Raw genomic sequence first — 42,079 nt, forward strand, 5'->3', positions numbered from 1 at the left:
GGGTAACGGACATCTCTTATATCCACACCAAACAGGGGGTGCTGTATCGTTCCATGATTCGGGACCTCTGCGATAACGGCATTGCAGCCTGCAAGACCGGGAGGCGGCAGACTGTAAATCTGGTCCTGGACACCATTCGTCCGGCGATGAAGAAAGAGAAAAAGAGGGTCGCTGCGGGACTCTGCCTCCACAGCGGCCAGGGATTTCAGTACGCCCCACAAGCATACTTCAATCTGACTCAAGCATACGGCATTACGCTTTCCATGTCAAGGAAAGGCAAGCCATATGATAATGCCATGGCGGAAAATCTCTTCTCCATTCTTAAAACAGAGTGCATTTACCGCCGAAAACCGGCGGCTTTCTCTGAAGCCAACGAGAGGATTGACCGCTATATCCACTTTTACAACCATGAGCGCATTCAGCTAAAGACTGGAGAGGCGCCGCTTGCGCGTCGCCTCTCCACATAAAACTCAATAGTTCCTGCCAGGGCCCCTTTTTGTACGGTCCGCACAACCTGGGGCAGTTCAATCCTCCAAAGCGGCTTTTCCGCTTGATCGAAAAGCTCTTGTGCCCCCTCTGCCGTGGACAGAGGGGGCACATTCATGATTCAGCCGGATTACCGCTGTCCCCGTCCGAGCTCCAGGCCCTTTTCAAAGGCCTGTTTGTTGAGGGGCAGCAGCTTGGGCTTGGAGGCGAGTTTGTGCTCGATGGTCTCCCACACGATAGCGGGATCGATGACCTCGGTATAACCTACGTATACGCCCAGCATGATGACGTTGAGCACCTTGGCGTTGCCCATCTCCAGGGCCAGTTCCGTGACCGGGGCCTTGACCAGCTTCACGTCGCTGCGGCCGATGTCGTCGGAGACGATGGAGCTGTTGATGAACAGATTGCCGCCCTGCTTCAGCGTGGGCAGAAACTTAGCCAGCGAAGGCCCGTTCATGACGATCAGGTCGTCCATCACGTCGCCCAAAGGAGCGCCGATGGCCTCGTCGGAGATGACGACGAAGCAGTTGGCGGTGCCGCCGCGCTGCTCGGCGCCGTAGGAGGGGAAGAAGGTCACATTCTTATCGGTGGAATTGCAGGTGGCGTCCGCCAGAAATTTGCCCAGGGTCATGACGCCCTGGCCGCCGAAGCCGGCTACACACAGATTGGTTTCCATTTCCGCTCCTCCTTACCGGTCCCGAATCACGCCAAGCGGGAACTCGGGCAGCATTTTTTCCTCAATGAAGTCCAGCGCCTTCAGCGCGTCCATACCCCAGTTGGTCGGGCAGCTGGTGACGATCTCTACCATGGAGAAGCCCTTGCCGTCCAGCTGGTTCTGGAAGGCCTTGTGAATGGCCTGCTTGGTCTTGTTCACGTTGGCGGGGGTATTGCAGCTGGTGCGTACCAGATAAGCGGGCGCGGTGAGCTGGTTGAGGATCTCGCACATATGCATGGGGTAGCCGTGCTCCTTGGGATCGCGGCCGCGGGGCGCGGTGGAAGCCTTCATACCGACCAGCGTGGTGGGGGCCATCTGGCCGCCGGTCATGCCGTAGATGCCGTTGTTGATGAAGATCACGGTGATGTTTTCACCCCGGTTTGCGGCGGAGATGGATTCCGCCAGGCCGATGGAGGCAAAATCGCCGTCTCCCTGATAAGTAAAGACCAGACTGTCGGGATTGGTACGCTTCATGCCGGTGGCCACGGCACAGGCACGGCCGTGGGGGGCAGTGGTGTTGTCGTAGGCGATGTAATCCATATGCAGCCCGCAGCAGCCGATGCCCAGCACGCAGGCGGCCTTGTCGACCAGCTTCATTTCGTCCAGGACCTCGCCGATCAGCTTGATGACGGTGGAATGCATGCAGCCGGGGCAGAAGCCGGAGACCTTGTCCTCCTGGATGGTGGTCGTTCTTCCATAGATCTTTTCCATCTTATTTCCCCTCCATGATCTTCTTGGCCGCGTCGAGGACCTTGTCGCGGCTCATAATATTGCCGCCGGAGCACAGGCACGTCTCGATGGGGCAGCGGTCTTTCACGCCTGCGGCCACGTCGGTGACGAACTGGGCGGGGATGGACATCTCCACATCCAGCACTGCCTTGACGCGGCTGTAGTCGATGTGGTCATAGGCCTTGTAGGGGAAGGGATGCAGTGTGATGGGGCGGATCAGGCCGGCCTTGATGCCCTGCGCGCGCAGAAGATCCACGGAAGACTTGCAGATGCGTGCGGAAATGCCGTAGGCGGTCATGACCAGCTCCGCGTCCTCCAGCCGGTATTCCTCTACCTGTACATCCTTCTCCCAGGAGGCATACAGGGCGGCGGCGTCCTCGTTGGCTTCCTGCATCCGTACCGTGGACCACTGGCCCGGCTGGATCCAGGAGCGATGGGCGTAGTCCAGCGCGTGGCCCACGCAGGCCCAGGACTGCTTGGACGCCTTGATGGCGGCGACCTCCTCGTCGCTCTTCATCTCGGGCAGCACCACCGGCTCCATCATGGTGCCGATGACGCCGTCGGCCAGGATCAGCACCGGGTTGCGGTCCCGGTCGGCGTAATCAAAGGCCTTGTAGGTCATATCAACGGCCTCCTGCACGGTGGCGGGGGCGAAGACCATCATCTCGAAGCCGCCGTTGCCGCTGGCCTTAGTGGCCTGGTAATAGTCCATCTGGGCGGGCTGGATGGAGCCCACGCCGGGACCGCCCCGGGAGATGTTGGCGTATACCATGGGGATGCGGGCAGAAGCGCAGTAGGAGATGCCCTCGCTCTTCAGGGCGATGCCGGGGCTGGAGGAGGAGGTCATGGACCGGGTGCCCGCAGAGGCGGCGCCGTAGACCATGTTTACGGAAGCGACCTCAGACTCGCCCTGGACGAAGGTGCCGCCCACCTCGGGCAGACGGCGGGAAAAATATTCGGGAATCTCGTTCTGCGGGGTGATGGGGTATCCAGCAAAGAACCGGCAGCCGGCCCGCACGGCCGCTTCCGCGATGGCCTCGCAGCCCTTCATAAATACTCTTGCCATTTCAGTGCCCTCCCTTATTTGTAGATTTCGATGGCCCCGTCGGGACACATGCGGCCGCAGATGCAGCAGCCGATGCAGTCGTCCGGGCTCACAGGTACGACGTATTCGTACCCTTTGGAGTTGACCTTGTCGCCGATGGCCAACACATGCTTGGGACAGAACTTGATGCAATAGCCGCAGCTTTTGCAGCGCTCCGCCACGATTTGGACCTTTGCCATAATGACATCTCCTTCTACCTTCAATTATAATCTTGCATCTTGCAAACCTTGAACAAAAAATTTTTGGAACTCAGTACGAGCCGTCTTCCGGCATCCTGTTCCAGGGATAGGTGAGATACAGGCGGATGGGGAGGAGCGGGGCGGAAACTGCGCCCTTCACTTGCTCGTACAGGGGTTCCCAAACACAGAAAAAGTCCAGGGGCTTGTAGGGGGCGACCAGTTCGGTCAAGGTACGGATCCCGTCCAACACATCCTCCCGGGTGGTGTGGATGCCCAGATTGGGATTGCCGATCAGCTTCAGGTGATCCAACTGGACGTGGGAGACGCCCAGAGTCTCGCCCAGGACCCGGTCGATGTGGTCGATGGTCATGGACCAGGGACGGAAGGGATTCATCACGTAGTAGACGGCGGTGCGGCTGTCGTTGAGCAGGGGAGCGTAGCCGCCGATGGCGCGGGCCCCGATGTAGTCGCCGCCCACGTCCAGGACCGTGTAGCAGCGCTCCTCCCGCAGAAGACGGGTGACGCCGCCGGTCACTGTGGGGGCGTCCATAAACTGCTGCTCACAGTGAAAACGGATGCCCATGGCCGCAAGCGCCTCTCCCTGATCCCGGCTGCGGAACAGGGGCTTGGTCATGTCCAGATCGAAGAGGTGGACCTCTTTACCGCCCTGCTGGCGCAGGGACAGGGCAAAATTGATGGCGATCTCGCTCTTGCCGCTTCCGGCTTCCCCCAGAAAAACGAAGTTTTTCGTCTGTTCTCCCAGCCTGAGGGGGCGCAGGCCGCTGCTTTTTTCCATCGGCATCCCTCCCGGATTCCGCGCTCCTTCCCGTCCCTCCGGGAAGTCTTGCAGGATATAAGATATTGTAAACGTTCTTTCCCATGATTGCAAGAGTAAAATCGAAAAATTCTGCTTTGGCCGGGAGCTCCCCCTGACCCGCAGCCGGGTCAGGCGTCAGCGGTCCGGGAAGCATATCAAAAGAACTATTTTACAAACGGCGAGGGGGATGCTATGCTTAACTCATGAGGGCAGGCCTGCGGTTCATGGCCGGATTGCCGCCTTCCCGCAAGAGCGTACGCAGATGGGGCCGGGGCGGTCGGGGATCGCCGTTCGGTTCGGTGCGCGGACCCATAACAAAACGGTTATCGTGAAAAGAGAAAAATAAAGGAGCGAGTGACATGTCGTTTGAGTTTCGTCCCATGCGCAGCCTGATTTTTGTAGACTGCGTCCGTGAGGAGTATCGCCATCGCCTGCAGCACTGGCTGTACAATACCCACATCCCGGACAGCATCTCCAAGTTTACCCCTTACTGTGTGAAGTACGCCTTTTACAATGCGCTTCCGGTGCCGCCGGGCGGCGAACGTTTCGGCACCCGCCGGATGCAGATGACCGAGCATTACTGGCTCATCAACGAAATGCTGCCTGAGATGCGCAATAATGCCTTTGGTGAGGTTATGCCGCCGGAAGTACTGCGCTGGCAGGGCATGCTGCCCGATTCGGACGAAGCGATCGCGCAAATGGCCAATATGACCGGAGAGGAGCACCGCTCCTCCGGCGGCGATAACGGCTGCCCGCCCTTTGTATTTGCCCATGTGCCCATCAACTGGGAGGAGGATTTCAAGGGCGCCGGCCGCACCGTAAAGGACGGCCCCAACTACCGCTGGCAGTTTGTCCTGCGCTGGCCCTGCGAGAAGACCGGTGAGAAGTGGTTCCACGATGTGATGGCGCCCTATTTCCAGAATCGCCCTGAGGTCACCCGCTTCCTGTCCAGCAGGATCTACCACGACGTGGTGGGGTGCCAGTTCCACCGCCTGGTGGAGCTGTGGTTTGAGGGCCCTGACGAGTGGTGCACCGCCATTGAGGCGGCCAAACAGGAATTGGCTCAGCCTGAGTGGGCCAAGGAGGCCCCTGAGGCCGCGCCCCAGGCCCAGTTTCCCTTCCTTAAGTCCAACTTCGGCATTGTGGGCATCTTCCTGACGGATTACGCCGCCAGCGACAATATGACCCAGTTCCGCGGCAACTTTACCATGCGCTGAGCCGGGCGGCCCCGCGTCGGCTTGTCGAAAAGATCCCGCAGCGTGCGCGAGCCCAGCAAGTGCGCGCAGCGGGCTGCATCTGATCTCAAACATTTTGAGAACCGTGAGGAGGGCGGATATGCGCTGCATATCCGCCCTCCTCCTGTTCTTATAAGGCAATCCAATACCGCTGGGTGAGACGTCCGCCTTCCGCAATCGCGTCATCCAGTACGCCGCCGTTTGTCCGAATGGTACGCCGGGAGGCCTCATTTGCGGCGTCGCAGGTGACCAGGACCTGTTTCAGACCCAGGCGGCGGGCCTCCTCCAGCACCAGACGCAGCATCTCCGTGGCGTAGCCCTTCCTGCGCTGGGAAGGGCGTACGCTGTAGCCGATGTGCCCGCCGAAGTGAAGTAAATAGTCGTTGAGGCAGTGGCGGAGCTGGATCATACCGACCAATGAGCCGGCGGCATCCTCCGCCAAAAAAGAGGTGGCAGGGACCATTCCGGAACGCACGCTTTCCGCACGGCGATTGTCCTCCACGGCGGAGAACCACTCCGCAAAGGATTCCGCACGGTCCAGCGCGGCGGTACCGTCCAGACTGTCCCCGGCCCGGAGGAACTCCGCTCGATACGCCCAGATCCGCTCCCGGTCGGACGGCGCGGGGGAGCGTAATGTGATCATAAAATTACCCCCCAAGGCCATGCAGCCGCGCAGCGGCCTCCGCCACGTGACGGGCCAGCACCGAGGTGGTCACCGCGCCAACGCCGCCGGGGACAGGCGTGACGGCGTCCGCCACCGGTTCTGCAGCAGCAAAGTCCACGTCGCCCACCAGCATCCCATCCGCATCCAGGTTGATGCCAACGTCGATGACCGCCTGACCGGGGGCGATATGGGATACGCCCAGCATCCCGGCTTTCCCGGCCGCCGCGATGAGCACGTCGGCCCGGCGGCACTCAGCCGCCAGATCGGCCGTACGGGTGTGGCAGAGCGTGACCGTGGCGTTTCGCTGCAGCAGCAGCATGGCCGCTGGTTTCCCAATGACCAGACTGCGTCCCACCACCACCGCCCGCTTGCCGGTCAGCTCATAGCCGTAGTAATCCAGGATCTCCAGGCAGGCCTGTGCAGTACAGGGGGGAAAGCCGCTGCCGCTGCCAGCAAACACTCCGGCCAGGGAACCGGCGGTGATCCCGTCTACATCCTTGGAAGGGGCGAGCGCGGCACAGACGGCGGCTTCGTCCAGATGCCGGGGCAGAGGGCGAAACAGCAGACAACCATGGATCGCGGCGTCCTGGTTGATCGCTTCGACGATGTGCAGCAGCTCCGTCAGCTCCACTGTATCAGGCAGGATAAACTGCTTTACAGTAATGCCGACCATTTCACAGCGTTTGAGCGCCCCGCGCTCATAGGACAGGTCTTCAGGGCGTTGGCCGACCCGAACGATGGCCAGTGCGGGGGAGACCCCGCGCTGCTTCAAGCGCTCGACCTGGGCGGCCACCCGCTCGCTCAGGGCAGCCGCTACCGGCGCGCCCTTCCAAAGCCGGGCCATCAGGAAAACCTCCTCATCACGGATTGATAGACCTGATCGGCGACGTTCCCATATTGGCTGACCAAATCGTCCGCTTCCTGATTCATAGCCCGTGCAAAGGCCTGGTCGGCTATGCTTTTGGTGTTCACCTTCACATTGAGCCATGCGCCGTAGAGGGCGCTCCGGCAGAAGATGACCCCTGTGCCAACGTCGGAGAGCATCAGAAGACTTCCTTTTTCCAGCATCTCTTTGTGAAGGCCGATCACTTCACAGCTAAGACGCAGGATCTCCATGGGCGCGGCGGCGGCATCCCGCAGACAGCGCTCCAGGACGGCGTCCCGCTGCGGATCGTCCTTGGGGATTGAATAAGCCTTTGAAAGCGGCTCAAAGGCGGCGGCGTCCTGGTCCACCAGCGCCAGCAGCCGTCTGCGCAGGTCCTCGGCCTTCTCCATAAGGACCCTGACGTCCGCCTCCACTGCGGCATACTTTTTCTTCCCAACGGTATAGTTTCCTACCATGGTGCACAGGGCGGCGCCCAGCGCCCCCACCAGCGCGGAGGCGCCTCCGCCGCCCGGCACAGGGGCCTTGGAGGCCAGTGCATCCAGAAAGCCGCCGCAGGTCTGTTCCGCCGTGTTCACTGCGCTGCTCCCCCTCTCTCCATCAAAACAGGCCGGAGATTCGGCCGTTCTCATCCACATCGACCGTCTCGGCCGCAGGGACTTTGGGCAGGCCGGGCATGGTCATGATATCGCCGGTCAGTGCAACGATGAATCCGGCCCCGGCGGAGACCTTCAGACTGCGCACCGTCACCCGGAATCCCTCCGGAGCACCCAACAGGGACGGATCGTCGGAGAAGGAATACTGGGTCTTTGCCATGCAGATGGGCAGCGCGCCAAAGCCCAGGGCGGTCAGTTCCGCAGCCTGCTTTTTGGCCGCTGGGGTCAGATCCACGCCGTCGCCGTGGTAAACTCTGGTGACGATCTGCTCCAGTTTCCGCTCAATGGGTTGATCCAACGCATAGGAGCAGGTGAAACTGCCCGGCGTTTCACACAGCCGGACCACCTCGCGGGCAAGGGACATGCCGCCCTCGCCGCCCTTGGCCCATACCTCGGACAGAGCCACGTTGACGCCCAGGGAGCGGCACTTGTCCTCTACCAGCCGCAGCTCGGCCTCCGTATCGGTGGGGAAGCGGTTGATGGCCACCACGCAGGGCAGGCCGTAGACGGCGGTGATGTTCTCCACATGCCGCAGCAGGTTGGGAAGGCCGCGCTCCAGCGCGGCGAGGTCTTCCGTGCCCAAAGCGGCCTTGGGACAGCCGCCGTGATGCTTGAGGGCCCGGACCGTGGCCACCATGACCACGGCGGACGGGGTCAGGCCCGCCAGGCGGCACTTGATGTCCAAAAACTTTTCCGCCCCCAGGTCGGCGCCGAAGCCAGCCTCGGTGATGACGTAATCTCCCATTTTGAGGGCCACGCGGGTAGCCATGACGGAGTTGCAGCCGTGGGCGATATTGGCGAATGGACCGCCGTGGATAAATGCGGGGGTACCCTCCAGCGTCTGAACCAGGTTGGGCTTCAGCGCGTCTTTGAGCAGAGCAGCCATGGCGCCCTCAGCCTTTAGGTCATGGGCGGTGACAGGGGCGCCGGCGCGGGTATAGCCGACCACCATACGGCCAAGACGCGCTTTCAGATCGGTCAGGCCGTCGGCCAGACAGAGGACCGCCATGATCTCAGAGGCCACAGTAATGTCAAAACCGTCCTCCCGGGGCATGCCGTTGGCCTTGCCGCCCAAGCCGCAGACGATGCTGCGCAGCTGACGGTCGTTCATGTCTACGCAGCGTTTCCAGGTGATGCGCCGCACGTCGACAGCAAGCTCATTGCCCTGTTGGATATGGTTGTCCAGCATGGCGGCCAGCAGGTTGTTGGCCGCGCCGATGGCGTGAAAGTCTCCTGTAAAATGGAGGTTGATATCCTCCATGGGGACCACCTGGGCATATCCGCCCCCGGCCGCGCCGCCTTTGACGCCGAAAACCGGGCCCAAACTGGGCTCCCGCAAAGCGACCACGGTGTTCTTTCCCAGGCGGCGCATGCCGTCGGCCAGTCCCACGGTGGTGGTGGTCTTGCCCTCGCCTGCGGGCGTCGGGTTGATGGCGGTGACCAGTACCAGCTTGCCGTCGGGCGCTCCGGCACGGTCAGAAAGCAGCTTCAGGTCGATTTTGGCTTTGTATTTGCCGTAATACTCCAGATAATCCTCGTCCACGCCCGCCAGTTCCGCGACGTCCCGGATGTGCTTCATCCGGCAGGACTGTGCGATTTCGATGTCGGTCTTCATAGCATTCCCTCTTTTCCATGTGCCCAAAATACAAAAAAGGGCACACTCAATCATCAGTGTGCCCAGACGGTCGGCAAGAGGACGCGGTCTACGTCCGGCCACACTCCATGTGGTTGCTCCACTTCCGTCAGTCGTATGGTCGTTTGTAGTGTATCACGGCCCGCCCGCCCGCGTCAAGAGGACGAGCGGACGGCTTGGTAAATTTGTGTAGGACTACAATACATGTTGGACAGATGAATAAAAAAGGATGAAAGATAAGGCCTCATCGGTTAAAGTTGAGTTACCACACAACAACTTGACGAGAGGAGGCCCTATCCCTCATGAGCAAGAGTATAACACAGGACATGCATCCGGCAAACTGGACGCCCCGATGCGCGTAGTGTAGTTATGGAACTTGAAAACCGTTGGAAACAAAAGCTCCAACGGTTTCAAGCTGCTGCCGCAATTCAGCCGCACGACATAATTTCAATCCACAGATTTCTCTGACGGATTTCATGATACCAAACGAAACTTGCGTAATGTGACGAACCATATACCATAAAATCATATTCTATGTAGTGTGACTGAACTGTTTTATGCAAGGGCATCCTTCTAAAGGATGACATCTCAACATACATTTTCTTGGGGTGTTCGTCATGTGTTCAATTAGAGGGCCGCCTAAAAGCGTTCCAAAAACAAGATGTTGACAAATAGAAAAATCCTTCATGTTTTCACATGAAGGATTTGGTCGGAGTGCGGGGATTCGAACCCCGGGCCTCTTGGACCCGAACCAAGCGCGATACCAAACTTCGCCACACCCCGATGGACACTGTTAGATATTATAGTGATTTCAAAAGAAATTGTCAAGCAGAGAATTATCGACTCCCTTCTATCGGCTCCCTTCCATTGCAGCTGTTGCTGGAATCAAAATCCGTCGATTTTACCGAAAGCCCCATTGCGGACCATTCAATCGTATCGTAAAATAAGATTGATCAAATCGGATTTGCCGGAGGACCGATCATGGAAGAAAGAGTATTGCTTGATCATCTTGATAAAATTCATACTACTCAAATGGGGGTTGACAGGATTAGAAGAAACTTGAAGTTAGATACCGCTGATGTAGTTGAATATTGTAAAAATAGGATTTTGGATAGAAACTGTAATATATACCGGAGAGGAAAGAACTGGTATTGCGAGATCGACGATAAAAAGATAACGATCAATGCTTATAGTTATACGATTATTACAGCACATACGATCCAGTAAACCCGGATCTATCGGGCAGCTGCTATGTTTAAGGCGGCTGCCTTTTTCGTATATTCCGACAAATGATTTATGGATGAAGCTCGCAGCAACACAAACGGGAACAGGGAGATTCCCGGTACGGGTAGGAAGCGGCTGGGAAAATAGACAAGCGCGGGCTTTCGGGTGATTACAGTGTTCCCCCTGAACTGTTTTTGTGATATAATGTCGAAAACAGAGGGGTGGAAGCATGAAAAACGGCGTATTAAGGGGCGTTGGTCTGCTGATATTGGCGGCTTGGCTGATTGCCTCGCCTGCCCGTGCGGCTGGATGGACCGATCTGACAGAGGAACACTGGGCATATGAGACCATGGCACGGGCGGAAGCGCTGGGGGTACTGGGCGGCCTTCCGGATGGGACCATGGCTCCGGAGGGGACGCTGAGCTGGGGCGAATATCTGACCATGCTGGCCCGGACCTTTTATCCGGAGCAGTATGGCTCCGGTGAACGGCTGCCGGGAACGCACTGGGCGTTTCCGGCCTATGAGGCGGCCCTGTCGGCAGGCGTACTTTGCGGAGGGGACTTTGTTACGGTAAATGGAGCCACGTTGGGCGAGCCGGTAACACGCCGGGATGCGGTAACGCTGGCGCTTCGGGTGCTGGAAGGAGAGCCGCTTCCGGCGGCGGAGCCGGCCGTGGCGGATTTTCAGCAGCTGCCCGCATCCTATCAGGCTTTTGTAGCGCGTTCTTATGTGCTGGGACTGATGACCGGTTATCCGGATGGCACGTTCCGGGGGAGCGCAGTCCTGAGCCGGGCCCAGGGCGCAACGCTGCTGCTGAGGACGCTGGATCTGAGCAGCGGGGCGGTGTTGGAGCAGGAAACAGCGGAGAAAGATCTGGCCCCCGCCCAAACGCAGACGGATTCTGCCCAGGCGCATCCGGTCGAACTGCGGACGCTGGGGGAGAACGGCGCCAAACGAGAACGGCTTTTTGGCAGTGCGGAAAAGCGCCGTTTTACCGACCAAGCGGAGGCCCGGACCAATATGACGGAGGTTACCGTGCCCGTATGGCGGCTGAATGAGAGCACAGGGGAGAAAACGGCGGGAGAGGTCACCTTTATGATCCACAAGGCTCTGGCTGCCGATATGACGGAAATCTTTACCGAGATTTTCAATGATCCGGAACAGTTCCCCGTGAAAGATATCGGCGGTTTTCGCTGGACGGACGGCGCCAAAGGAGAACACAACTGCGGTACCGCGATCGACATCAACTGGAATGAAAACTATCAGGTCTATCCAAACGGCACGGTGGGTGCAGGCGCCTACTGGCGGCCGGGCAAAGACCCCTGGTCCATCCCTGCCGAGGGAAGCGTGGTGCGCAGTTTCAAGGCCCACGGTTACAGCTGGGGCGGCGACGCCTGGCCCACGAACAAGGACTATATGCACTTTTCCTATATGGGCGTATGAGGCAAAGCGGACGGCCCTGCCCCAGGAATGCAGGACCGTCCGCTTTTGCGAAAATAGTGGAGATACCTGAGCGGAGGGATGTCCGGCCGCCCCGCGTGCGTGCGGAACAAGGGGGCGCCGGGCGCCAAACGTTCGCGCAGCCGGGCCGATTCCCCCGGTCCCGATAAGAGCTAATACCAGGTGGGCGCAGGCAGATAAACGCGTCCGCCGATGACCTCCGCCGGATACGAACGGGACATGCGCTGTGCGTAATCACGCAGACGTTCCATGGAATCTACCGCCTGATAGCTTGCGTTGAGCTGTTCCTGTACATAGGAAGGCAGGGAATTGAAGTAGGCCTCTGCCTCCGGCTCATGGCGGAACAGGGCGTAAAGATCCCGATAGGGCTGACGCATACGAATCACCTCCGGATCAGTATGCGCCGCTCCAGCGCCCTTTACGCAGGAAATGATTGCGCGTTCGCCCGAACCTACGCGGAAGGCGAAACGGAGCCGCGCCGCTGTGCAAGGGCGCGTTAAAAGCCCCAGGCGGTTTTCAGGCGCAGCAGCGCGCCGGTCATATCCTCCGCCGCGATATGGCTGTAGCCCAGGATCAGCGCAGCCTCCCGCCCAGCGGGAGCAGAGGCCAGATCATAGGCGGAAAGCGGTGAGAGCCCGACGCCGGCTTCGGCGGCCCGGCGCACGAGTTCCGCCTCGTTGCGTCCCTCCAGCCATAGGAGGAGGTGCAGCCCGGCATCCCCGCCGGAAAACCGGCCGATGTCCAGCAGCCCGGTTTCCTTGGCGGCGGCGCGCAGCGCTTCCCGCCGGGCCTTGTAGCGATTGCGGGCGCGGGCAAGGTGCCGCTCAAAATGACCCCGCTGCATAAACAGAGCCAGGGTATCCTGCTCAAAGGAGGGGACCGTGGAGGAGTAGAACCAGAGTTCCCGCCGCCATCGTTCCAGCAGGTGGGGCGGCAGCACCATGTAGCTGATCCGCAGGGAAGGGGCCAGGGTTTTGGCAAAGGTATTCAGGTAGATGACCCTTTCGTTCCGGTCCAGACTCTGGAGCGCGGGAATGGGGCGGCCGGAAAAACGAAACTCACTGTCATAATCGTCCTCCAGGATGTATCGGTCGGAAGCGCCGGCCGCCCAGGATAGAAGGGCGCTGCGCCGGCTCACCGGCATAATGATGCCCAGCGGAAAGTGGTGAGAGGGCGTCACGTGGACGACCCGCACGCCGGAGGAGGCCAGCGTATCCACCCGCAGGCCCTGTTCGTCCAACGGCAGGGGCGTCACCCGCGCCCCATTGCTGGTGAGAATCCGATGGGTCTTGCCATAACCGGGGTTCTCCACGCCATAGAGGCCCTCACGGCCCAGCAGCTGGATCAGAAGGCCGGTCAGATATTCCGACCCGGCCCCCACAACGATCTGCTCCGGATCGGCCCGGATGCCCCGGAAACGGTACAGGTGTTCCGCGATCGCCCGGCGCAGCCCGACGGCGCCCTGCGGATGAGATGCGGAAAGAAGCTCCGCCTCCTGTCCGTTCAGCACCTCGCGCATGAGGCGGGCCCAGGTGGAAAAGGGGAAGAGCGCGGTATCGACCCCGCTGGTGGAAAAGTCGTAGCGAAACCGCTTGCGCGACCCCGCCTCCGCCGGCATGGAGACAGGCGGCGCAGCCGCTGGAGCGGGGCGGTCCGGAAGCGCTTGGACGAAAAAACCGCGTTTGGGCTCGGAGCGAAGATAGCCCTCGGCCAGCAACTGCCCATAGGCGCCCTCCACCGTGACGACGCTGATCTTCAAATGGGCGGCCAGGGCCCGTTTGGAGGGCAGCCGTTCTCCGGCGCTCATGCGCCCCGCTTCGATCTCCCCGCGGATGTGCCGGTAAAGCTGCTCATAGAGCGGACGCCGTCCGCCGGGGTCCAGAATGGGCGTGATCATAGGCAAGACTCCTGAAATGATAGAATTAACCGGGTCAGATTGATTATAAACGCAGCGTCCCGCAAAAGCAAGCGGCGCGGCCTGGCCGCGCCGCTTGCTGGCTTAGAACCCCATCCGGTCCTCCAGCTGGTCTTTCATGCGGTCCATCCGCCGGGCGGCCTTTCGGGCCATGCGGCGCATGTCGTGACCATAGCCGGACCTGGAGGCCACGGCGATGCCGATCGCCGCGCCGGCCACCACGCCAAGGCCCATGCCTTCCAGAAACGCATGTTTCGTCATAATTCCCGATTCCTCCTTTGCTGATGCCCTCTGATATTGTGCCCGGAAATCCAGAAAAATGCGTTGCTAAAATATGCGATTCCATATATAATAAAAACGAGAAATAAGATGTTGCTGCGGTAAGGGGACGGGGGTGGACCTGGACCCTTTTTCCATGTGCGAAAGGAGTGGTCAAGTGAAGCTGCTTATACGCCAAGGACGGCTGGTGGATCCCGTGGGCGGGATCGGCGGCGTGATGGACATTCTGATCGAGGACGGCAAGGTGGCCGTGATCGGGAGCAATATCAACGAGCCGGGGGCGAAGCTCATCGACGCCAGCGGTATGGTGGTGTGCGCGGGCCTGGTAGATATGCACGTCCACCTGCGGGAGCCCGGCTTCGAGTATAAAGAGACGGTGGAGACGGGCGCTCTGGCCGCGGCGCGGGGGGGCTTCTCTTCGATCGCCTGCATGCCCAATACCCGCCCGGCGGTGGACAGCCCGGAGCAGATCGACTTTTTGAAAGGGAAGGCGGCTGCGGCCTGCGGCGTACACGTCTGGCCGATCGGCGCGGTGACCCGCGGGCAGAAGGGACAGGCGCTGACGGATTTTGAGGCGCTGAAGGCCGCGGGTGCGGTGGCGCTGTCGGACGACGGCGTGCCGGTACAGAACGCCAACCTCATGCGGGACGCGCTGATCCTGGCCCACCGGCAGGAGCTGACCGTCCTGTCCCACTGCGAGGACGCGGACATGGTAAAGAATTATGCGGTAAACGAGGGACGGGTATCCCGCCAGCTGCGGCTGGAGGGACGGCCTGCCATCGCGGAGGAGATCATGGTGGCGCGGGACGCCATGCTGGCCGAAGAGACCGGCGGCGCGGTGCATATCTGCCATATCTCCACCGCAAAGTCGGTGGGACTGGTGCGCCGCTATAAACGCAAAGGGGTGCAGATCACCTGTGAGACCTGCCCCCAGTATTTCAGCCTGACCGAGGATGAGATATTGGCGCAGGGTTCTCTGGCACGGGTGAATCCGCCCCTGCGGACCCGCGCGGACGTGGATGCCGTGATCGAAGGGCTGAAGGATGGCACCATCGACGCCATCGCCACCGACCACGCCCCCCACTCCGCCGAGGAGAAGGCACGCCCCCTGACCGAAGCCCCCAGCGGCATGGTGGGGCTGGAGACCGCCCTGGCGGTGACGCTGACCTATCTCTATCATACCGGAGAGCTGGGCCTGTCCGATATCCTGCGGAAGATGACCATCAACCCGGCCTGTATCCTGCGTCTGCCCACCAAGGGCCGCCTGTCCATCGGGGCGGATGGCGACGTGGTGATCTTCGATCCGGAGGAGGAGTGGACGGTAGACCCGGAGCGGTTTGCCTCCAAGGGCCGCAACACCCCGTTTGCCGGAAGGACGCTGAAGGGCAGAGTGAAGTATACCGTCGTGGGCGGCGAGGTCATATACCAGGCGCAATAGAAAACATAGAAAACAGGCGGGAGCGGGGTGCTCCGCCCGGAGCCGCCTTTGACGAAAGCGGAGCGCGAGACAGACTGCCCGGCGCGGTAAACCGTGCCGGGCCAAAGGATGCCGCCGTCGGCGGCGCCGTATCAATCAGGAGGAGAAGGAAATGTCGTTTGACGTACTGCAAGACAAGATCCGGGCGATGAAAAACCCCACTGTGGTCGGGTTGGATCCGAAACCGGAGTATGTGCCCCCCCAGATGAGAAAGGAATGCTACGACCAATACGGGGAGACCCTGGAGGGCGCGGCCGAGGCCATCTACCGGTTCAACTGCGGCCTGATGGATGCGCTGTGCGACATCGTGCCGGCGGTGAAACCCCAGGCCGCTTATTATGAGCGGCTGGGCTGGCGGGGGATGGAGGCGCTGGAGCGCACCATCCGCTATGCCCGGGAAAAGGGCTTTTTCGTCATTGCGGATATCAAGCGGGGCGATATCGGTTCCACCGCCCAGGCCTACAGCGACGGCTGGCTGGGAAAGACGAAGGTGGGCTCTGCCGAGCGGACCGCGTTTGACGCCGACTGCGTCACCATCAACGGTTACATGGGGTCTGACGCCATTCAGCCTTTTATCGAGACCTGCAAGGCGGAGGACAAGTGCCTTTTTGTACTGGTAAAGACCTCCAATCCCAGCTCCGGCGAGCTCCAGGACATGGTGGCGGGGGACCGGGTAGTCTATAAGGTCATGGGCGATCTGACCGAGCGCCTTGGCCGGGGCACTGCGGGCAGACATGGCTTCCACCTCACCGGAGCAGTGGTGGGAGCAACCTATCCCTCCGACCTGCGCGAACTGCGCCGCCGCCTGGAGCACACGTTTTTCCTGGTGCCCGGCTACGGCGCCCAGGGCGGCACCGCGGAGGATGTGCAGTATGCGTTCAACAAGTACGGCCACGGCGCCATCGTCAATTCCTCCCGCGGCATCATGTGCGCCTGGCAGAAAACAGGCCGGGTCGGCTCCGATTATCAGCAGGCCGCCCGGGACGCCGCCGTCGCCATGCGGGACGATATCAAACAGTTCGTAACCATCGTGTAGCGCTGCGGCGGGAATTGGCCGGCGGCCCGGGCGCGGTGCAGAATCGGGATCTCCTGCGGGCCGCAGCCGCCCCGGGATGCGCCGTCCCGCACGGAAAACGAGCAACGAGAGGGAGAAAAGCCTATGCCCATTGAGCAGATTTGTACCATTGTCAGCGCAGAAAAACTGAATGAATTTGCCTGGTCCTTTACCCTGGAGGCGGGGGACCTGGTGAAGCGGGAAGGCCTGCGGGCCGGACAATTCCTCCATGTCAAATGCGGGGCGGAGCATTTGCTCCGCCGCCCCATCTCGGTGTGCCTGGCCCAGGCGGACGAGCCGGTGGATCTGGTGCGCATCGTCTTTGAGGTGCGGGGCGAGGGCACCGCATGGCTCTCCCGCCGAAAAGCGGGAGACCGGCTGAGTGTGCTGGCTCCGCTGGGCAACGGCTTTGAATGCGGCGAAAAGGACCGCCTGCTGCTGGTGGGCGGCGGCATCGGCGTGCCGCCGCTGCTGGGACAGGCCGCCTATACCTGGGGGCGTTCCGTTGCCGTGCTGGGCTTTCGCTGCGCGGAGCGGGCGATGCTGGTGGAGGACTTCCGGGAAAAATGCACTCAGGTCGTTTTGTGCAGCGACGACGGAAGTCTGGGGCATCACGGCTTTGTGGACGAGCAGGTGCGGCGGATCCTCGCAAAGGATCAGACGGTTGCGTCTGTCCTGGCCTGTGGACCCAAGCCCATGCTGCGCGCGGTGGCGGCGGCGGCGGCGGAATACGGGGTGCGCTGCCAGGTCTCCCTGGAAGAGCGCATGGCCTGCGGGATCGGGGCCTGCCTGGGCTGCGCGGTCCGGATGGCGGATGGGACCATGAAGCATGTATGCAAGGACGGTCCGGTGTTCGAAGCGGAGGAGGTGGATTGGAATGTCTAACCCGGTGGAGCTGTCCGTCGATCTGGCGGGCGTGCATCTCAAAAACCCCGTGGTGGTGGCCTCCGGCACCTTCGGCTTCGGCAAGGAGTACGGCGCCTTTTACGATCTGTCCGAGCTGGGCGGCATCTGCTGCAAGGGACTCACTCCGGCCCGCCGGGAGGGGAATCCGCCCCCCCGCATTGCGGAGACCCCCATGGGTATTCTCAATTCCGTCGGGCTCCAGAATCCCGGCGTAGACGCCTTTATCGCGCAGGAACTGCCGGAGCTGAAGCGCCACGACCTGGCCATTATCGCAAATATCTCCGGCAATACCCCGGAAGACTACGGTGTTATGTGCGAAAAACTCTCGGCGGCAGGGGTGGATATGATCGAGGTGAACATCTCCTGCCCCAACGTAAAGGCGGGCGGCCTGGCCTATGGCACCCGGCCTGAACTGGCCGCGGAGGTCACTGCGATCGCCAAAAAGCACGCATCCGTTCCGGTGATGGTCAAGCTTTCGCCCAACGTCACGGATATTACCGAGATTGCCCGGGCGGTGGAGGGCGCGGGGGCGGACGCGCTGAGCCTCATCAACACCCTGCGGGGCATGCGCATTGATGTGCATACCCGCCGCCCCATTTTAAAAATGAATACCGGCGGCCTGTCGGGACCTGCCGTGCTGCCTGTGGCGGTGCGGATGGTTTGGGAGGTGGCGGGCGCCGTCAAGATCCCGATTTTGGGGATGGGCGGCGTTTCCAGGGGAGCGGATGCGGCCCAGCTGATGCTGGCGGGCGCTGCTGCCGTGGCGGTGGGCACCGCCTGCTTCGACGATCCCTTCGCCCCGCTCAGGGTGCGGGACGAGCTGGCCGCCCTTGCTGCGGGACAGGGGCTTGACAGGGTGTCCGAGCTCACCGGCGGCGTCCGCCCCTGGTAAGGAGAGCCGGATGGAAGGACAGGGCGTCACCTTTACCGTCTCCTGCGCGCTGGAGGAGTGCGCGGAGCGGATCTGCCGCGCCGTTGTGGACGGCAGCGTTACCGGCGAATGCATCGACCGCTACCGGGCCGGCGGCCCCGACGGACGCAGCTGCCTGGCGCTGGTCTTTGAAAAGCACTATTACCGGGCGGGAAACCGCCTGACGTTGACCGCCCTGCTGGACGACCTGAGCGGAGTGACCCGGGTCCATCTGGTAGGCGGCGGCGGGGGAGAGGGGCTGTTTCGGTTCGACTGGGGCGCGGCGGAGGATTTTGCCGCCGTGGCCGCCGAAGCCCTGCGCCCCTACCGGCTGTGACCGGGCAGTGTCCCGGAGCGGCGGAAAGGAAGCGATGGCATGGCGGTCGTTAAGACCCTCTATCCTGCCGGAACGGCGGAGGAATGCGCGCGCCGCATAACCGAAACGATGCTCGGCAAGGGCTTCAGCCAGGGGCGGGAGGCGGACCGCTATACGGTGGAGACCGCAAGCGGCACAATCCTGGTGCTGGTATTTGAAAAGTACTTCCTGTGGCAGCGGGGAAATTTGACCCTGACGGCGGTACTGGACACTGCGGAAGGCGGCGCGGTCCGGGCGCATCTGATCATTGCAGGCGCCAATGAGGGGACCGGCGCGGAGAAAAAGCTGTTGGAATGGCTGGAAAAGGCCCTTCCGGCCGGCTGACGGATACCAAACAAGAGAGTGTGTAATCATTTATGACCCGATTTTATATCATCCGCCATGCAGAGGCGGAAGGAAACCTGTACCGGCGTGTCCACGGCTGGTATGACAGCCTGATCACCGACAACGGTTACCGGCAGATCGCCGCTCTGGCCGGACGCTTCCAGGACGTCCCCATCGACGCGGTGTATTCCAGCGATCTCTTTCGTACCCGTACCACTGCCGGAGCCATTTGGAAGCCCCGGGCTCTGGCGCTACATACCCGCAGCGACCTGCGCGAGATCGGCGTGGGCGCCTGGGAGGACCGGACTTGGGGGGATCTGGAGCGGCACGACGCACAGGAACTGCTCCGCTTCAACCATAGCGCCCCGGAGTTCCGGGTGGAGGGGGCGGAGACCTTCGATCAGGTGCAAACGCGCATGAAACGTGCGCTGCTGGACCTGGCGCGGCTGCATCCGGAACAGACGGTGGCGGTCTTTTCCCATGGCACGGCTATCCGGTGTCTTCAGGGGGCCCTTCGCGGGCTGGGACCGGGGGAAATGGATGCGCTGGGCCACAGCGACAACACCGCCGTCACCTGCTTGGAGGTGGAGGACGGACAAGCCCGTATTCTCTTTGAAAACGACAATTCCCACCTGCCGGAGGAAATCTCCACGCTGGCCCGGCAAAAGTGGTGGAAGGAGCAGGGCGGCCGGGCGGCTGACGCCAATTTGTGGTTTCGCCCGCTGGACATGCAGAACGAGGCGGCGTGGTACCGTGCCGCCCGGCAGGACGCGTGGCTGGATATCCACGGTTCCCGGATTCCCTTTGACGGGGAGGGCTTTGTGAACGACGCCCTGCGCTGCTGGCGGCAGGACCCGGCGCAGGCGGTCGTGTGCGCGATGCGGGGCGATGAGACCGTCGGGGTGCTCCAGCTGGACCTGGAACGGCATGCCGGACAGGATGTAGGTTATATCCCGTTTGTCTACATGACGCCTCAGCACCGCAAACAGGGGCTGGGCGTACAGCTGATTGGTCAGGCGGTGTCCGTATACCGGCCTCTGGGCCGGCGGTATCTGCGTCTGCGCTGTGCGCCGGATAACGCCGTCGCCCAGCGGTTCTATCGGAAATACGGTTTTATCAAAGTGGGCGAGGACAAGGGCGCCCGTATCACTTTAGATCTATTGGAGAAATATATTGGATACGAACCGAATCAAGCGTGACCGCTTTCTGCCGGTCAGCCGGGAGGATCTGGCGGAGCGCGGCTGGGATGAATACGATTTTCTGGTGATCACCGGGGATGCCTATGTGGATCACCCTACCTTTGGCCCGGCCATCATCTCCCGTCTGCTGGAGTCTGAGGGCTACCGGGTAGCCATCCTGGCACAGCCGGACTGGCGAAAGGAATCTGCCTTTACACAGCTGGGGCGACCACGCTTTGGGGTGTTCCTTTCCAGCGGGAATATCGACTCGATGGTCGCCCACTACACCGTGGCGAAAAAACGCCGTCACGACGACGCCTATTCCCCGGGAAACCGGACGGGCCTGCGGCCCGACCGGGCGGCCATCGTCTATGCCAATAAGGCGCGGGAGGCCTTTGGAGACCTTCCGTTGATCGTAGGCGGGCTGGAGGCCAGCCTGCGCCGTTTTGCGCACTATGATTATTGGGAGGACAAGGTGCGCCGCGCCATTCTCTTCGACAGTCAGGCGGACCTGCTGGTCTACGGTATGGGAGAGACCGCCACAAAGGAGATCGCCGCCCGGCTGGCCTCAGGCACTCCGGTGGAAGAGATCACAGATGTAAAGGGAACTGCCTTTATTGCAAAAAGCCCGGGGGCGTGTGTCTATCCCAAGGTGGAGTGCCCTTCTTTTGAACAGGTGAGCGGCGACAAGCGCGCCTATGCGCAGGCCAACCAGATTCAGTATGAGGAGCACGATCCGATCCGGGGCCGCGCCATCCTCCAGCGCCACGGAGCGCGCCTGCTGGTGGTCAACCCGCCCGCCATGCCGCTGACCACGGCGGAGCTGGACTTTGTGGCGGAGCTGCCCTACGTGCGGGAGCCCCACCCCATGTATGACGCGATGGGCGGCGTGCCCGCCATCGAGGAGGTACGCTTTTCGGTGGCCCACAACCGCGGGTGCTTCGGGGCGTGCAACTTCTGCTCCCTGGCCTTCCATCAGGGGCGGATCATTTCCGCCCGCAGCCATGCCAGCGTGCTGCGGGAAGTGGAGGCGCTGACGAAGCACCCCGGCTTCAAGGGCTATATCCACGACGTGGGCGGCCCAACCGCCAATTTCCGACATCCGGCCTGCGCCAAGCAGCGCAAGGCGGGGGTGTGTAAGAACCGTGCCTGTCTGGCCCCCACGCCCTGTCCCAATCTGGACGCCGACCACACCGACTATCTGACGCTGCTGCGCCAGGTGCGGGCCGTTCCGGGGGTGAAGAAGGTCTTCATCCGTTCGGGGATCCGGTTTGATTATCTGCTCCAGGACAAGAGCGGAGAATTTTTTGCTGAACTGGTCCAGCATCATGTCTCCGGCCAGCTGAAAGTGGCGCCCGAGCACTGTGTGGACGGGGTGCTGGACTATATGGGCAAGCCCCACATCGCTGTTTATGAGCGCTTCAAGCAAAAATACGACCGTCTGAACCAGCGATACGGCAAGCAGCAGTATCTGGTGCCCTACCTGATGTCTTCCCACCCCGGATGCACGATGGACGACGCGGTGCGTCTGGCGGAATGGCTCAACCGCACCGGACGCCAGCCGGAGCAGGTGCAGGATTTTTACCCCACGCCGGGAACGCTGTCCACCTGTATGTATTATACCGGTATCGATCCCCGCACCATGAAGCCGGTCTATGTGCCGAAGGACCCCCACGAAAAGGCCATGCAGCGAGCGCTGATGCAGTGGAAGCGCCCGGAAAAGCGCGCTTTGGTGCGGGAGGCGCTGCACGCCGCCCACCGGGAGGACCTGATCGGCTATGGCAAGGGGTGTCTGCTGCGCCCCTCCGCTCCGGCCAAGGCGGGCGGGAAACCCGCCGGACATGAGCAAGGCCGCCGCATCCAAGACCAGGGAAGGCCGGATCCAAAGTCGCCGGCAGAAGAGAAGCCCCGCCGGCGCCCCGCCAAAAAGGCGGGTTGGGCGGCGGCAAAGCCCAAGAAAAATGCCAGGCCCAAAGCAAAGCGATAAAAAGCCGCCCCGCCGCAGCTTTGAACTGCGGCGGGGTCTTTTTATGCTTCGCTCCCAACGATGCGGGGCAGCCGCGGGCCCAGACGGGAGAGAAGCTCATTGGTGATGGTGCCCGCCGCCTCAGCTGCTGCTTCGGCGGTGAGCACGGCGTCGCCATCCCGGCCGATGAGCGTGGCGGTATCTCCAGGGCGGACATCGGGGATCTCCGTCACATCCGCCAGAAGCTGATCCATACAGATCAGACCCGCAATCGGGGCCGGCTGGCCGTGGAGCAGTACCCGGCCTCTGCCGCAGGAAAGGGCGCGGGGCCAGCCGTCGGCATAACCGATTGTGATCAGGGCCAGCCGGGTCGGGCGGGATGCGGTGAACGCCCCGTCGTATCCGGCGTGCTCGCCCGGCTCCAAAGTGTGGATCTGGGCTACCCGGGCCCGGAGCGCAAGGACCGGGCGCAGGTCGGGGCAGATGCGGGGATGATCCTGGGGAGCGCTGAGCAGGCCATACAGCGCGATGCCGGTGCGTACCCAGCCGCAGCCCTCCAGGGGGCCGTAGTTGAGCAGACCATAGCTGCTTTGTATATGGAGCGCTCCGATGGGCAGACCGGCGCCGCTCAGGGTTTCCACCGCGTGCCAGAAGCGGCGTATCTGCGCCTGGGTGCAGGCTTGATCGGAGGGAGAACAGGTCTCACTGGCGGCCAGATGGGTAAACAGCCCCTTTACCTGCAAATGGGAGCAGGCGTAGAGTTCGCGCAGAGAAGCCGCGTCATCCCACCCGGTACCGAGGCGGTGCATCCCGGTGTCTATCTTGATATGGACCCGCAGGCGCTTCCCGCAGCGGTCCAGGAGCCGGGCGTGTTCCGGACTCACCACCGTCTGGGTCAGGCGATAGCGTCGCAGCAGCGGGACCGCCCCGGCTCCGGACCAGCCCAGCACCAGAATGTCTCCCCGGACGCCGCCCCGGCGTAGACGGGCTCCTTCTGCGGCGGTGGCCACGGCGAAGGACCGGATGCCGGCCTTTTGACAGATGCGGGCGCATTCCAGGTCGCCGTGTCCGTAGGCGTTGGCCTTCAGCACCGCCGTGAGTGCGCATCCCTCCGGCAGCAGGCCGGACAGGACGTTGACATTGTGCCGCAGGGCGGCGGCGTCCAACTCGATCCAGGCCCGGCCCCGTTCCGGCTCCGGGCGCTTTCGGGGGACCAACGCAAAGGGAGCCGCCAGCAGACCGGAAAGAAAGACCACCGCCAGATAGTGGAGCAGGCGGTTTTCAATGAGCAGCGCGCTCAGGCCAAGCGCCTTGGCCCCGCCGCGGACGAGCAGAATGCAGAGCGGATGGAGCAGATACACCGCGGCAGACCAACGGCGCAGTTGGGGACGGGCCGGCAGATCCAGACCGCGCAGCCAGCAGAGCAGAAAGAAAATACAAAGCGGCAGCGAGAGGTAGAGTGCGTCAAAGCGCGCAAGGTGAAATTGCTTTACAAGAAGCCCTTCGGCCAGCAGAAGCCCCAGAGAGAGCAGCAGCCCGGCGGCATACCGGCCATCAGCGCGCCGGTTTCCCCTCCCGGCAAGACAACCGCCCAACAGTAGAAATAGGGGCGCGAAGAACAGGCCGTTGCGGGTATAGTCAAAGCACTGGAACAGAGCTTCATAAAATGCCTTCAACGGTGGTATCGCATTTGTAAAGGCATAATAGCTGTCACCGAGCAGGCCCAGGACGTAAAGGACAGCACAGACTGCCGCGGCGGTGGCCAAACGAAGCCGCCGGACCAGCAGGCAGACGATGCATCCGCCCAGCAGCACGGCGGGAAAGTACCACAAGTGATAAAAAAGACCGTTGAAACAGGCGTCGCGCAGCAGCTCCAAAGGAAGCCCGGGTTGAGAAAAATAACCGCTGTAGAGGTTGATGGGAGCGTACAGCAAAGCGGAGAGGCCGTAGAGGAGAAGGCCCTTTTTTAAAAAGGGGAGCAGGGCGCTCACGCCCCGAGCCCGCAGCTCCGGCACGAGGAAATATCCGCTGACGGCGAAGAAAAAGGGAACGGCCAGCCGGGCCAGAATATCACAGAGCAGGTAGTTGACGTCGCGGCTCCAGGAGAGCAGCGGCCCTGTGTGTATGGCCACCACCAGCAGCGCCGCGACGGGCCGGAAGCGATCCAGTCCGCCCAATCGGCATTGCTTCATCCTGCGTCCCTCCACAAAGTGAACACCATGCCGCCGGTATTGGTGTCCGAACACTGGCAGGGCATGCCGGAGGAAAGCAGCGCTTCCAGAGCGTCCAGATGTCCGTCCGGTGCGTAACATACCTCGAACGAGCGGCCTGCGGCCCGATAACGCAGAGGAGCGCCCTCTGCCGGAAACGTCCGCAGCCATGCCAGATATTCTTCCAGCACCAGATTCCGCTCCGTCATGATCCGGGCATGGGGCCAGCCCACATAGCGGAAATGCCAGGGCTCCCAGCCGATCCCGGTGATCGCTTCCTTTCCCTTTGGGTAACGGAGCACGAAGCCGTAATCCGCCGCCTTTTCCCGCAAAGCACGGCAGGGGCCCGAGTCGGGGAAGCAGGGGCATATGAAATCCAGATCAGGCACATTCTCGCCCAGATCTACGGCCAGACCGGTCTGGTGTTCACTGCACCCCGGCGCGGCCACATAGGTCCGTGTGAACCGGAGCCCCCGTTCCCGTACCGTATCGTCCCAGATCTGCCGCTGCTCCCGCTGGGTGCGGTAACCGCTCACCGGAATCACGCTTCCCTTTGCCCCGGCGGCCTGCAGCAGTTCATCCAACATGACCTTGGCGCGGCGGTGAAGCAGAATGTCCGGATGACTGCGGTCCACCGCCGTCAGTTCTTCGGCCTCCGGCGCCCGGAGAAGCGGGTGCTCCCGGTTGACCAGCAGAAGTGTCCCGGCGGCAGGCCACGGAGGAGCAGATTTCATGCGCCCACCGCCAATTCGATCGCACGGTCCAGAAGCGCCCCGAATTCCAGGCCGATGCCGTGCATCATGTTGGGGTAACGGCTGTGACTGGTGAAGCCGGGGATGGTATTGACTTCATTGAATACCACACGGCCCTCCGGCGTTAAAAACAGGTCCACGCGGGCAAACCCCGAGCAGTTCAGAGCCCAGTAGACCTTACAGGCCGCCGCCTTGACGGACTCCGCCGTTTCCCGGGAAATCCGGGCAGGCATATGGATCTGAGCGGTCATCAGGTTGTATTTTTCCGTGTAGTCAAAAAATCCCTGCGTCAGCTCGATTTCGTCCACTTCGCCTACGGTCAGCCCCAGATTGCCCAACACAGCGCAGCCCACCTCAAAGCCGGGCACCGCTTCCTCTAAAAGGATCTTGCTGTCATGCTCCAGCGCGGCGGTCACCGCCGCGTCCAGCGCGTCGGGGCGCTCCACCCGGCTGACGCCGAAGGAGGAGCCCGCCCGGGCAGGCTTGACGAACAGCGGATAGCCCAGTCGTGCAGCCTGGGACGGCAGCATGGCTCGATCCTCGCCGGCGCGGAACACCACCGAACGCGGCACAGCCACGCCGGACTGGCCGGCCAGGCGATGGGCCAGGTCTTTATCCATACAGACCGCGCTGGCACATGTTCCGCATCCGACTATCGGGATTCCGGCAAGCTCCAGCAGGCCCTGTACGGTTCCGTCCTCGCCGTTTTTTCCATGGAGCACCGGAAAGGCCGCATCCAGGCGGACGGCGGTTATTCCGGCGGGGGCGATCACCAGCAGACCATGCAGGCCGCGGTCCGGAGAGATGACAGCCGGGATGGTGCGGCGTGTGTCTTGGTGCCAGGTATCGTCCAGCAGAGCTTCCAACGGGCCGGTATACAGCAGCCATCGGCCCTCCCGGGTGATCCCCAGCAGCACCGGTTCATATTTTTCCGGGTCCAAGTGGGCGAGCACCGCGTGAGCGGATTGAAGCGAAACGGAGTATTCGCTGGAGCAGCCGCCGAACAGAACGGCCAACTTTCGTCGGGACATAACCATACCTCCCTGTTTTGTTTGTCCAAAGCATAACAAAAAAGGGACCTGGAGATATGAAAACAAGCCGTCCAAAGACTTAAGAAATCAGAACGCGATTCTTAAAAAAGACAAACATCCCGCAGCATAGGCTCCTATGCTGCGGGCGCGACCGCTTTTTCGCCGCTTCAAACAAACTGCGGCATGGAAAACCCATGCCGCAGTCTGTCCTTTGGTCAGTGCAAGGCGTCTTTTACTCCGGTGCCGATGTCACGGGCGGCATTGCCGACTCCATTGACGATATCACCGGCGGCATTGCCGACTCCGCCGACGATATCGCCGGCCGCATTGCCGATATCACGGCCGGTTCCGGTACGCGGAGTGGGGCGGATGGTGGTGCCGGCGACGCCTCCGGTCCCTGTGGTGCCGGGGGTGCCGGTGGCGTGCGCGTCATTGGTCGACTCATTGCCAATGATGCCGTCGTTATCATTAACGGCGCCATCATTGGTCCCTGGGGTCGTGACCGGACTCGTACTGGGCGTAGCGGTAGCGGCCGGTGTCGTGGGGGTCGGGGTCACATTGGGCGCCTTGTCCCGGGTACAGCCGGCCGTAGTGAGCGTCAGAGCCAGCCCCAGGAACAGAATTGTCAAAATCCGTTTCATTCCGTATCCTCCTGCTGATTACGCAGTTTTTTAGATGATCTCCATCCGCAGTTTAGTATGCACGGCGCCAGTCGCTTTACGCCCGGTAAAATTTTTGTTTTTTTATAAATTGCGCTTGCAAAAGGTGGGAAGAACTGTTATATTAATAACAGTAATAGTTACTGATCTTGAAAGAGGAGATGAGCAATGAAGGGCAAACGATACTCACGGCAGCGGGAGTTGATTTTTGAGGCATTGAAAGCCAGCCATGAACATCCGACGGCGGAGATGATGTATCAATGGCTCAAGCCGGAGAATCCAAATCTGAGTCTGGGGACGGTCTATCGCAATTTGAATCTGCTGGCAGACGAGGGCGCCATCGTGCGCATGGCGTTTCCGGTGGAGCGGTATGATGCCAATACCATGCCTCATCCCCATTTCAGGTGTTCCGCCTGCGGCGCGGTATATGATTTGGGCCTGCCCTATGACCGGGGACTGGATGAACAGGCGCTTTTGCACAGCGGCCACGACGTGCATGGTCATGAGGTCCTTTTTCTTGGGATCTGTGTCGGCTGCAAGCGGGTGCATTGACTTATTTTCCTCAATTGATCGCGAACCAAAAACAGCGGACCGAACAAAAATATAGTAGAAGGAGTGTCATGAAGTATGGAACTGAAGGGCAGCAAAACGGAAGCCAATCTCTGGAAAGCTTTTGCGGGGGAGAGTATGGCCCGCAATAAGTATGACTATTTTGCCAGCAAGGCCAAGAAAGAGGGCTACGAGCAGATTGCGGCTATTTTTCAGGAGACTGCGGGCAATGAAAAGGAGCACGCCAAACTCTGGTTCAAGGAGCTGGGCGGGATCGGCGATACCCCGGCGAATCTGAAGGCTGCCGCTGCGGGCGAAAAGGAAGAATGGACCCAGATGTACCGGGAGATGGCCGAGACTGCCAAAGAGGAGGGCTTTGAAAAACTTGCCTTCCTGTTCGAAGGCGTCGGAAAGATCGAAAAGGAGCACGAGGAGCGTTACCTGACCCTGCTGAAGAATCTGGAAGAAGGCGTGGTCTTCAAGCGCGGCGACGAGTACATGTGGAAGTGCCGCAACTGCGGTCATATCCACATTGGCAAAGAGGCGCCCGAGGTTTGCCCGGTGTGCGCGCATCCCCGCGCTTATTTTGAGCTGCGGGCCCAAAATTACTGAGAAAGTTCCGCCCGGACCCCGGCGCTGAGGCGCGGGCAGATCTGTGACGCGCCTGCAGGCGCAGGAAAAGACGACGGATCGGGCGGCGATCGCGTGTAAGCGCTCAAGCACGGACCGGCATACATCCCTCTCTGCTGCAAAAGGCCTTCGGCCTGTCTCGAGCGACGGAACGGCATGGCATAACGCCATGCCGTTTTTCCGGCTTTAAACGCATGCGGATCATGTTTTGGCCGCACATTTTTGTCGCATGCTGTAAATTGCTCTTTTCTTTTTATGCATAACTGGTGTATAATATAATTATCTATGTGTATTATTGATTGCCTGGAGGAATCCGAATGACCAGAACTGCCGCCCGAGAGATTGCCGTCCACTTCACGTTTGAATTGGGCTTTACCGGGCAGACTGCCGAAGCGCTGCTGGCGCAGGCTATGAATCGTACCACCTTCGCCTCCATCGGGGAGGAGGAGCCCCTTTACAGCGAGTACCCCAACGAGACCCAGCGCGCCTATATCAGCGCGCTGGTGAAGGGGGTGTATGAACACGCGCCGGAATTGGATGAGTATATCTCCCGCTACGCGATCGGCTGGAATTTTGCGCGGCTCAACCGGGTGGCGGTGGCGATCATGCGGGTCGCCATGTATGAGATCCTGTATATGCAGGACATCCCCAATGCCGCCGCGATCAATGAGGCGGTGGAACTGACCAAGCACTACGAGGAACCGGAGGTGGTCTCCTTCGTAAACGGTATCCTGGGCTCCTTCGTACGCAGCGAGTGCCCGCCGGATCCGGTGGGGCTTCCCACCACGCCCAAGGATGCGCCCTGACATGCGCGCGCTTGGGATCGATACCAGCAACTACACCACTTCCGCCGCTGTTTTTGACGGAACGGCGGGAAGGAACGCCGGACGGCTGCTGGACGTGCGGCCCGGCGAACTGGGGTTGCGTCAGTCCGACGCCCTTTTTCAGCATGTCAAGCATCTGCCCGACCGCTTCGCCGAGCTGGAGGCGGAGGGCTGGCTGGAGGGGATCTCTGTGGTAGGGGCCTCTACCCGCCCCAGGGCGGTGGAGGGCTCCTATATGCCCTGCTTTTTGGCGGGGGAGAACCAAGGGCGCGTACTGGCCGGGGTTTTGCACGTCCCGTTCTGTCCCGTCTCCCACCAGCAGGGTCATATTGCAGCCGCAGCCTGGTCGGCGGGACGGCCGGAGCTGCTGGATGCGCCCCTGCTGGCCTGGCATCTGTCCGGCGGCACGACCGAGCTTTTGTATGTGCATCCACAGGGAACCAACGTCTGCGCGGCGCGCATCGGCGGCACCAGCGATCTCTCCGCCGGACAGCTGATCGACCGTACCGGCCTGCTGCTGGGCCTGGATTTCCCGGCGGGGAAGGCGTTGGATGCCCTGGCGGCGGAGGCTCCGCCCTGCCGCGGCTTTCCCGTCCGGCGCAACGATCTGACCTTTTCCCTTTCCGGAATGGAAAATCAGGTGAAACAGTTGGCGGCGCGGGGGGAGGCGGCGGGCCGGATCGCACGCTTCGTGCTGGAGACGCTGGCGGACGTTGTGCGCCGGTGTACCGATGCCGCGCTGGAGCGGTATCCCGGCCTGCCGGTGCTCTGCTCCGGCGGTGTATCCTCCAACCGTCTGCTGCGCAGCGTGTTGGACGGCGCGGTCTTCGCCCGTCCGGAATATTCTGCCGACAACGCCATGGGCGTGGCCATCCTGGCCCGGCGGAGCCTGGAAGGGGGGCGCGCTTGATGAGCACGGCGCCTGTTTACAGCGTTACCCAGGTCAATCAATATATCAAGGGCCTGCTGGACGGCGACAGCGCCCTGTCCGGCCTTTTCGTACGGGGCGAGATCTCCAATTATAAGGCCTATCCCTCCGGTCACCACTATTTTTCCCTGAAGGATGGGGAGGGGGCCATCCGCTGCGTCATGTTCCGGCGCGAAGCCATGTCGCTGCGCTTTCGCCCGGAAAACGGCAAAAAGGTGGTTGCCTTCGGCCGGGTCACCGTGTTTCCCAGGGACGGCCAGTATCAGCTTTATTGCAGCGCCCTCTCCCCGGATGGGATGGGCGATCTGCATGCGGCCTTCGAACAGCTCAAGGAAAAGCTTTATCAGGAGGGGCTGTTTGACCAGGCTCATAAAAAAAAGATTCCCCGGTTTCCGGAGCGTATCGCCCTCATCACCTCCTCCGCCGGTGCGGCGGTGCGGGATATGATCCGCATCCTGGGCGCCCGCTGGCCCATGGCGGAGGTGCTGGTACTGCCGGTGCGGGTGCAGGGGGCGGAGGCCCCTGGGGAACTTTGCGCCGCCATTGCCTGGGCCAACCGCCATCAGGCGGCGGATTTAATCATTACCGGCCGGGGCGGCGGCTCCATGGAGGATCTGTGGGCCTTCAACGACGAGAACGTGGCCCGCGCCATCTACGCCTCCCGTATTCCCGTGATCTCCGCCGTGGGCCATGAGCCGGACGTGACCATTTCCGACTTTGTGGCCGACTTGCGGGCGGCTACCCCCTCCAACGCGGCCGAGCTGGCCGTCCCCGACCAGAACGAGCAGTATGCCGCGCTGGATCAGCTGTCCCGGCGGCTGGGCCGCGCCGTGTCCCGGCGGCTGGATGGGGCGCGCTTCCTGCTGGAGCGGGCCCGGCGCTGCCGTACGCTTCAGGACCCCATGAGTTATGTGAATGACCGGCGCGTCCTGTTGGATTATCAGCGGGAAAAGCTGGCCCATGGGCTGCGGGGCACGCTGGGCCGGGAACGGGAACGCTTTGCGCGGCGGGCGGCCACACTGGACGCCATCAGTCCGCTGAAGGTCCTGGGCCGGGGCTATGCGATCCCCAGGAACGAAGACGGGCATGTCGTCCGCTCCATCCGGGAAGCACATCCCGGCGACAAGCTGGAACTGCGCATGGCGGACGGCAGCATCGATTGCAAGGTTCTGTAGGGGCGGGCGTTTCCCGCGCCGCTGGGAAAGGGAGAGATCATATGGCAGAGAAAAAGCTGAATTTTGAGCAGGCCATGGCCCGCCTGGAGGAAATTGTGACCAGGCTGGAACAGGGGGACGCCCCGCTGGAAGAGGCCCTCACGCTGTTTGAGGAGGGAACCGCTCTGATGAAGAAATGCTCCGGCATGCTGGACAAGGCGGAGCAGAAGGTCAGCAAGCTGCTGGCCGGGCCTGACGGCGGCCCGGTCAAGCAGCCCTTTGACGGGGAGGGACGGGAATGACCCATCAGCAGCGGCTGGACGGACACCGGGCACAGATCGAAACCTGGCTGAACGAGTGCTTTCAGGAGCGGGAACCAAGGGGCGATCTGTACGACGCGATGTATTACAGCCTTTTGGCGGGGGGCAAACGGATCCGGCCTGTGCTGGTGCTGGAGACCTGCCGGATGTGCGGCGGCGACCCGGCGGCCGCGCTGCCTTTTGCGGGCGCCGTCGAGATGATCCACACCTACTCTCTGATCCATGACGATCTGCCCTGCATGGACGATGACGATCTGCGCCGGGGCCGTCCCACCAACCATAAGGTATACGGCGAGGCCACGGCGGTGCTGGCGGGCGACGGCTTGCTCACGGCTGCTTTTGAGACCATGCTGGAGCTGCCGCCGGAGCTGCCGCCGGAGCGTGCGCTCGCGGCGGCAGGCCTACTGGCCCGTGCGGCCGGCGGCAGAGGCATGGTGGGCGGGCAGGTGCTGGATATGGCGGGGGAGGGACACTCGCTCAGCCTGGCCGAGGTAGAAGAACTGCAGCGGCTCAAGACCGGCGCGCTCATTGCCGCGGCGGCGGAAATGGGCTGTATCGTGGCCGGCGGCACACAGGAGCAGCGTCAGGCCGTGCGGCATTATGCGGAGCGTCTGGGTCTGGCCTTCCAGGTCCGGGACGATATTCTGGATGTAGTGGGAGACGAGGCTACCCTCGGAAAGCCCATCGGTTCCGACGCCAGAAGTGAAAAAACGACGTTTGTGACCCTCAAGGGCCTGGATGCCTGCCGGACGCTGGTAAAGCGCCTGACCGGCGAGGCGATAGAGGCTCTTGCCCCCTTCGGCGGCGAGGGCGGCGCCCTGTGCTGGCTGGCGGAACAGCTGGCCGGACGGGAGAAATGAGGGAAGGGGCAGTCGGATGTTAAAAAACGCAGTGGACTTTTTAACCGGCAATCTGATTTTGAATCTGGCGATTTTGGCCTGGGCGCTGGCGCAGGTGATCAAGTTTGTGATTACTCTGATCACCAAGCATAAGCTTGATTTTCGCAATATCCTCTCCAGCGGCGGCATGCCCAGCTCCCATTCCGCCTTTGTATGCGCCTGCGCTTCAGCGATGGGCGCTATGTATGGCTGGACGTCTCCCACCTTTACGCTGGCGGCGGTGGTGGCCATCGTGGTCATGTACGATGCGGCCAACGTACGCAAGGCGGCGGGGGAACAGGCCAAAATTCTCAATTATATTATGGAACACTGGACGGAGATGAAGCCCGCCCTCTTTGGCAAGGAGCTTAAGGAGCTGCTCGGCCATACCCCGTTCCAGGTGCTCATGGGCGGCCTGCTGGGGATCGGCGTGGGGCTGCTGGGCGCCTGGTGGTTTGCATGAAACAGGCCAAGGAAGGCCTGGAGGTGATACCATTCTTAGCTTGGATACATTGACAAACGACCTCAGCGGCCTGAACGACAGCGAAGCGGCGCAGGTCTGCGCCCTGCTGCGGGCGCGGCTGATCGATACGGTCTCCCGTACCGGCGGACACCTTGCCTCCAGTCTGGGGGCGGTGGAACTCATCGTGGCCATTCACCGGGTATTCGATACCGGGCGGGACCGGCTGGTCTTTGATGTGGGACATCAGTGCTATGCGCACAAGATTCTGACCGGACGCAACGACGCGATGGAAACGCTGCGCACCTTTGGCGGGATCGCCGGGTTTCCCAAACCGGCGGAAAGCGTCTGCGACGCTTTTGTAGCGGGGCATGCCTCCAACTCCGTATCCGTGGCGGTTGGAATGGCAAGGGCAAGGACCTTACAGAAGCAGGACTATCATGTTTTGGCGTTGATTGGGGACGGAGCGCTGTCCGGCGGCCTGGCTTACGAGGGATTGTCTGACGCAGGCGACAGCGGCGAGCCGCTGATCGTCATACTCAACGACAACGGCATGTCAATCACCAAAAGCGTGGGCGGTGTGGCAGACCACCTGGCACGCCAGCGCCTCAAGCCCCAATATCTGCAATTCAAAAAGGGCTATCGCAAGGTCATGAGCGTGCTGCCGTTGGGCGGACACATTTATAATGTGACACACAAAATCAAAACAGCGGTCAAAGAGACGCTGCTTCCGTGCAGCCTCTTTGAAGATATGGGCTTTACCTATCTGGGTCCGGTGGATGGTCATGACGTGAAGGGATTGACCCGGCTGCTGGGCTACGCCAAGGAATTAAAAAGCCCTGTTCTGCTCCACGTCAGAACTGTAAAGGGAAAGGGCTATCCACCAGCGGAGCGCAATCCGGACCGCTTTCACGGCGTGGGCCGGTTCTGCGTGGGGAACGGGGAGCCGGTACAGCCGCCGAAGCCGAACTTTTCCGCAGTGTTTGGGCAGACCATGTGCGCACTGGCCCAGCAGGATGAACGGTTGGTCGCCATTACTGCGGCCATGCAGGGAGGTACCGGTCTGGACGAATTTGCCCGGCGCTTTCCCCAGCGCTTTTTCGATGTGAGCATAGCGGAGGGCCATGCCGTAACGATGGCGGCCGGTATGGCAAAGCAGGGGATACGTCCGGTCTTTGCCGTATATTCCTCCTTTTTGCAGCGCGCCTATGACATGCTGATCCACGACGTGGCCCTCCAGCAGCTCCACGTGGTGCTGGCGGTGGACCGGGCCGGTCTGGTGGGGGAAGACGGAGAGACCCATCACGGGGTATTCGATCCGGCCTTTCTGGACACGGTGCCCGGCATGACCGTTTTGTGCCCCAGCAGCTTTGCGGAACTGCGCTCCATGCTCTCCTATGCCGTCTATCAGGTCAATGGCCCTGTAGCGGTGCGCTATCCGCGCGGCGGGGAAGGGACGTATACCGCCGATTCTGCGCCCGCGCCCGCGTGCATCCTGCGGCGGGGGAGCGACATCACATTGGCCGGCTACGGGAGCATGATCGATCCGCTGCTGGACTGTGCCCGGCGGCTGGAGCGCTATGGCGTTCAGGCTGAAGTCGTAAAGTTAAATTGCATTACACCCATAGCGTCGGATATTCTGTTGGAATCTCTGCGCAGGACCGGACGGCTTCTGGCAGCGGAGGACAGCGCTCCCTCCAACAGCGTGGGGAACCGGCTGGCCGCCGCCGCCGCACGTGCCGGTATTCCGCTCAAAGGACTGGCTCTGGCGGATACCGGGCCGGGGTTTGTGACGCATGGGACCGTACAGCAGCTGCGGCATTATTGCGGCCTGGACGGGGAGAGTCTGTGCAGAAAGGCGTTGGAGGTCTGCGGACATGGCAACGGTTAAAAAGCGGCTGGATCTGCTGCTGGTGGAACGGGGACTGGCGGAAAGCCGCCAGCGGGCCCAGGCGGTGATCATGAGCGGTCAGGTCTATGTGAAGGACCGGAAGGTAGAGAAGGCAGGCGCCCCGGTCGAAGAAAACGCGCCGATCGAGGTGCGTGGACAGACCCTTCCCTATGTGAGCCGCGGCGGGCTCAAGCTGGAAAAGGCGCTGAAGGTATTTACCGGCATTGATTTGACAGGAGCCCATGCGATTGACGCAGGCGCTTCCACCGGCGGTTTTACCGACTGTATGCTTCAGAACGGTGCGGAGAAGGTGTACGCTGTGGACGTGGGCTACGGTCAGTTGGCGTGGAGCCTGCGCAGCGACCCAAGGGTCGTGTGTATGGAACGGACCAATGTACGCTACCTCACGGCGGAACAGATTTCAGAGTCCCTGGACTTTGGCACCGTGGACGTGTCCTTCATCTCTCTGCGCCTGATCCTGCCCGCCCTGCGCGGCATCCTGAAAGAGGATGGGCAAGTGGTATGCCTTGTCAAGCCGCAGTTTGAAGCGGGCCGTGAGAAGGTGGGAAAAAAGGGGGTGGTTCGGGACCCGGCAGTCCACCTGGAGGTGCTGGAGCAATTCCTGCGCAACGCGGCGGAAGCGGACTTTTCTGTAAAGGAAATAAGCTTTTCGCCCATCCGCGGGCCGGAGGGAAATATCGAATATCTGGGACATCTGACCGCCGGAGCCGGAACGCCGTGGAACGGAGACCTGAAGGCCTTGGTGGAAGCCTCTCACGACGCGCTGGAGGGAGAGAGAGCATGAAAGTGGTACTCAGCCCCAACCCCTACCGGGATCGTGGGATCAAGGCGGCCCAATCCGCCGAGCGCATTTTGAAAAACGCCGGGGTGGAGACCGCCATGTGTCTGCCGTTTCAAGTGGAGGGCACCAATGTGGAGCTGCCCAGACACATCCGCTTTCTGGACACCCAGCAGGAATTGAAGGACGCGGACATGCTCATCTGCTTTGGCGGGGATGGAACCATCCTCCACGCGGCCAAGGACGCCAATGCCTGCGGCGTGCCCATCCTGGGGGTCAATTTGGGCAGTGTGGGCTTTATGGCGGAACTGGAGCAGAGCGAGCTTTCCCATCTCTCCAAAATTGCTGCCGGCCGGTATACCGTGGAGTCCCGCATGATGCTGGATGTGACGGTCCGCCGGGAAGGTAAAAGCGTTTACACCGATATTGCGCTCAACGACGCGGCTCTGACCAAGGGCGCGGTGGCCCGCATGGTGGATCTTGAGGTCTGCGCCGACCAGATGCGGATCTTCAGCTTTTCCTCCGACGGCGTCATCGTCAGCACGCCGACCGGCTCCACCGCCTATTCCATGTCGGCCGGCGGCCCCATCGTCGAACCGACGGCGGAAAATATCATTATTACTCCGATCTGCCCCCACGCGCTGTCCGCCCGTTCCTTTGTGCTGGGAAAGGAGCGGACGGTCTCCGTCAAAATGGGACGTGCCGCCCGGAAGACGACCTATCTCTCCGTGGATGGCGGAAAGGCGTTCAAACTCAACGGCGGGGATGTGGTGGAATTGAAGATGTCCGCCTCCAAAACCCATCTGGTTCGGCTGACGAACCGGTCCTTTTATGATATTTTGAACCAAAAGTTGGGAGGAGCGTAACCATGAAGTCAAAACGGCAGCAGGAGATCTTACGTATCATTGAGGAGCGGGATGTGGAGACCCAGGATCAATTGCTCTCGGAGCTGAAGGCGCGTGGGGTCCAATCCACCCAGGCCACGATTTCCCGGGACATCAAGGAACTGCATCTGGTCAAGGAATTGACGGGGTACGGCACGTACAAATACGCCGTATCGGAGCGCAAGACCTCCCTGAACTTTGCCGGGAGGCTGCGCACGATTTTTAAGGAGGGGGTCATTTCCTTCGATCTGGCGCAGAATATCGTGGTATTGAAAACCATGCCCGGCCTGGCCTCCGCCGCCTGCTCCGCCATCGACGGGATGGAGATCCAGAATCTGGTCGGCAGCCTGGCCGGAGACGACACCGCTATTCTGATCCTGCGCACCAATGAGGATGCGGCGGAATTCTGCAACGAAATCCATAAGATGCTGAAATAAGCCCGGAGAGGGACGCTGCCACGCCCGGCGCCGGATCCGGGGCGGCGGAACGTCTGTAAGACTGGTGGTGAGACGATGCTTTCTTTGCTCCATATCGAAAATATTGCGGTGATCGAATCGGCGGATATCCAGTTTGACCGGGGCTTCAACGCGCTGACCGGCGAGACCGGCGCGGGCAAGTCCATCGTGGTGGACGCCATCGGAGCGGTCATGGGCGAGCGTACCAGCCGCGACCTGATCCGCACCGGGGCCAGGTCTGCGTTGGTGAACGCGGTGTTTCAGGGCTTGCCGGAACTGCCTTGGTTTCGGGAAAACGGCATGGGGCCGGATGAGGACGGAACGCTTCTGCTTCAGCGTGAGATCCAAAGCGACGGGAAGAATGTCTGTCGTCTGAACGGTCGGCTGATCACGGTATCCCAGCTTCGGGCGCTGGGACGGCAGCTGTTGAACATCCATGGCCAGCACGACGGGCAGCAGCTTTTGGATGAGAGCTGCCACCTGGGCTACCTGGACCGCTTCGGCGGTACCCAGGCGCTTTGCGCGGCCTATCAGGCGGCCTTTGACCGGTTCCAGGCCATACGGCATGAAATGGCCGCGCTGGAGATGGACGAGGCGGAAAAGGCCCGGCGGATCGACAGCCTGAGTTTTCAGATCAGCGAGCTGGAGCGGGCCGGTCTGAAACCGGGCGAGGATGAGGCGCTGAGCGAACGGCGTGTGCTGCTGCGCAATGCGGGCCGGCTCATCGAGGCGGTGGAGATCGCCCACGCGGCTCTGTCCGGCAGCGACGAACTGGAGGGCGCCGCGGCTCTGATCGCACAGGCGGAGGGGGCGCTGCGCGCCGCCGGGCGCATGAGCGCTCCAGTGGCCGAATTGGCTCAGCGGCTGTCGGGGCTGCGCTCCGACGCCGACGATCTGGCCGAGCAGGTCCGAGAGCTGCGTTGCGGCTTTGAGTTCGAGCCTGGTGAATTGGATGAGATCGAGGGCAGGCTGGACGTGATCTACCGTTTGAAAAAGAAATACGGCGACACGGTGGAGGAGATGCTGGCCTATCTGGACCGCTGCCGGAAGGAGCTGGATGAGATCCAGTTTTCCAGCGACACGCTGGCGCGGCTGGAGAAGAAACGGGACAAGGCGCTGGAAGAGACGCGGGAGAGCGCCAAACGGCTCTCCGATGCGCGGCGTCAGGCGGGCGAAACGCTCCAGAAGCGCATCCAGTCCGAGCTGGCCCAGCTGGACATGCCCAAGGTGCGTTTTCAGGCGGAATTCCGGGAGAAGGGCGGAGAGTACGGTCTGGATGAGACGGGGATGGATGAGGTGCAGTTCCTCCTGTCCGCCAACGTGGGAGAGGATCTGAAGCCGATCCAGAAGATCGCCTCCGGCGGCGAGCTGGCCCGCATCATGCTGGCCCTGAAAAACGTGCTGGCGGAAAACGACGACGTGGGCACCCTGGTCTTTGATGAGGTGGACACCGGCGTGTCCGGCCGTGCGGCCCAGAAGGTGGCGGAAAAACTGGCCGATGTGGCCGGGCGCAAGCAGGTGCTCTGCGTGACCCATTTGCCCCAGCTGGCGGCGATGGCGGATGTACATTTTTCAGTGGAAAAAGGAGAGCGCAAGGGGCGGACCTTTACGCAGGTGGAGGTTTTGGACCGGGAGCGACGCAAGGCGGAGCTGGCCCGGCTGACCGCCGGAGCGCAGATCACCCCCGCGGCGCTGGAGAGCGCGGGGGAACTGCTGGACGCGGCGCAGCGCTATAAAAAAGAAAGTCGTTGACAAACAAAACGGGTTATACTATAATGCAAGGCAATATCAAACTGCGATGACAGGGAAGAGTACCAGGAAGGCGCCTGCCCAGAGAACCCCCGAAATGGTGCGAGGGGGAGAGGGGCCGCCTGGGAATACGCCTTGGAGCAGCCGCCGGAACGGTTTTGACCTAGTAGGGCTGTGTCGGGTGCGCCCGTTACCGCGCCTGGGGTGTGACTGCACCCGATGAGGCCGTTGTCTGCGAGGAGACGGCGAACCAGAGGTGGTACCGCGTCTTTACGCCCTCTGTCCGAACGGACAGGGGGCGTTTTTTGATCGGAAAGGGTGTGGACTTGGGTGAAACGGGAGATCTGCCTGCGCTGCGGCGGAGCGATGGGCTGGGTCGGACAGGAAACGCTGCAAAAAGGGAAAGCCAGCTGGCTGTTCGGCAATTTGGACCATCTCTTGTCCGGCGCGTTGACCGTAGACCTCTATTGTTGCAGTTCGTGCAGGAGGCTGGAATTTTACGCCGTGGAATTACCCGGGGATGCGGGCAGCGGTATCGCGCAGGTCCCTTGTCCCGCCTGCGGACAGTCCCACGACCTGGACGACCCGAAGCGTCCCCACTGCGGAAGGAGGCTGCTGGAATGAAAAGGACGCTGTGCATACGACCGCTCTGCCGGGCGGATTACGGACGCTGCAAAGAGCTGATGGCCCAGGTCCATGCGCTCCATGTCCAGAATCGGCCCGATCTGTTCCGGGCGGCATCCCCGGAGACGCTTGCGGCATCCTATCGGGACGAGTTGGCGGAAGGGGAGCGGTTGTCTGCGGTAGCAGAGCGGGATGGGGTTCCGGTGGGGGTCTGTCTGGTCAGCGTCAAGACGCAGGCGAAAGGGCAGACGATCCTGGCGGGGCGGAGCATCGCCTGTGTGGAAGCCTTGTGTGTGGCGCAGTCCTGTCGGGGACAGGGGATCGGGACATCGCTGATGCGCTGGGTAGCGGAGCGGGCGGCGGCGCTTGGGCTGGACAGCGTGGAGTTATCGGTCTACGCCTTCAACAATTCCGCCCGGTCGCTGTATGAGGGACTGGGGTTTCAGGTGAAGACCTATCACATGGAATATTTGCGGAACATCAAACGAGAGGAACGAAATGAACATGACTTGTTATGAAGAACTCAAGGCCCGGGGGCTGATTGCCCAAGTCACCAATGAGGAAGAGATCTCTAAAATGATCAATGCGGGCAAGGCGGTATTCTATATCGGCTTCGATCCCACTGCGGATTCCCTTCACGTAGGCCACTTCATGGCCCTGTGCCTGATGAAGCGGCTGCAGATGGCGGGCAACCGGCCCATCGCCCTGATCGGCGGCGGTACCGGAATGATTGGAGACCCCTCCGGCCGAAGCGATATGCGCACCATGATGACGCCCGAGACCATCCAGCACAACTGCGATTGCTTCAAAAAGCAGATGGAGCGCTTTATCGAATTCGGCGAGGGGAAGGCCAGGATGCTCAACAATGCGGATTGGCTGCTGAAGCTGAACTACGTGGAATTGCTGCGGGAGGTGGGCGCCTGCTTCTCCGTCAACAACATGCTGCGGGCCGAGTGCTACAAGCAGCGCATGGAAAAGGGCCTGAGCTTTCTGGAATTCAACTATATGATCATGCAGTCCTACGACTTTTACCACATGTTCCAGCACTACGGATGCAATATGCAGTTCGGCGGAGACGATCAGTGGTCCAACATGCTGGGCGGTACCGAGCTGATCCGCCGCAAGCTGGGGAAGGACGCCCACGCCATGACCATCACGCTGCTGCTCAATTCCGAGGGCAAGAAGATGGGCAAGACCCAGTCCGGGGCCGTATGGCTGGACCCCAATAAGACCGCTCCGTATGAGTTCTATCAATACTGGCGCAACGTCGGCGATGCCGATGTGCTCAAGTGTTTGCGCATGCTCACCTTCCTGCCGCTGGAGCAGATCGACGAGATGGATCATTGGGAGGGGGCCCAGCTCAACACTGCCAAAGAGATCCTGGCCTTTGAGCTGACCAAACTGGTCCATGGGGAGGAGGAGGCCGGGAAGGCCCAGCAGGCTGCCCGCGCCCTCTTTGCCCAGGGCGGAGATAAGTCCAATGTGCCCGCCACCGGACTCGCCTCCGACGACTTGACCGACGGAAAAATCGCGCTGCTGGATTTGATGGTCAAGTGCGGCCTGACGCCCTCCCGCTCGGAAGCCCGCCGCCTGGTGCAGCAGGGCGGCGTGGAGGTGGACGGCGTCAAGATCACCGATATTGCAGCCGCGCTCACGGAGCAGCAGCTCTCCGGCGAGGGCGTGATGCTCAAAAAGGGCAAGAAGGTATTCCACCGGGTAAGCCTGATTTGAAAAACAGACGGTAAAACAGAACAGCGGCGGGGTCTGTTTCTTGTATCAGGATGGGTCCCGCCGCTGTTTTTTCGAAAAAAACAAAAGAACCTTAAAAAATAGTTTATCGGTCCGACCGTTGGGTATGGTAAGATTAAGGCATTACCGCATCATTCAGCGCGTGTGGATTGGCGCAAAAATTTGTGCCGCCAAAAGGCGCAAAACCGCAGGAATACTTTGTGTATTGCAAGGTTTTGCAACGCATTTGTGGGACAAATTGGCCGCCAAGACGCGCGTGGGGAATTGTGCGGTGATGCCTTAAGAAAAGAACGGAAAGAAGCGCGGATTTCATGACCATATTCCAATCAGACTGCGGCAGGACCGTTTCCGGTTGCGCAATACCGGCGGCCGTGCTATGATACGGAATAAGGGGAAACCGTTCTGCGGCTGATTCGTGCGGCCCTGCCGCAGCAAGACGCACGGCCGGATCGACCGTACTGTGATCCATAACCGTAGCAACCGAAGGGGGACAGGATGCGTGCCGGATAAGGAAAACAAGGACAAACGAAAATGGTATATTTTGGATGGGAGATCCATTTCACTGCTGCTGGTCCTGCTGATTGCGATTTTGTTCTATGTGGCGCTGACCCATTTCGACGTGATCCAGACCCGGCTGAGCCTGTTTATGGGGGTGGTATCGCCTTTCATCGCCGGGTTTGCCATTGCCTATCTGCTCAATACGCCCATGTGCTTTTTTGAACGGAAGGTTTACCGCAAATTAAGGTTTAAGCGCGGATTATCCATCCTGACCGTCTATCTGCTGGCCCTGGCCCTGGTGGTGATTCTGCTGCAGATGATTTTGCCGCAGGTGGTCCAGAGCATCATGGATCTGGCCACGAACATGCAGTACTACCTGAACGGACTGGAACGTTTGGTCCAGCAGGTGACGGAGCAGTTCCAGCTGGAAGGGGCCGGGATCGAGGAAAGCCTGGAATTTATCAAAAACTTGACCAGCAAGCTGACGGAAACAGTGGCCAGCTCCCTGCCGCAGCTGCTGGATTTCGGGATGGCGGTGGGCAGCGGCATCATCTCCGGCATCACTGCGGTCATTTCCTCCATCTATATGCTGGCTGGAAAGGGGCGGCTGGTGCCTCAGCTGAAAAAAATGCTCTATGCTGTCGTTCCAAAGCGGAGGGCCGACAAATTTCTGCAGATCTGCAGCCACGCCAACAAGGTGTTCGTGGGTTTCATCAACGGCAAGCTGATCGACTCCGCCATTATCGGCGTATTGTGCTTCCTCCTGTGCCTGATCCTGCGTATCCCGTACCCCATGCTGATCAGCGTTGTGATCGGGGTGACCAACATCATTCCCTTTTTTGGCCCCATCCTGGGTGCGATC

General features: G+C 61.2%; 46 protein-coding genes, 1 tRNA gene and 1 riboswitch. Of the genes, 29 read left to right on the plus strand and 18 right to left on the minus strand.

All coding sequences use genetic code 11. The features are described from left to right. A partial coding sequence (locus tag MR825_RS05385; RefSeq protein ID WP_287879336.1) for an integrase core domain-containing protein occupies positions 1-467 on the plus strand: 467 nt, incomplete at its 5' end. A 149-nt stretch (positions 468-616) separates the two neighbouring features. Here the strand turns inward: MR825_RS05385 and MR825_RS05390 are convergent. The 5 genes from MR825_RS05390 to MR825_RS05410 form a co-directional block, all read right to left on the minus strand. Continuing rightward, positions 617-1,162: a 2-oxoacid:acceptor oxidoreductase family protein gene (locus MR825_RS05390; RefSeq protein ID WP_186906402.1), complete on the minus strand. Its 546-nt coding sequence runs from the start codon at positions 1,160-1,162 to the stop codon at positions 617-619. Between the two features lie 12 nt (positions 1,163-1,174). Then, positions 1,175-1,912 (minus strand): thiamine pyrophosphate-dependent enzyme, encoded by a 738-nt coding sequence (locus MR825_RS05395; protein ID WP_256175248.1) that lies wholly within the window; start codon positions 1,910-1,912, stop codon positions 1,175-1,177. A gap of 1 nt (position 1,913) precedes the next feature. Beyond that, entirely contained in the window at positions 1,914-2,996 is a 1,083-nt protein-coding gene (gene vorB, locus MR825_RS05400; protein ID WP_287879338.1) for a 3-methyl-2-oxobutanoate dehydrogenase subunit VorB, read from the minus strand. Positions 2,997-3,010: 14 nt separating this feature from the next. Then, positions 3,011-3,214, minus strand: a complete 204-nt coding sequence (locus MR825_RS05405) for a 4Fe-4S dicluster domain-containing protein (protein ID WP_256175252.1) — start codon at positions 3,212-3,214, stop codon at positions 3,011-3,013. Between the two features lie 70 nt (positions 3,215-3,284). Beyond that, entirely contained in the window at positions 3,285-4,010 is a 726-nt protein-coding gene (locus MR825_RS05410; protein WP_287879339.1) for a hypothetical protein, read from the minus strand. A gap of 380 nt (positions 4,011-4,390) precedes the next feature. On the opposite strand from MR825_RS05410, the gene MR825_RS05415 reads away from it, so the two are divergent. Next, positions 4,391-5,248, plus strand: a complete 858-nt coding sequence (locus MR825_RS05415; RefSeq protein ID WP_287879341.1) for an acetyl-CoA hydrolase — start codon at positions 4,391-4,393, stop codon at positions 5,246-5,248. 148 nt (positions 5,249-5,396) lie between these two features. On the opposite strand, the gene MR825_RS05420 is transcribed toward MR825_RS05415, so the two are convergent. The 5 genes from MR825_RS05420 to MR825_RS05440 all read right to left on the minus strand — a co-directional run bounded on the left by MR825_RS05420 (position 5,397) and on the right by MR825_RS05440 (position 9,885). Continuing rightward, entirely contained in the window at positions 5,397-5,909 is a 513-nt protein-coding gene (locus tag MR825_RS05420; protein WP_287879344.1) for a GNAT family N-acetyltransferase, read from the minus strand. A 4-nt stretch (positions 5,910-5,913) separates the two neighbouring features. Continuing rightward, a complete protein-coding gene (locus tag MR825_RS05425) occupies positions 5,914-6,774 on the minus strand; it encodes a bifunctional 5,10-methylenetetrahydrofolate dehydrogenase/5,10-methenyltetrahydrofolate cyclohydrolase (RefSeq protein ID WP_186906409.1) in 861 nt (286 codons plus the stop codon). After that, positions 6,774-7,391 carry a cyclodeaminase/cyclohydrolase family protein gene (locus tag MR825_RS05430; protein WP_287879347.1) on the minus strand — a complete coding sequence of 206 codons (618 nt, stop codon included), beginning with the start codon at positions 7,389-7,391 and terminating at the stop codon, positions 6,774-6,776. The genes MR825_RS05425 and MR825_RS05430 overlap by 1 nt, the downstream gene beginning before the upstream one ends. A 22-nt stretch (positions 7,392-7,413) precedes the next feature. After that, a complete protein-coding gene (locus MR825_RS05435; RefSeq protein ID WP_287879350.1) occupies positions 7,414-9,084 on the minus strand; it encodes a formate--tetrahydrofolate ligase in 1,671 nt (556 codons plus the stop codon). 53 nt (positions 9,085-9,137) lie between these two features. Further along, positions 9,138-9,229, minus strand: a riboswitch (ZMP/ZTP riboswitch). A gap of 579 nt (positions 9,230-9,808) precedes the next feature. Next, positions 9,809-9,885: transfer RNA gene (locus MR825_RS05440), tRNA-Pro, on the minus strand. A 198-nt stretch (positions 9,886-10,083) separates the two neighbouring features. On the opposite strand from MR825_RS05440, the gene MR825_RS05445 reads away from it, so the two are divergent. Together MR825_RS05445 and MR825_RS05450 are read left to right on the plus strand one after the other, a co-directional pair. Next, positions 10,084-10,329: a DUF3781 domain-containing protein gene (locus tag MR825_RS05445; RefSeq protein ID WP_207723667.1), complete on the plus strand. Its 246-nt coding sequence runs from the start codon at positions 10,084-10,086 to the stop codon at positions 10,327-10,329. 226 nt (positions 10,330-10,555) lie between these two features. Continuing rightward, positions 10,556-11,770 (plus strand): S-layer homology domain-containing protein, encoded by a 1,215-nt coding sequence (locus tag MR825_RS05450; protein WP_186906412.1) that lies wholly within the window; start codon positions 10,556-10,558, stop codon positions 11,768-11,770. 170 nt (positions 11,771-11,940) lie between these two features. Here MR825_RS05450 and MR825_RS05455 read toward each other — a convergent pair whose 3' ends face one another. From MR825_RS05455 to MR825_RS05465, 3 genes are all read right to left on the minus strand, one after another. Beyond that, the gene (locus MR825_RS05455) at positions 11,941-12,165 is read right to left on the minus strand and encodes a hypothetical protein (protein WP_256175262.1); all 225 of its coding nucleotides are present in this window, start codon (positions 12,163-12,165) and stop codon (positions 11,941-11,943) included. 119 nt (positions 12,166-12,284) lie between these two features. Beyond that, positions 12,285-13,685: a MocR-like pyridoxine biosynthesis transcription factor PdxR gene (gene pdxR, locus MR825_RS05460; protein WP_287879354.1), complete on the minus strand. Its 1,401-nt coding sequence runs from the start codon at positions 13,683-13,685 to the stop codon at positions 12,285-12,287. Between the two features lie 102 nt (positions 13,686-13,787). Continuing rightward, entirely contained in the window at positions 13,788-13,964 is a 177-nt protein-coding gene (locus MR825_RS05465; RefSeq protein WP_186906415.1) for a hypothetical protein, read from the minus strand. 175 nt (positions 13,965-14,139) lie between these two features. Between MR825_RS05465 and MR825_RS05470 the strand changes: the two genes are divergently transcribed. The 8 genes from MR825_RS05470 to MR825_RS05505 all read left to right on the plus strand — a co-directional run bounded on the left by MR825_RS05470 (position 14,140) and on the right by MR825_RS05505 (position 22,194). Next, complete coding sequence (locus MR825_RS05470) at positions 14,140-15,420, plus strand: dihydroorotase (RefSeq protein ID WP_186906416.1); 1,281 nt, start codon at positions 14,140-14,142, stop codon at positions 15,418-15,420. Between the two features lie 151 nt (positions 15,421-15,571). Beyond that, positions 15,572-16,495: an orotidine-5'-phosphate decarboxylase gene (gene pyrF, locus MR825_RS05475; RefSeq protein ID WP_287879356.1), complete on the plus strand. Its 924-nt coding sequence runs from the start codon at positions 15,572-15,574 to the stop codon at positions 16,493-16,495. 123 nt (positions 16,496-16,618) lie between these two features. After that, positions 16,619-17,398: a dihydroorotate dehydrogenase electron transfer subunit gene (locus tag MR825_RS05480; protein ID WP_287879358.1), complete on the plus strand. Its 780-nt coding sequence runs from the start codon at positions 16,619-16,621 to the stop codon at positions 17,396-17,398. Next, the gene (locus tag MR825_RS05485) at positions 17,391-18,311 is read left to right on the plus strand and encodes a dihydroorotate dehydrogenase (RefSeq protein ID WP_186906419.1); all 921 of its coding nucleotides are present in this window, start codon (positions 17,391-17,393) and stop codon (positions 18,309-18,311) included. Before MR825_RS05480 ends, MR825_RS05485 begins: the two co-directional genes overlap by 8 nt. Positions 18,312-18,321: 10 nt before the next feature. Beyond that, positions 18,322-18,666 (plus strand): DUF6054 family protein, encoded by a 345-nt coding sequence (locus tag MR825_RS05490; protein WP_186906420.1) that lies wholly within the window; start codon positions 18,322-18,324, stop codon positions 18,664-18,666. A 39-nt stretch (positions 18,667-18,705) separates the two neighbouring features. Beyond that, on the plus strand, positions 18,706-19,029 hold the full coding sequence (locus tag MR825_RS05495; RefSeq protein ID WP_287879359.1) for a DUF6054 family protein: 324 nt from the start codon (positions 18,706-18,708) through the stop codon (positions 19,027-19,029). A gap of 32 nt (positions 19,030-19,061) precedes the next feature. Next, on the plus strand, positions 19,062-20,228 hold the full coding sequence (locus MR825_RS05500; protein WP_287879361.1) for a bifunctional histidine phosphatase family protein/GNAT family N-acetyltransferase: 1,167 nt from the start codon (positions 19,062-19,064) through the stop codon (positions 20,226-20,228). Then, positions 20,203-22,194 carry a YgiQ family radical SAM protein gene (locus MR825_RS05505; protein WP_256175274.1) on the plus strand — a complete coding sequence of 664 codons (1,992 nt, stop codon included), beginning with the start codon at positions 20,203-20,205 and terminating at the stop codon, positions 22,192-22,194. The genes MR825_RS05500 and MR825_RS05505 overlap by 26 nt, the downstream gene beginning before the upstream one ends. Before the next feature lie 41 nt (positions 22,195-22,235). On the opposite strand, the gene vanT is transcribed toward MR825_RS05505, so the two are convergent. The 4 genes from vanT to MR825_RS05525 all read right to left on the minus strand — a co-directional run bounded on the left by vanT (position 22,236) and on the right by MR825_RS05525 (position 26,807). Continuing rightward, the gene (gene vanT, locus MR825_RS05510; RefSeq protein ID WP_287879362.1) at positions 22,236-24,365 is read right to left on the minus strand and encodes a serine racemase VanT catalytic subunit; all 2,130 of its coding nucleotides are present in this window, start codon (positions 24,363-24,365) and stop codon (positions 22,236-22,238) included. Then, the gene (locus MR825_RS05515; RefSeq protein WP_287879363.1) at positions 24,362-25,117 is read right to left on the minus strand and encodes a M15 family metallopeptidase; all 756 of its coding nucleotides are present in this window, start codon (positions 25,115-25,117) and stop codon (positions 24,362-24,364) included. The genes vanT and MR825_RS05515 overlap by 4 nt, the downstream gene beginning before the upstream one ends. Beyond that, positions 25,114-26,166 (minus strand): D-alanine--D-serine ligase VanG, encoded by a 1,053-nt coding sequence (vanG, locus tag MR825_RS05520; protein ID WP_287879364.1) that lies wholly within the window; start codon positions 26,164-26,166, stop codon positions 25,114-25,116. The genes MR825_RS05515 and vanG overlap by 4 nt, the downstream gene beginning before the upstream one ends. Positions 26,167-26,381: 215 nt before the next feature. Beyond that, on the minus strand, positions 26,382-26,807 hold the full coding sequence (locus tag MR825_RS05525) for a hypothetical protein (protein WP_287879366.1): 426 nt from the start codon (positions 26,805-26,807) through the stop codon (positions 26,382-26,384). 186 nt (positions 26,808-26,993) lie between these two features. On the opposite strand from MR825_RS05525, the gene MR825_RS05530 reads away from it, so the two are divergent. The 16 genes from MR825_RS05530 to tyrS all read left to right on the plus strand — a co-directional run bounded on the left by MR825_RS05530 (position 26,994) and on the right by tyrS (position 40,701). Next, positions 26,994-27,377 carry a Fur family transcriptional regulator gene (locus MR825_RS05530; RefSeq protein WP_287879367.1) on the plus strand — a complete coding sequence of 128 codons (384 nt, stop codon included), beginning with the start codon at positions 26,994-26,996 and terminating at the stop codon, positions 27,375-27,377. Between the two features lie 75 nt (positions 27,378-27,452). Beyond that, complete coding sequence (gene rbr, locus MR825_RS05535) at positions 27,453-27,986, plus strand: rubrerythrin (RefSeq protein WP_186906428.1); 534 nt, start codon at positions 27,453-27,455, stop codon at positions 27,984-27,986. Positions 27,987-28,321: 335 nt separating this feature from the next. Further along, entirely contained in the window at positions 28,322-28,810 is a 489-nt protein-coding gene (gene nusB, locus MR825_RS05540; protein ID WP_186906429.1) for a transcription antitermination factor NusB, read from the plus strand. 1 nt (position 28,811) lies between these two features. Next, a complete protein-coding gene (locus tag MR825_RS05545) occupies positions 28,812-29,738 on the plus strand; it encodes a DNA-binding protein (RefSeq protein ID WP_186906430.1) in 927 nt (308 codons plus the stop codon). Further along, positions 29,738-30,931 carry an exodeoxyribonuclease VII large subunit gene (gene xseA, locus MR825_RS05550; protein ID WP_256175284.1) on the plus strand — a complete coding sequence of 398 codons (1,194 nt, stop codon included), beginning with the start codon at positions 29,738-29,740 and terminating at the stop codon, positions 30,929-30,931. The genes MR825_RS05545 and xseA overlap by 1 nt, the downstream gene beginning before the upstream one ends. A 41-nt stretch (positions 30,932-30,972) precedes the next feature. Next, positions 30,973-31,212, plus strand: coding sequence for an exodeoxyribonuclease VII small subunit (gene xseB / locus MR825_RS05555; RefSeq protein WP_256175286.1), 240 nt, complete (start codon positions 30,973-30,975; stop codon positions 31,210-31,212). Beyond that, the gene (locus MR825_RS05560; protein WP_186906433.1) at positions 31,209-32,090 is read left to right on the plus strand and encodes a polyprenyl synthetase family protein; all 882 of its coding nucleotides are present in this window, start codon (positions 31,209-31,211) and stop codon (positions 32,088-32,090) included. The genes xseB and MR825_RS05560 overlap by 4 nt, the downstream gene beginning before the upstream one ends. Positions 32,091-32,106: 16 nt before the next feature. After that, positions 32,107-32,571 (plus strand): divergent PAP2 family protein, encoded by a 465-nt coding sequence (locus tag MR825_RS05565; protein ID WP_186906434.1) that lies wholly within the window; start codon positions 32,107-32,109, stop codon positions 32,569-32,571. A gap of 40 nt (positions 32,572-32,611) precedes the next feature. Next, the gene (dxs, locus tag MR825_RS05570; RefSeq protein ID WP_186906435.1) at positions 32,612-34,459 is read left to right on the plus strand and encodes a 1-deoxy-D-xylulose-5-phosphate synthase; all 1,848 of its coding nucleotides are present in this window, start codon (positions 32,612-32,614) and stop codon (positions 34,457-34,459) included. Continuing rightward, a complete protein-coding gene (locus tag MR825_RS05575; protein ID WP_186906436.1) occupies positions 34,446-35,264 on the plus strand; it encodes a TlyA family RNA methyltransferase in 819 nt (272 codons plus the stop codon). Before dxs ends, MR825_RS05575 begins: the two co-directional genes overlap by 14 nt. Continuing rightward, positions 35,261-36,124, plus strand: a complete 864-nt coding sequence (locus MR825_RS05580; RefSeq protein ID WP_186906437.1) for an NAD(+)/NADH kinase — start codon at positions 35,261-35,263, stop codon at positions 36,122-36,124. The genes MR825_RS05575 and MR825_RS05580 overlap by 4 nt, the downstream gene beginning before the upstream one ends. 2 nt (positions 36,125-36,126) lie before the next feature. Beyond that, positions 36,127-36,579 (plus strand): arginine repressor, encoded by a 453-nt coding sequence (locus MR825_RS05585; protein ID WP_186906438.1) that lies wholly within the window; start codon positions 36,127-36,129, stop codon positions 36,577-36,579. A gap of 75 nt (positions 36,580-36,654) precedes the next feature. Beyond that, positions 36,655-38,349 carry a DNA repair protein RecN gene (gene recN / locus MR825_RS05590; RefSeq protein ID WP_186906439.1) on the plus strand — a complete coding sequence of 565 codons (1,695 nt, stop codon included), beginning with the start codon at positions 36,655-36,657 and terminating at the stop codon, positions 38,347-38,349. Between the two features lie 327 nt (positions 38,350-38,676). Then, on the plus strand, positions 38,677-38,970 hold the full coding sequence (locus tag MR825_RS05595) for a hypothetical protein (RefSeq protein WP_287879372.1): 294 nt from the start codon (positions 38,677-38,679) through the stop codon (positions 38,968-38,970). Continuing rightward, positions 38,967-39,488 (plus strand): GNAT family N-acetyltransferase, encoded by a 522-nt coding sequence (locus MR825_RS05600; RefSeq protein ID WP_287879375.1) that lies wholly within the window; start codon positions 38,967-38,969, stop codon positions 39,486-39,488. The genes MR825_RS05595 and MR825_RS05600 overlap by 4 nt, the downstream gene beginning before the upstream one ends. Next, complete coding sequence (tyrS, locus tag MR825_RS05605; protein WP_186906442.1) at positions 39,475-40,701, plus strand: tyrosine--tRNA ligase; 1,227 nt, start codon at positions 39,475-39,477, stop codon at positions 40,699-40,701. Before MR825_RS05600 ends, tyrS begins: the two co-directional genes overlap by 14 nt. 133 nt (positions 40,702-40,834) lie before the next feature. Here tyrS and MR825_RS05610 read toward each other — a convergent pair whose 3' ends face one another. Continuing rightward, entirely contained in the window at positions 40,835-41,188 is a 354-nt protein-coding gene (locus MR825_RS05610) for a hypothetical protein (protein WP_287879378.1), read from the minus strand. Between the two features lie 30 nt (positions 41,189-41,218). Here MR825_RS05610 and MR825_RS05615 point away from each other — a divergent pair. Further along, the coding region (locus MR825_RS05615; RefSeq protein ID WP_287879380.1) for an AI-2E family transporter at positions 41,219-42,079 on the plus strand (861 nt) is incomplete at its 3' end.

The sequence above is a fragment of the Lawsonibacter sp. genome, assembly GCF_022777125.1.
GTDB lineage: Bacteria > Bacillota > Clostridia > Oscillospirales > Oscillospiraceae > Lawsonibacter_A > Lawsonibacter_A hominis.

Bases quoted from the DNA above. Each gene is read 5' to 3' on its own strand.
- MR825_RS05585 (WP_186906438.1), top strand. From the start codon at position 36,127: ATGAAGTCAAAACGGCAGCAGGAGATCTTACGTATCATTGAGGAGCGG.
- MR825_RS05580 (WP_186906437.1), top strand. From the start codon at position 35,261: ATGAAAGTGGTACTCAGCCCCAACCCCTACCGGGATCGTGGGATCAAG.
- MR825_RS05455 (WP_256175262.1), bottom strand. From the start codon at position 12,165: ATGCGTCAGCCCTATCGGGATCTTTACGCCCTGTTCCGCCATGAGCCG.
- MR825_RS05435 (WP_287879350.1), bottom strand. From the start codon at position 9,084: ATGAAGACCGACATCGAAATCGCACAGTCCTGCCGGATGAAGCACATC.
- MR825_RS05610 (WP_287879378.1), bottom strand. From the start codon at position 41,188: ATGGATCACAGTACGGTCGATCCGGCCGTGCGTCTTGCTGCGGCAGGG.
- MR825_RS05485 (WP_186906419.1), top strand. From the start codon at position 17,391: ATGTCTAACCCGGTGGAGCTGTCCGTCGATCTGGCGGGCGTGCATCTC.
- MR825_RS05515 (WP_287879363.1), bottom strand. From the start codon at position 25,117: ATGAAATCTGCTCCTCCGTGGCCTGCCGCCGGGACACTTCTGCTGGTC.
- MR825_RS05450 (WP_186906412.1), top strand. From the start codon at position 10,556: ATGAAAAACGGCGTATTAAGGGGCGTTGGTCTGCTGATATTGGCGGCT.
- MR825_RS05600 (WP_287879375.1), top strand. From the start codon at position 38,967: ATGAAAAGGACGCTGTGCATACGACCGCTCTGCCGGGCGGATTACGGA.
- MR825_RS05500 (WP_287879361.1), top strand. From the start codon at position 19,062: ATGACCCGATTTTATATCATCCGCCATGCAGAGGCGGAAGGAAACCTG.
- tyrS (WP_186906442.1), top strand. From the start codon at position 39,475: ATGACTTGTTATGAAGAACTCAAGGCCCGGGGGCTGATTGCCCAAGTC.
- MR825_RS05405 (WP_256175252.1), bottom strand. From the start codon at position 3,214: ATGGCAAAGGTCCAAATCGTGGCGGAGCGCTGCAAAAGCTGCGGCTAT.
- MR825_RS05530 (WP_287879367.1), top strand. From the start codon at position 26,994: ATGAAGGGCAAACGATACTCACGGCAGCGGGAGTTGATTTTTGAGGCA.
- MR825_RS05425 (WP_186906409.1), bottom strand. From the start codon at position 6,774: ATGGCCCGGCTTTGGAAGGGCGCGCCGGTAGCGGCTGCCCTGAGCGAG.
- MR825_RS05395 (WP_256175248.1), bottom strand. From the start codon at position 1,912: ATGGAAAAGATCTATGGAAGAACGACCACCATCCAGGAGGACAAGGTC.
- vorB (WP_287879338.1), bottom strand. From the start codon at position 2,996: ATGGCAAGAGTATTTATGAAGGGCTGCGAGGCCATCGCGGAAGCGGCC.
- MR825_RS05420 (WP_287879344.1), bottom strand. From the start codon at position 5,909: ATGATCACATTACGCTCCCCCGCGCCGTCCGACCGGGAGCGGATCTGG.
- MR825_RS05495 (WP_287879359.1), top strand. From the start codon at position 18,706: ATGGCGGTCGTTAAGACCCTCTATCCTGCCGGAACGGCGGAGGAATGC.
- vanT (WP_287879362.1), bottom strand. From the start codon at position 24,365: ATGAAGCAATGCCGATTGGGCGGACTGGATCGCTTCCGGCCCGTCGCG.
- MR825_RS05575 (WP_186906436.1), top strand. From the start codon at position 34,446: ATGGCAACGGTTAAAAAGCGGCTGGATCTGCTGCTGGTGGAACGGGGA.
- MR825_RS05410 (WP_287879339.1), bottom strand. From the start codon at position 4,010: ATGGAAAAAAGCAGCGGCCTGCGCCCCCTCAGGCTGGGAGAACAGACG.
- MR825_RS05465 (WP_186906415.1), bottom strand. From the start codon at position 13,964: ATGACGAAACATGCGTTTCTGGAAGGCATGGGCCTTGGCGTGGTGGCC.
- recN (WP_186906439.1), top strand. From the start codon at position 36,655: ATGCTTTCTTTGCTCCATATCGAAAATATTGCGGTGATCGAATCGGCG.
- MR825_RS05565 (WP_186906434.1), top strand. From the start codon at position 32,107: ATGTTAAAAAACGCAGTGGACTTTTTAACCGGCAATCTGATTTTGAAT.
- rbr (WP_186906428.1), top strand. From the start codon at position 27,453: ATGGAACTGAAGGGCAGCAAAACGGAAGCCAATCTCTGGAAAGCTTTT.
- MR825_RS05525 (WP_287879366.1), bottom strand. From the start codon at position 26,807: ATGAAACGGATTTTGACAATTCTGTTCCTGGGGCTGGCTCTGACGCTC.
- MR825_RS05390 (WP_186906402.1), bottom strand. From the start codon at position 1,162: ATGGAAACCAATCTGTGTGTAGCCGGCTTCGGCGGCCAGGGCGTCATG.
- vanG (WP_287879364.1), bottom strand. From the start codon at position 26,166: ATGTCCCGACGAAAGTTGGCCGTTCTGTTCGGCGGCTGCTCCAGCGAA.
- MR825_RS05480 (WP_287879358.1), top strand. From the start codon at position 16,619: ATGCCCATTGAGCAGATTTGTACCATTGTCAGCGCAGAAAAACTGAAT.
- nusB (WP_186906429.1), top strand. From the start codon at position 28,322: ATGACCAGAACTGCCGCCCGAGAGATTGCCGTCCACTTCACGTTTGAA.
- xseA (WP_256175284.1), top strand. From the start codon at position 29,738: ATGAGCACGGCGCCTGTTTACAGCGTTACCCAGGTCAATCAATATATC.
- MR825_RS05545 (WP_186906430.1), top strand. From the start codon at position 28,812: ATGCGCGCGCTTGGGATCGATACCAGCAACTACACCACTTCCGCCGCT.
- pdxR (WP_287879354.1), bottom strand. From the start codon at position 13,685: ATGATCACGCCCATTCTGGACCCCGGCGGACGGCGTCCGCTCTATGAG.
- xseB (WP_256175286.1), top strand. From the start codon at position 30,973: ATGGCAGAGAAAAAGCTGAATTTTGAGCAGGCCATGGCCCGCCTGGAG.
- MR825_RS05560 (WP_186906433.1), top strand. From the start codon at position 31,209: ATGACCCATCAGCAGCGGCTGGACGGACACCGGGCACAGATCGAAACC.
- MR825_RS05490 (WP_186906420.1), top strand. From the start codon at position 18,322: ATGGAAGGACAGGGCGTCACCTTTACCGTCTCCTGCGCGCTGGAGGAG.
- MR825_RS05415 (WP_287879341.1), top strand. From the start codon at position 4,391: ATGTCGTTTGAGTTTCGTCCCATGCGCAGCCTGATTTTTGTAGACTGC.
- pyrF (WP_287879356.1), top strand. From the start codon at position 15,572: ATGTCGTTTGACGTACTGCAAGACAAGATCCGGGCGATGAAAAACCCC.
- MR825_RS05445 (WP_207723667.1), top strand. From the start codon at position 10,084: ATGGAAGAAAGAGTATTGCTTGATCATCTTGATAAAATTCATACTACT.